Source organism: Collinsella aerofaciens, from assembly GCF_020709435.1.
GTDB classification, from domain to species: Bacteria; Actinomycetota; Coriobacteriia; order Coriobacteriales; family Coriobacteriaceae; genus Collinsella; species Collinsella aerofaciens_AU.
Map to the genome: position 1 here is coordinate 1 of NZ_JAJFDP010000017.1, position 40,407 is coordinate 40,407.

General features: G+C 58.2%; 32 protein-coding genes and 2 tRNA genes. 11 read left to right on the plus strand and 23 right to left on the minus strand.

What is annotated here, in order from left to right:
* Positions 1-217 precede the first annotated feature (217 nt).
* The 10 genes from LK493_RS08550 to LK493_RS08595 all read right to left on the minus strand — a co-directional run bounded on the left by LK493_RS08550 (position 218) and on the right by LK493_RS08595 (position 9,163).
* Positions 218-290 (minus strand) — tRNA-Lys (locus LK493_RS08550).
* A gap of 28 nt (positions 291-318) precedes the next feature.
* Positions 319-1,599 carry an aminopeptidase gene (locus LK493_RS08555; protein ID WP_227790738.1) on the minus strand — a complete coding sequence of 427 codons (1,281 nt, stop codon included), beginning with the start codon at positions 1,597-1,599 and terminating at the stop codon, positions 319-321.
* Between the two features lie 89 nt (positions 1,600-1,688).
* Positions 1,689-2,264, minus strand: a complete 576-nt coding sequence (locus LK493_RS08560) for an ABC-2 transporter permease (RefSeq protein WP_035136480.1) — start codon at positions 2,262-2,264, stop codon at positions 1,689-1,691.
* Complete coding sequence (locus tag LK493_RS08565) at positions 2,265-3,143, minus strand: phosphoribosylaminoimidazolesuccinocarboxamide synthase (protein ID WP_055310313.1); 879 nt, start codon at positions 3,141-3,143, stop codon at positions 2,265-2,267.
* A 118-nt stretch (positions 3,144-3,261) separates the two neighbouring features.
* Complete coding sequence (locus LK493_RS08570) at positions 3,262-4,827, minus strand: ATP-binding protein (protein WP_227790739.1); 1,566 nt, start codon at positions 4,825-4,827, stop codon at positions 3,262-3,264.
* 11 nt (positions 4,828-4,838) lie between these two features.
* Positions 4,839-5,561, minus strand: a complete 723-nt coding sequence (locus tag LK493_RS08575) for a response regulator transcription factor (protein WP_006236208.1) — start codon at positions 5,559-5,561, stop codon at positions 4,839-4,841.
* Between the two features lie 153 nt (positions 5,562-5,714).
* Positions 5,715-6,926 (minus strand): twin-arginine translocation signal domain-containing protein, encoded by a 1,212-nt coding sequence (locus LK493_RS08580; RefSeq protein WP_161115614.1) that lies wholly within the window; start codon positions 6,924-6,926, stop codon positions 5,715-5,717.
* Positions 6,926-7,189 (minus strand): TIGR03905 family TSCPD domain-containing protein, encoded by a 264-nt coding sequence (locus tag LK493_RS08585; protein WP_161115613.1) that lies wholly within the window; start codon positions 7,187-7,189, stop codon positions 6,926-6,928. Before LK493_RS08585 ends, LK493_RS08580 begins: the two co-directional genes overlap by 1 nt.
* A 128-nt stretch (positions 7,190-7,317) precedes the next feature.
* A complete protein-coding gene (gene purB / locus LK493_RS08590; RefSeq protein WP_022093797.1) occupies positions 7,318-8,664 on the minus strand; it encodes an adenylosuccinate lyase in 1,347 nt (448 codons plus the stop codon).
* Positions 8,665-9,088: 424 nt separating this feature from the next.
* Positions 9,089-9,163 (minus strand) — tRNA-Gly (locus tag LK493_RS08595).
* A 296-nt stretch (positions 9,164-9,459) separates the two neighbouring features.
* On the opposite strand from LK493_RS08595, the gene LK493_RS08600 reads away from it, so the two are divergent.
* Positions 9,460-12,891: a SpaA isopeptide-forming pilin-related protein gene (locus tag LK493_RS08600; RefSeq protein WP_227790740.1), complete on the plus strand. Its 3,432-nt coding sequence runs from the start codon at positions 9,460-9,462 to the stop codon at positions 12,889-12,891.
* Between the two features lie 66 nt (positions 12,892-12,957).
* Here the strand turns inward: LK493_RS08600 and LK493_RS08605 are convergent, their stop codons facing one another.
* Both LK493_RS08605 and LK493_RS08610 read right to left on the minus strand, forming a co-directional pair.
* Positions 12,958-13,176 carry a hypothetical protein gene (locus LK493_RS08605; RefSeq protein ID WP_022094153.1) on the minus strand — a complete coding sequence of 73 codons (219 nt, stop codon included), beginning with the start codon at positions 13,174-13,176 and terminating at the stop codon, positions 12,958-12,960.
* A gap of 21 nt (positions 13,177-13,197) precedes the next feature.
* Entirely contained in the window at positions 13,198-16,374 is a 3,177-nt protein-coding gene (locus LK493_RS08610; protein WP_227790741.1) for a hypothetical protein, read from the minus strand.
* 198 nt (positions 16,375-16,572) lie between these two features.
* On the opposite strand from LK493_RS08610, the gene LK493_RS08615 reads away from it, so the two are divergent.
* Together LK493_RS08615 and LK493_RS08620 are read left to right on the plus strand one after the other, a co-directional pair.
* Positions 16,573-17,595, plus strand: coding sequence for a helix-turn-helix transcriptional regulator (locus tag LK493_RS08615; RefSeq protein ID WP_227790742.1), 1,023 nt, complete (start codon positions 16,573-16,575; stop codon positions 17,593-17,595).
* Positions 17,582-18,499, plus strand: a complete 918-nt coding sequence (locus LK493_RS08620) for a helix-turn-helix transcriptional regulator (protein WP_138374272.1) — start codon at positions 17,582-17,584, stop codon at positions 18,497-18,499. Before LK493_RS08615 ends, LK493_RS08620 begins: the two co-directional genes overlap by 14 nt.
* On the opposite strand, the gene LK493_RS08625 is transcribed toward LK493_RS08620, so the two are convergent.
* Both LK493_RS08625 and LK493_RS08630 read right to left on the minus strand, forming a co-directional pair.
* Positions 18,496-21,390, minus strand: coding sequence for a helicase C-terminal domain-containing protein (locus LK493_RS08625; RefSeq protein ID WP_227790743.1), 2,895 nt, complete (start codon positions 21,388-21,390; stop codon positions 18,496-18,498). The genes LK493_RS08620 and LK493_RS08625 overlap by 4 nt on opposite strands.
* Positions 21,384-22,349, minus strand: coding sequence for a D-alanine--D-alanine ligase family protein (locus LK493_RS08630; protein WP_117746860.1), 966 nt, complete (start codon positions 22,347-22,349; stop codon positions 21,384-21,386). The genes LK493_RS08625 and LK493_RS08630 overlap by 7 nt, the downstream gene beginning before the upstream one ends.
* 85 nt (positions 22,350-22,434) lie before the next feature.
* Here LK493_RS08630 and rlmN point away from each other — a divergent pair, with 85 nt between their 5' ends.
* Complete coding sequence (gene rlmN, locus LK493_RS08635; protein WP_055287295.1) at positions 22,435-23,487, plus strand: 23S rRNA (adenine(2503)-C(2))-methyltransferase RlmN; 1,053 nt, start codon at positions 22,435-22,437, stop codon at positions 23,485-23,487.
* A gap of 198 nt (positions 23,488-23,685) precedes the next feature.
* On the opposite strand, the gene LK493_RS08640 is transcribed toward rlmN, so the two are convergent.
* From LK493_RS08640 to rpmH, 9 genes are all read right to left on the minus strand, one after another.
* Positions 23,686-23,940 carry a hypothetical protein gene (locus tag LK493_RS08640; RefSeq protein ID WP_227790744.1) on the minus strand — a complete coding sequence of 85 codons (255 nt, stop codon included), beginning with the start codon at positions 23,938-23,940 and terminating at the stop codon, positions 23,686-23,688.
* Positions 23,930-24,835, minus strand: coding sequence for a ParB/RepB/Spo0J family partition protein (locus tag LK493_RS08645; protein WP_227790745.1), 906 nt, complete (start codon positions 24,833-24,835; stop codon positions 23,930-23,932). The genes LK493_RS08640 and LK493_RS08645 overlap by 11 nt, the downstream gene beginning before the upstream one ends.
* Positions 24,828-25,628, minus strand: coding sequence for a ParA family protein (locus LK493_RS08650; RefSeq protein ID WP_118238235.1), 801 nt, complete (start codon positions 25,626-25,628; stop codon positions 24,828-24,830). The genes LK493_RS08645 and LK493_RS08650 overlap by 8 nt, the downstream gene beginning before the upstream one ends.
* Before the next feature lie 134 nt (positions 25,629-25,762).
* Positions 25,763-26,500, minus strand: coding sequence for a 16S rRNA (guanine(527)-N(7))-methyltransferase RsmG (rsmG, locus tag LK493_RS08655; RefSeq protein ID WP_227790746.1), 738 nt, complete (start codon positions 26,498-26,500; stop codon positions 25,763-25,765).
* Positions 26,501-26,596: 96 nt separating this feature from the next.
* Positions 26,597-27,166, minus strand: a complete 570-nt coding sequence (locus LK493_RS08660) for a Jag family protein (RefSeq protein ID WP_022093802.1) — start codon at positions 27,164-27,166, stop codon at positions 26,597-26,599.
* Between the two features lie 45 nt (positions 27,167-27,211).
* Positions 27,212-27,982 carry a YidC/Oxa1 family membrane protein insertase gene (locus LK493_RS08665; RefSeq protein ID WP_227790747.1) on the minus strand — a complete coding sequence of 257 codons (771 nt, stop codon included), beginning with the start codon at positions 27,980-27,982 and terminating at the stop codon, positions 27,212-27,214.
* A 29-nt stretch (positions 27,983-28,011) separates the two neighbouring features.
* Positions 28,012-28,236 carry a membrane protein insertion efficiency factor YidD gene (yidD, locus tag LK493_RS08670; RefSeq protein WP_022093804.1) on the minus strand — a complete coding sequence of 75 codons (225 nt, stop codon included), beginning with the start codon at positions 28,234-28,236 and terminating at the stop codon, positions 28,012-28,014.
* Complete coding sequence (gene rnpA, locus LK493_RS08675; protein ID WP_227790748.1) at positions 28,233-28,571, minus strand: ribonuclease P protein component; 339 nt, start codon at positions 28,569-28,571, stop codon at positions 28,233-28,235. The genes yidD and rnpA overlap by 4 nt, the downstream gene beginning before the upstream one ends.
* 20 nt (positions 28,572-28,591) lie before the next feature.
* Positions 28,592-28,726 carry a 50S ribosomal protein L34 gene (gene rpmH, locus LK493_RS08680; RefSeq protein ID WP_019127408.1) on the minus strand — a complete coding sequence of 45 codons (135 nt, stop codon included), beginning with the start codon at positions 28,724-28,726 and terminating at the stop codon, positions 28,592-28,594.
* A 345-nt stretch (positions 28,727-29,071) separates the two neighbouring features.
* Between rpmH and LK493_RS08685 the strand changes: the two genes are divergently transcribed.
* From LK493_RS08685 to gyrA, 7 genes are all read left to right on the plus strand, one after another.
* A complete protein-coding gene (locus tag LK493_RS08685; RefSeq protein WP_227790749.1) occupies positions 29,072-30,424 on the plus strand; it encodes an ATP-binding protein in 1,353 nt (450 codons plus the stop codon).
* Positions 30,425-30,439: 15 nt separating this feature from the next.
* Complete coding sequence (locus LK493_RS08690) at positions 30,440-32,164, plus strand: DnaA ATPase domain-containing protein (protein ID WP_321573280.1); 1,725 nt, start codon at positions 30,440-30,442, stop codon at positions 32,162-32,164.
* Between the two features lie 238 nt (positions 32,165-32,402).
* A complete protein-coding gene (gene dnaN / locus LK493_RS08695) occupies positions 32,403-33,506 on the plus strand; it encodes a DNA polymerase III subunit beta (protein ID WP_227790750.1) in 1,104 nt (367 codons plus the stop codon).
* A gap of 9 nt (positions 33,507-33,515) precedes the next feature.
* Positions 33,516-34,622 (plus strand): DNA replication/repair protein RecF, encoded by a 1,107-nt coding sequence (gene recF, locus LK493_RS08700; RefSeq protein WP_227790751.1) that lies wholly within the window; start codon positions 33,516-33,518, stop codon positions 34,620-34,622.
* Entirely contained in the window at positions 34,609-35,172 is a 564-nt protein-coding gene (locus LK493_RS08705) for a DciA family protein (protein ID WP_227790752.1), read from the plus strand. Before recF ends, LK493_RS08705 begins: the two co-directional genes overlap by 14 nt.
* A gap of 104 nt (positions 35,173-35,276) precedes the next feature.
* On the plus strand, positions 35,277-37,307 hold the full coding sequence (gyrB, locus tag LK493_RS08710; RefSeq protein WP_227790753.1) for a DNA topoisomerase (ATP-hydrolyzing) subunit B: 2,031 nt from the start codon (positions 35,277-35,279) through the stop codon (positions 37,305-37,307).
* A 41-nt stretch (positions 37,308-37,348) separates the two neighbouring features.
* On the plus strand, positions 37,349-40,057 hold the full coding sequence (gene gyrA / locus LK493_RS08715) for a DNA gyrase subunit A (RefSeq protein ID WP_321573281.1): 2,709 nt from the start codon (positions 37,349-37,351) through the stop codon (positions 40,055-40,057).
* Positions 40,058-40,407: the final 350 nt, after the last annotated feature.

A 40,407-nucleotide genomic window follows, 5' to 3' on the forward strand; every position in this document is an offset into this window, starting at 1 on the left:
ACGGCCAACCGAAGTTGACCGTCTCAACAATCTTTGGGTGGGCCGTCAGGGGTTCAGCCTGCTTCGCAGGCGGCCGCTGCGGCGCTTTCGCGCCTTGCGCGCTGCGCTGGCAAACGCTCACGCGTTTACTCAGCTCCGCGCCCCGACGGGTTCGAACCCATGAAAGGGCGACAAAAAAGACGGCCAACCGAAGTTGACCGTCTCAACAATCTTTGGGTGGGCCGTCAGGGGTTCGAACCCTGGACCTTGGGATTAAAAGTCCCCTGCTCTGCCAGCTGAGCTAACGGCCCGCGGGTGGCATTGTACCACGGTCTGGGACTATTCCCAACTCCATTGGCCGTTCTGGAAAATCACAACTTCACGTCCATCAGGCGTAATGCCCACAATATCGATGTCGTCCGTGCCGATCATAAAATCGACGTGCGTGCTCGAGACGTTAACGCCATGCTCCAGAAGCTCCTCCTTGGACATGTCATACCCACCCTCGATGCATTCGGGGAAACCGACACCTAGCGCGAGATGGCAGCTAGCGTTCTCGTCATAGAGCGTATTGTAGAACAGAACACCACTTTCGCGGATCGGCGTGTTCTTGGAAATGAGCGCGACCTCTCCCAGGTGAGCAGCGCCCTCGTCAGTATCGATGATACTTGCGAGCGTTGCCTTGCCCACGCGGGCGTCGTAGTCCACCACGCGGCCGCCCTCGAACTTAATCCAAAAATCTTCGACCTTATTGCCGTGATGGATGAGCGGCATGGCCGAGTACACGATACCGTCGGCGCGCATGCGATCGGGCGAAGTGAAGACTTCCTCGGTGGGAATGTTGGGGAAGAAGGGGTGCCCATCGGGCGTCTTGCCCTTGCCGCCGGCCCACTCGTGACCTTTCGTCATGCCAATCGTCAGATCGGTTCCATTTGCCGCGGTGTAATGCAGGTAGTCGAAACGATTGTCGTTCAGGAAACGCAGGTTCTTTTCGAATGCGGCGTCATGGAGTTCCCAGTCGCTCTCTGGGTCCTGGCCATCGGCGCGCGCGGTGTGCAGAATCGCATTCCACAGCTTATAGATTGCAGCCTCATCGGCGTCTCCCGGGAACACCTCGTGCGCCCAAGCCACGACCGGAGCGCCGGCGATGCACCACGGATTGATGTTGTAATCCAGTCCACGGCGGAAAACTTTGCACTGCGTATTCCTCGCCTTTGATGCCGCGGCCGGCTTGGCTGGATCGATGCCCTTGAGGGCCGCAGGATCCGCACCCTCGATAAAGACAAAGCAGGCACCATCCTGGGCCAAGGAATCCAGCTGCATGCGCTTCCACTCGGACGTCTGCTCAAAATAGCTTTTCTCGACATGCTCGTACGTGAGCCTCGTCACGGCATCATCGGCCCAAATGACCGTCACGTGGCCGGCGCCGGCAGCATAGGCCTCCGCGACCACCACGCGCGCAAACGGCGCGCACTCGACCGGAGACTGAACGACGACCTCCTGGCCGGGCTTGACGTTTACGCCCTTGCGGACGACCAGGCGCGCGTAGTTTTTAATCTTGGGCTCCAGGGCCTTCATGCCCTCCAGAGCCTCTTCGACCGTCAGGGCAGCTCGAATCATGTGCCACTCCATCTATCTATAGAACAGTAAAAAGGCGCGCCGCAAAAACGACGCGCCTTATATCTTAGCGATAAGTATGTATGCAAACGCTACTTCTTCTTGGAGTCCTTCTGGTCCTCCTCGGCAGCCGCGCGCTCAATAAGAGCGTTGAGCTTGTTTTCGGACATGCCCTCGGCCTGCGCGCGGTACATGTTGCGCAAGGGACGAATACGAGCGAAGTCATAGATAAAGTCGCCCAAAATGATGACGTAGGACAAAACGATGCCGACCATCTGGACAGGGCTGGACACCATGCCAGCGGGAGCGAAGTACAGCGAGGCCCAAATTGCCACGACGAGCACCATGCCAATGGCGAGCACAATCCACCAGATGCGACGGCGCTTGGTGTAGTCCTCGTCCTGCTTGAGGAGGATATTCGACACCGTATAGATGCGGTCCTCCTTGGCGCGCTGCTTGGCCTTGCGGGCGCGCTTCTCCTCTTTAGAGAGGCCCTCGAGGTTCTCGCCCTTCTCGAGCTCTTTGCGGCGTGCCTTAGACGAAGCCGGCACGACGCGAACGGAGCTCGCTGCTTGGCGGGCGGGCTTAGCAGATGCGGCAGACTTGCGCGCAACCCCGGTAACTTCGTGGGATTGCGTGCGCTTGTTCGTGGCGCTACGGGTACTCACTTATGCGTTCTCCTTCATGCTTGTGAACTGGAAGCCCGTGATGATCTGGAAGGCCTCGCGATAGCGCTCGGACGTGCCATCGATGACCTCGGCGGGCAGGTGCGGGGTCTCCCCCGTCATATCCCAGTTGGCCTTGAGCCAATTGCGGACGAATTGCTTGTCGTAGCTAGGCTGGATCTTGCCCTCCTCGTAGCTGGCAGCAGGCCAGAAACGGCTGGAGTCGGGCGTGAGGCACTCGTCGATCAGCGTGACCTTGCCATCGATGACACCAAACTCGAACTTGGTGTCGGCAATGATGATGCCACGGGTCGCGGCGTACTCGGCAGCGGCCTTGTAGATCTTGAGGGAAAGGTCACGAATCTGCGTGGCGATGTCCTCGCCCACGATCTCGCAGCAACGCTCGAACGAGATGTTCTCGTCGTGGTCACCGATCTCGGCCTTCGTGGACGGCGTGAACAACGGCTCGGGAAGCTTGGAAGCCTCGGTCAGGCCCTCAGGCAGCTGGATGCCGCAGACGGTGCCGTTCTCGTCGTAGGTCTTCTTGCCCGAACCGGTCAGATAGCCGCGGACGATGCACTCGATAGGAATCGTCTGGGCCTTCTTAACCAGCATGGCGCGGCCAGCGAGGTAGTCACGATACTCAGCAAACTCCTCGGGGAAATCCGCCGGGTCGATGGAAACGAGATGGTTGGGGACGATGTCGGCAAACTTATCGAACCAGAATGCCGAGATGCGATTGAGCACCTCTCCCTTAAACGGAATCTCGTCGGGAAGAATGAAGTCGAACGCAGAAATGCGGTCGGTGGCGACCATCAGCAGGTTTTCACCGGCATCGTAAATATCACGAACCTTGCCACGGGAATCCGGACGACGCTCCATCGTTGTCACGTGAGTCACTCCTTACCTAAATACGACAGAAATGCGGGTTCTTTCCCGCATGTTTTCGCAAACTCGGAGCGGCAGGGACACGGCCCCTCCTTCACCGAATAGCGAAAAGCTAGTGCTCCATTGTAGTAGATGCCGCGTCCGCCATGTGCTCGCGGGGCAGATGAATTGTAAAAGTCGTACCCTTTCCAAGCTCCGACTCCACGGATATGTAGCCATGGTGACGCTCGACGATCTGCTTGGTCACGGCGAGGCCGACGCCCAGGCCGCCAGCTTCGCGGGCGCGGCTGGCATCGGCGCGCCAAAACCGCCCGAAAATGCGCGACAGATCGTCCTTGGCAATACCGATGCCGGTATCAGAAACGGCAATGCTGACGTGCCTGCGGTCACTGAGCACCGACACCACGACCCAACCGCCCTCGGGGGTGTAGCGCATGGCGTTGCTCATGAGGTTGATAACACATTGCGTGATCATGTCGGGATCGGCCTCGACGACATCGTCGTGCCCTTGGGTTTCATCTGCAAAGCGAAGACGAAGGTCACGGTCGGCAAACAGACGCTCCTGGCCGTTCACAATCGATCGCACGAACGGAACCATGTCCACCGGTTCTAGATTGAGCGGAGCCGTGCTGTTTTCCATACGCGATAGGTCGAGCATCTGCTGCACCAGACGAGCCAGGCGACGCGTCTCGGAAGCAACGGTCTCCAAATGCTCATCGTCGGTGGGATACACGCCATCCTGCATGGCCTCGACCGTTGCGAGCATGGCCATAAGCGGCGTGCGAAGCTCGTGTGCAACGTCTGAGGTCAGGCGCTTCTCGTGTTTCATATCCTTCTCGAGCGAGGTGGCCATCTCATCGAAGGTCTCACCCAGCTGATCGATCTCGTCATCACCGCGCAGCCCCGTGCGAGCCGACAGGTCGCCGTCACGGATTTGCTTTGCGGTACTGGTGATGCGATGAATCGGTTTGGTGAGCATGCGCGACACGAGCGATCCGATAACGACCGAAATGCAGATTGCAACAACCGCGGCGAGGGTCATGGCGTTAAAGGTCTTCTCCCTAAACGCAGAGTCCGCCTTGGTGAGCAGAGCGTCGGAGCCGATGGCCCACAGCTTTACCTGTCCGACATGCTCGCCGGAAGACGTTACAATCTCGACGTTAGCAACGCTATCGGAGTCGGTTGGAGCAGACGAGACCGGGCTATGCGATGCCCTCTTGCCGCTCGTGTCGTCGGTCGTAGCCTGGTTTTCGCGTACATCGGCGGTGGCGCTTGCCGAGGGCCAGGAATCGTCATAAACGATCACGCCCTTTTTATTGACGACCTGCATACCCAGATCGTCGGAAACCAAACTCGACGTTGCGACCGTGCGCAGTTCTCCCGCGGTCCAAGAGCCGTTTTCCTCATATGAGGTTGCCAACTTCTCGGCAGCGGAATTTGCGATTTCGACGATATTGGAGCGTGTGTAATCCGAAAAGACCGTGCCCCACACAACAGAGACAACGCCCACCAGCACCAATACCGTCATGAGCGATGTCAGAGCAAAAGCAAGTGCCATGCGCGAGGGATAGCTCATCGTTGGCCGTGAATCGGAACGAGGCGTGTTCCAACTAGCCTTGGAACCCGCCTCGCTCTCCTGCTTGTGCTTTTGTCCGATTTCAAAGCGCGCAGGTGTCATATGTGATTTCCCTATTTCTCGTCCGACTTATCGGTCTTGGCCGGAGCCTCGAAGCGATAGCCGACACCATGGACGGTGTAGAGCCACTTGGGCTTCTTGGGATCATCGCCCAGCTTGGCGCGAAGATTCTTCACGTGGCTATCGATGGTGCGCTCATAGCCCTCAAAGTCATACCCGAGCACTTTCTCGACCAGCTCCATGCGGTTATACACACGGCCGGGATGGCGGGCAAGCGTGGTGAGCAGCTTGAACTCGGAAGCCGTCAGATCGACTTCCTTGCCCTCGACCAAGATCTTGTGGCCCGAGATATCGATGACCAGATCGCCGAAGTCGAGCACCTCGACGGCGGGCTCGTCGGCCTGATGGGCACGGCGGAACAGAGCACGAACGCGGGCGACGAGCTCGCGCGGCGAGAACGGCTTAATCAGATAGTCATCGGCGCCGAGCTCAAGACCGATAATACGGTCCTCGATCTCGCCCTTAGCCGTCAGCATGATGATGGGGACATCCGAGGTATCGCGAATGGTGCGGCAAACGCGCTCGCCGGGAATCTTGGGGAGCATAAGGTCGAGCACGACCAGGTCGAACTGATGCTTCTCGAACTCCTCGATCGCGGACTGACCGTCGCCGACGCCCACAACCCAGTAGCCTTCGCGCTCGAGATAGGCAGCGACGGCGTCACGGATTGCCTTCTCATCCTCGACCAGCAGAATCTTTTTTGCATCTGAAGCCATAACACGGCCCCCCTGTCTCAATTAGCTAAGAACAAGCCCATTTTAACGCACCTGAGCCCGCCGGATGCCGCTATGACGCGGCAGCTCGGCGGGCGGTACTCACAATTACAACGCGTTTATTCCCCTGTTGGCGCCCTTTTAACCCCTCTAAGCTTAAAGAGAGAATAGGCGTGCAGTGACCGTCTCTGGTATACCCTGGCTGTTGCGCACCGTGGCGTACGTAAGGAATGAGTCCGACTTTCCCGCCGTAGCTGGATAATCGCCATACTCCAAAGCGCGGTCGGGCGACAGCAGCGAGCCATAGGTCTTGGCAGAGGTGTCGATCAGGAAATGCGACGCCTGTACCTTAACAAGGTATTTATTCTTCTTGCCAGCCGCACATGCAAGCGGCTCGCGGGACAGGAAGAGATACGGCCCTCCCTCATTACCGATATACGTGCCCATGTTGCCCAGGCTGCCCACGCCACTATAGGTCGCCTCGATAGAAAACACGAAGGTATCGCCCATATATACGGCCTCGAAAGGCGAGACTGACGAGGGAAGAACTAGCTGGGCACGTTTGGTGTTGTTGCCGTCGGTCAGATCGATTGCCGTTATGCCGTAGTAGACGCCCTCGTCGTTGCGGACACGCGGCGAGATGGTCAAAATGCCGTCGCTCGCGCGCGGGGCCGATGCAAAGCGGCCCGTCGATTTCCAAATTACCTCGGCCTTGGATTCATCAAGCGAGCGACGATAGCAAAACGAATCACTACTCGTTTTATTGCCGCCTGCCGAAGGCATTTTATACCAGATGACTGATGACCCGAACGCCGTGAACAGGGGCGGATCATAGTCCTTGCCACCTCGATCGAGCTCAACCACGTCGCCAGAGAGCGAAGCGCCCGACAGATTTTGAGCGTAGAGCTTCCACGATGAATTGGCAAAGTTCATCTCAACCCACGCGAATACGCCGTCGCCGGCACGGACATCGTAGAATGCGTATCCCGTGCCCTCGATAGGATCCTCGATTAATGTGGTAAGCGAGCCATCGCCCAGGTTGAGCACGCCGAGTGTGTTGGCGTGCAGTGCCGATGCGGGCGCCATCATCGCCGCGGCGTAATCGCCGTCGCAGTAGTACAGCAGCGTACCCAGAGGCAGCGTCCACGATGACGCCGGCTCAAGATCGATGTCGACAGCCTCATACTCATCCGTAATCGAGATGATTTTGGAATCGTCCTTGATAACCTGCGGCTCGCCGGCGGCATCATCGCTGGTACCCGTTTTTTTCGAGCATCCGGCAAGCACCGTGGCAGCGCCCGCGGCAGCCCCACCGAGTACAAAGCCGCGACGCGATATTCCGTTCTTGATGTGATCGGCGATACCCATTAGGCGATCTCGGCGCGAGCGGCCTCGATAGCGCGCGTAAGCTGGTCGGCGCAGGAGGTCTTTTTCATACCGCAGGTATTACCGGCGAGAACCTCGATTACGCGATCGGCGGGAGCGCCCTCGACCAGCTTGGAGATAGCCTTGAGATTGCCGTCGCAGCCGCCGGTAAACTCAACGCCCACCACCTTGTTGCCGTCATCGGAAAGGTCAAGGTGAATATTGCGAGCACACACGCCCTGAGGCTTGTAATCAAACGAAATCATGCGATCCCCTCTCAGAATGTTATTCGAGACGACTATTATCCCCGTCTTTCCCTAAATGCAACGAGGCGCTTTGCCGGCAACACACATTACCAGCAAAGCGCCCTAAAAAGCTAACGTTATGCCCGAACCTACTCGAAGCTCAGCTGCTCCAGACGATCAAAGACCGTGTCGATACGGGTGAGGAAGTCCCACGGATCAAAGATCTCGTCGAGCTTCTCCTGACTGACGGTGCAGCGCGGGTCGGCCTCGAGACGCTCCTTAAAGGTGGGGCCGGAGACACAATCCTGTACCTCGTGCCAGGTTGCCATAGCGTTCTCCTGCACAATGGCGTACGCGTCCTCGCGGGTGATGCCCGTGTCGACGAGGGCGAGCAGTACCTTGGAAGAGAAGATGAGGCCGCGGGTCTTATTGAGGTTGGCCATCATGCGGGCGGGATACAGCTGCAGGCCGTCGATAACGCGGATGAGGCACTGGAACATGTGGTCGAGGGCGATGAAGCTGTCGGCCTGGGCGACGCGCTCGGCAGAGGAGTGCGAAATGTCACGCTCGTGCCACAGGGCGACGTTATCGAAGGCAACCTGCGCGTTGGCCTTCACGACGCGCGACAGGCCGCAGACCTTCTCCATGGTGATGGGGTTGCGCTTGTGCGGCATGGCGGAGCTGCCCTTTTGACCCTTACGGAACGGTTCCTCGGCCTCGAGTGTATCGGTCTTCTGCAGATTGCGAACCTCGGTAGCGATGCGCTCACAGGTGGCCGCGGTGGTGGCGAGAACGCCGGCGAGGTAGGCGTGATGATCGCGGCTAATAACCTGCGTGGACAGCGGGTCGTGAACCAGGCCCAGGTGCTCGCAGACATATTCCTCGACAAACGGCTCGATGGAGCTGTAGGTGCCGACAGCGCCCGAGATGGCACCAAAGGCAACATTCTTGCGGGCGTCCTCAAGACGATCCAGATCGCGCTTGAGCTCCCAGGCCCAAGAGCCAAACTTCATGCCGAAGGTCATCGGCTCGGCGTGGATGCCATGAGTGCGGCCGGCACAGAGCGTGTTGCGCTCCTCAAAGGCGCGACGCTTGCAAATCTCGCCGAGCTTCTTGACGTCCTCGATGATCAGGTCGCAGGCCTGGGTGAGCTGGTAGCACAGGGCCGTGTCGCCCAGATCCGAGCTGGTCATGCCATAGTGAACCCAGCGGCTGGGCTTGGGGTCGCCCTCGGGAACATCGGCATCGATGTATTCCTTCATGTTGGTCAGGAAGGCAATGACGTCGTGGCGCGTGACTTCCTCGATCTCATCGACCTTCGCCTTCTCAAAGTTGGCATGGTCGCGGATCCACTGGGCCTCGTCTTTGGAAATACCGATCTTGCCGAGCTCCGCCTGGGCCTCGCAGGCCAGAACCTCGATCTCCTGCCAAATGGCGTACTTGTTCTCGAGGGAGAAGATGTGTCCCATCTCCGGGCGGGTATAGCGATCGATCATAGCGGCTCCTTTTTGGTTATTGGCACGTTGGTCGTAACCCATCCATTGTACCGTGCGCAGGTGCAAGTATGGGCAGCAGGCATTAACCTAACATTTTGGAATTGGAGCGAGCAACGGAACGTCCGCGTATTTGCTTCGCAAATCCGCACCGGCTTCAGGCGAGCCCCTCAGCTTCACGAAGCCGAAGGGGAAGACTTTGTTGAATTAGCCGTCCCCATGTCTCCCGCGCCCGGTAGAGCGGGCAACGGGACGTCTGCGCATTTGCTTCGCAAATACGCACCGGCTGCGGTCGCCTATCGGCGACCTTGCCTGCTCGCTATAAACGCTTCGCGTTTATTTAACGCTCGCACCCTGGCGGGTTCGAGTCCCGGCACTTTATTGAAAAAAGCACGACACCGAAGCGGTGTCGTGCTTTTACTTTTTTTGGAGCGGGCAACGGGACTCGAACCCGCGAGTGTCAGCTTGGGAAGCTGATGCCTTACCACTTGGCGATGCCCGCATATGTGGGGATAGTATAACGCGGTTGTCTTGTTCGATACAAGGGTGTCGATGCTTGTTTTAGCTGTGGAGAATCATTTGAAAACCGCGCCAATTGTGGAGATGAGGACCTTTGTCTTTCTTTTCTTACCATCTTCTACCTGCACTTTTATCTGATTGTTGTATTTGAGCTCGATTTGTCAGAAATCGGGCAAGCTTTTGGTCAGGCTCCGATACTTACCCGCATGAACCTCGGGGGTAGCCTCATCCTACGCGTCGCAACCTCCCCATGCGGCGCACGAGGGATAAGGAGCAGCCATGTCCAACGCACCCACGCACTCTGTCCACAGCGCAATCGCAACAGGTCCGCTGCTCCTGCTCCTCTTCCTGCTTTTCGGCTGCCTGACACCGGGAGCCGCATTTGCCGTCGATGGCTACGACCAGCTCGGCTTCCGCACTATTAGCGATGATTGTGGGCCCTTCCTCATCGGCAAGTATGAAGCTCAAGACGCCTCGATTGCCTACTGCATGAACCAGGAGCGCCCCGGCCCCACCAAGCCGGGCGGCCCATGGCTCAACTTTGATCAAGGCTGGGTGTGGCTCGACGACGAGTTCGCGGCAATCGTTTGTCACGGATATCCTACCGCCACGTCGTTTGGCGGTTACCATCTTTCACCCGATCGTGCCCGCGCCGCAACCCAGCTTGCCGTATGGATGCTCAACGGCACTACCCATGTCGACGGTACCTACTCTTACACGACCGCTCAGGGCAAAACCAAGAGTGGGCACTTTATCACTGACAATGAAGTCGTGGCGGCGGCGCGGTGGCTCCACGACAACGCAAAATCAGGAAGCATCAAAGCCGCTCCGCACCGCGCGCGGCGCTATCTAGGAGCCGTATCGGGCGGCAGCAAACGTCAGGACATGCTCTATGTACTGCCGGCGGTCTCTGTTTCCTTCCAAAAGCAGTCTGCAAACGCTGCCATTACCAGCGGAAACAATACTTATCAGTTTGACGGGGCAACATTCGATGTTTTTGAGAGCACCAGCGGCGCGCGTGTCGGCACCGTCCAGATGGACAGCAACGGTCGAGCGCAGGCAACACTTCTGCCCAACACGGCATACTACCTAGTTGAAACGAAGGCGCCGGCCGGCTATGTCCCCCGTCGCGATCGCATCGCCTTTACCACGGGGAATGACGGTGGAAAGGTCGCCATTGATGAACAGCCCGGCACCATCAATCTGCGTATCGTAAAACTCGATGCCGCGACGAATGCCGGCCCCCAGGCGGGATCTTCACTCGCAGGAGCAGAGTTCACGTGTGTGTCGCAATCAACCCCTGGATGGGCGCAAATTCTCACGACTGACGAAAGCGGTCGGGCTACCCTCGTCGATGTCCCCTTAGGAACCTTTACCATCTACGAATCAAAAGCCCCCGAGGGCTACCTGCCATCCAACGACAGCTGGACCTATACCGTTGGAGCCAACCAGCTCGGCGATTCGGGCGTGGTCGAGATCGAATCTCGCATTTCCGATATCCCCATTGCGTTTGACCTTGAGATTTCCAAATTCAAGGATTACAGCAATAGCGACCAATCCGGCCTGGAGCAGCCGGCGGGTGGTGTTGTCTTTGAGGTTGTCAGCAACAGCTCTCAGCAGGTTGTTGGCACACTGACCACAAACATCTATGGCTTTGCCTCCACCAAAGATCAGCCCGAAGCATGGTTCGGCACAGGCAAGCGACCCGCCGGTGTCCACGGAGCCGTCCCATACGACCGTGCCGGCTACACGGTTCGCGAGGTTCCGGAAACCGTCCCCGAGGGTTTTAAACGTGCAGGGGAATGGACCGTCGGGGCCAATCAGATTTCCGACGGCGCCGAGCTTCAATATATCGTAGACAACCACGCTCTGTCGACGCATCTCCAGATTGTAAAACGCGATGGCCAAACAGGCGCTTCTGTTCCCCTAGCCGGATTCACCTTCCAACTCCTCGACAGCAATCACGAACCTGTCTCACAAACTTGCTGGTATCCAGCACATAACGTAATGGACACCTTTACGACTGACGCGACCGGGACCGTCACACTGCCCGAATCGCTCGTGCCGGGCACCTATTATGTACGCGAAACCTCGGCCAAAGAGCCCTATCTTGTCGGCGAAGAGATCGAGGTAAACATACCCACCGACATGAACCTAACGCCCGTTGCAATCGCCTCGTATTATGACCACGCCGCGACCGGAAACATCAGGATCGTTAAAACCGATGCCATAGACGGGAGCAGCCTCGCGGGCGCCGTCTTTGAGATCCGTGCCTCGGGTGATATCGTGCGCCCCGACGGTAGCATTGCCGCGCTCGACGGTGAGACTGTCGCGACCGTCACGACGGATGAAACTGGAGAAGCACGCGCGGACAACCTCCCACTGGGATCTGACACCGCACGCTACGAGGTTGTCGAGACTCAAGCGCCGGCAGGCTTCTTGCTCGATCAGACAACCCATATTGTCGACCTTACTTATGCCGACCAGAAAACACCCGTTGTAGAAGCACGGCTTAACGTATCCGACGATTACACCAAGGTTGATATCTCCAAGGTCGATGCAAGCGGTGAGCAGGAAGTGGAAGGCGCACAGCTCGCCTTATATGGTCCCGATAAAACCGAAATAGACTCCTGGACCTCATCCGACAAGCCACACCGCGTCGAACATCTTGCACCCGGCACCTACTCGTTGCGCGAAATGATGTCTCCGCGGACCTATGACCTTGCCGAGGAGATAACGTTTGAAATAAAGGATACGGGAGAAGTCCAATCCGTCGCGATGAAGGATGCGCCCATCGAGATCAAGGGGCAGGTCGACAAGCGTCAGGAACTTGTCCAACCTATCGAAAAGGGCCTGTTGGCTAACGGCGATGGTAAAAACCGTGCCGCGATGCAAACCAATACGGATGGGCTTTTCTCCTATACCATCGACGCTCGAAACGATTCAACTACCTGGGTTGATGAGTTCACAATTACCGATGATCTTGAGTGTGCCGAGGACGATACGGCGAGATTCGTCTCAATCGAAACCCCCGTCGCCATCGGCGACCTCAACGGTCTGTGCAACGTGTGGTATCGCACGACGCCGTTGGACTCGACAGACGTCGATGAACCGGCGAACGCGACACTTGACGATGGACACGAAAATCCTTGGCTTGAGTCCGACGAAGTAAAAGAGAGCCTTGGTGAGGACTGTCGCCTCGTCGATTACGACGGCTGGCGCCTCTGGAAGGCGGATGTCTCGACCACGGAATCCACCACACTCGAGGCGGAAGAGCTCGACCTTACACCCAATACCGTCGTAACGGGCATTCGAATTGAATACGGTGCGGTAGCCGCCGACTTTACGACTCGAAGCGATGCGGATTCTTGGACCCGCGATGATCTCAAAGATGAGCACGACGACCTTGACGATGCCAAAGCAATCCTTGGCACAGACGCTCGGGGCGCAATCGTGCACATGCAGGCGACGTCGGCTTATACGCCCCAAACCGCACTCACCAACAGCGCACGCGTCGATCTTTGCCGCAACGGCGGCGGCGATAAACTTGAGTCACATGACGAGGACCGTGTCATTCAACGCTGTACCCTACTGCAGGACCTACCGGCAACAGGATCAGTTCCCATCGCCGCTTGCATCACCGCGCTCCTGACCTCGGGTGCCGCAGCCCTATGGTTCGCTCGCCTTAGGTCGACCCCAAAGAAGCGCTAGCGCGATGAAAAAGCGGGCGAGCCAGTCCCCTGGCTCGCCCGCTTTCAATCATGTAAATCGCCGTATCTACTCTGCAGACGAAGATCCACCATCAACGATTGCCTGCTCGGACTCAGGAATCCCATCGGCACCCGTACTCTGTTCTTGCTCCACCTCTTCGCTGATTGCGGAGGCGGGGGTCGAGCCCTTTGCACCCACGATGTAGGCAGCCCCAAATCCTAACGCAATGGCAATCAAGGTCAAAATCACGTAGACAGGCCAATGGCGCTTAATATACGAAAACACGTTGACTCCTTAGAGCTCCGTCTACGAACGGCGGATAACCTCGGTCACGACCTCGGATACCGTGGCAATGTTCGTCGGGTTGACATTGTGGGGCAGGTCGTCCTCGGTACGAGCGCAAGCCAGACGCGTGCCGTCCACGCCGGCGATGGTGAGGGCTCGGCGGCTCGCCTCGAGCGCGGCATAGGCATCGGTCTTGGCATAGGGCATCTCGAGCGCGCCACAATCGACATGGAACGACTTGCACACCTTGCTGACCAGGTTCATGATGCGGCGATCGCCCTTGAGCAGCTGCTGTTCGCCCTCGACCGTCACCACCGAAAGCCTACCGGCGCCGACGGATTCAAGATTGATGAAGAATACGCCGCGGAGCTTATCGCGATGCGAAGCCAAGAAGGCCTTCATGCCGGCGCCATCACAATCCGAGGCGCCCGTTGCCACAAACCAGATATCGTGACCGAGCAGCTCATCATCGCCCATAGAGGCGACAGCCGAGAGCATATCTTCGGAAGAAGCGCCATCGGAAGACGTAGCGCCGCCCTTCCAGCCATCGTTATCGTCCTCGAAGTTATCCCACGAACCGATACCGCGACCGGACTTCTTGGCATCGTAATCGTCTTCGACGCCCAGCCAATCACTCATGCTGTCCTGCTCGTTTTTCCTTTTACGACCGAACAGGCCACCCAGGCCGCGTTTGCGAGACTTGGGTGCCGCCGGGGCGGGAGCCGAAATGGTCTCGATCGGCTGCGCGCCCGACGCAACGGGCATAGAAGGCGCAACGGGTGCCGATGTGGGTTCGGGACCCTGGGCAGTAGCAAAGGGGTCGTTGACCTGGGCAGAGGGATCGGGAAGGTCGAACAGCGACGTGCGAGACGCAACGTTTGCCTGCTTCATAGACGGCAGCGACGGATCGGGGACCGAAGCCAGCGGAGACGAGGAAGGTGCAGGCGACGGTGCCGACGCCGGATCGGGAACATTCATCTGCGGACGCGGCGATGCCTGGGAGGAAATCTGGGCCATAAGGGAATCGACCGTTTCGTCCTGGGTGGGAGCGACATTGGCAACCGTGGCACCGGAACCACTCGGGGTCGGCATGGTGAAAATCTGCGTGGAGTAAGGCCTCGACTCATCCGTCTCGGGAGTCTCGGAAACCGCAGGCACTTCCTCCTGCTCGACCTCGGTCGAATCACCTTGATCGGCTGCCGCGTATTGCTCTTCGTCAGAGTTGGCCTCGAGGGACTCGTCCTCGGCGGCATCTTGGATTTCGGCAGCATCAATGGGCTCGTCATCGTCTGCCGCGTCGCCCTGCTCATCGGAAATAGGAAGGGGCTCGGCAATTGCGGTGCCTTGCTTTTCAAACGTTATCGTGGAATCGAACTGCGCGGCATCAAACGACATGGTGCTATCGACGTGCTGCTGAGCCTCGAAAGACGTTGTTGCCTCAACAACATCCGCTGACGTCGGTTGCTGGGACTCAAAGGACGTCGTAGCTTCGGCAGCGTCGACGGGCCCGGACTGCATAGCCTCGCTCTGCTCGAACTCTTGCGCCGCGCGCTCACGTGCCGCCTCGGCTGCCTGCTGCTGAGCGATAGCCTCCTGCTCGGCAGCCTCGCGTGCGGCAGCGCGCTTCTCCTCGAAATCGTCGACAAATTTCCTGCCCTTTGCAAGCGCACCCTTAAAGAAGCTGGAAGCGCTGGCGCCAATCGAAGAGAACGCGGATGCAATATCGGCATGGGGCGTTGCCGCGGGAATCTCGGCAGAGAAATCAGTATCGCTCTCGTAAGACACGCGCCTCGGCTGTTCAACGTAATCGTCGTCAGACTCGTCCGCAACGTCTTGCGCCGGCGCGGCGGGAGCCAAAATGTCCAGTCCTGCCGCGGGATCGATCGCGGACACCGCCTCGGGCTCGGCAACGGCAGCGGTAACCGCGGCAGACTCATCATCCGCAGTGACAACGGGCGCAGGCTCGGGCTCAAACGTCGGCTCCTCGCCCTCCTCGTAATCGAGCGTGCAGGACTCGGGAAGCATTCCGAGTGCACGGATGGCATCCGAACCAAAGCGAATGTTGCCGGCGGCGTTGCGATAGAGCTTGGGCTCGGGCTCGGCCGCGGCAGGCTCCTCCGCCGGCTCAGCAGCGGGAACCTCGTCATTGAACTCTTCGGCCTGGACAGCCTGATTCTGATCCTCGGGCACGATGGCGCCAATCAGCGTCTCGTCGGCAGACACACCCTCAAAGCCCTCAATCTGCTCGTCAAAAGCCTCGCCCTGTTCGGGCTCGGTTTGAGCGTCGGGAGCAATCGGCTGACCGAACTCGTCCTCGGCGTAGGTAGGCTCTTCGTACTCGATGGTGTTGCCGTAGTCGTTTTGCTGCTGGGCCGCGGCATACTCCGCCGCCGCGCGCGCCATTTCCTCGGCACGACGTTTCTGCTCCCCAAAATAGGTATCGAACGGAACATCGTCGGGAAACTCGTTCTCGCCCTGGAAGGGAGCAACGTTGTCCATAACGCCGAGCATAGCGGCGACAGAAGACTTGTTGCACACCGCGCCGGACGTATAGGGAAGAACGTGGCGGTTAGAGATGATGTTTGCCGCGTTGGCAAGTGCAACGAGGGAAGCGAGGATCGCGACAATCCACAGCAGAACCTTGAGCGCGCCGGGGAGCGGCAGGATACGCAGGATGGCAACGGCAGCAGGGGCAATCGTGGCAACGGGCAACAGCTTGGCGATGAGCGCACGATACGAAGCATAGGGCTCGCGGGCGAGCAGCTCAGCACGGGGAGAGTCGTAGTGTGCGACAACGACCACCGGGCGGTTGCGCGGAGACGCGAGCGGGCCCGAGGCCTTGTGGTAGGCGATGACATTTTGGCTCACGCCCGTCTTGCCCAGGCGCGAAACCACGGGGTGGCCCGTGCGCTCGAGCACGTAAAGAACGGCGCCGACAATGGCCAGCAAGGTGCCGACCAAGCCGATACCGCCGCCGATGCCCATCAGCAGGGCGCCGGCAAACGCAAGAATACCGGTAACGGCAAATGCCAATCTACTGGGCGCCGGGGCATTGAACTCCTGAACCTCGGGGTCAAAGCCGTGGTTGCGGAAGATCTGAGCGATATCCTCGGCAGCCAAGCGCTCTTCTTCGCTGCATGCCGGCGTAATGCCGGTGTTCTGCAGCAGGTGGTTAATATAGTTCTGGGTGTTCGCCATGTGCGCTCCACATCCATAATCCGACAAATAGGCCCAATGCATGCACATTAGAACCGTATATAGTCGAAAGTATACCCCGAGCGAGCGCAAACGACCGAATTCGGGCCATCTTAACGCCTCGAGCGGACAAGGATATAGCCTAATCTCCATATCGGACTAAAATCATGGCAGCAAACCACCTTCTCATGCGAGGACTCTATGACGGCAAGCGACGCGACCGCGACAATTAAAAAGGGGAATTCGGAGCCCGGTTTCGATAAAACGGCTCAGCGCATCCTCAATCTTTTCTTTGTGCTCAACAGCTCCCCCGAACCGCTGACGACCGAGCAGATCGTCTTGGATTCTGACCTGGGATATGGCTCGGGCAACATCGACTCGGATAAGCGCAAGTTTCGGCGCGATCGTGACAAACTGCTCGAGCGTGGCATCTTAATCAAGGAGGTTCGCCCCGCCGGTGCGCAGGAGACCGAGGAAAGCTCGTGGACAATCGACCGCGAGCACACGTTTGCTGCAGGCGGCCTCATCACCGCAGACGACGCCGATATCCTACTCAACGCCATCGACCAGACGCTAGCGGCCGGCTCTTCCACCTTTGCCGCGCCGCTTGCCGATATTCGCTCCAAAATTGCCTACCTCACCGGCAGGACGACGGTGGACGAAGTACCGATCCGCCGCTCTCCCACCGTCGATGCGGTATGGAGCGCCTTTGCCGAGCGATGCGCGCTGCGATTTTTATATCAGAACGGACGCGGCGAGCAGAAAGAACGTACCGTCTGTGTCTACGGCATGTTCGAACGCGAGGGCGTGGCGTACTTCTGCGGCCTCGACAATGTCACCGACGACATCAGGACATTCCGCTGCGACCGTATCGTTCGCGCATGGCGTCCTTCGAAGGCCTACGCCATCCCTGCGGACTTCAATCTCAACGACTATCTGTTCTTTGAATTCGATTTCGCCGACCGACCGCCCGTTGCAGCCACGTTCTCGTTCGCCCCTCAGACGCAGATCGATATGATCAACGGCCTCACGCGCGGGCGAGGTGAGCTCGCACACACCGATGCGGGATGGACCTGGACCGTTGACGTGCGTGACCTTGAAGCCGCCGCCTCATTTTGCATGGCCCACGCCATGGACGGCATGAGGCCCATGGCCCCCAAATCGCTCAAGCAGGCGTGGAACCACCTCATAGAAAGGACGGTGCACGAGCATGCCCGTGCGTAAACTCACCAGCGAGCAGAGACTCTCGCGCGCCATCGACATCATGGAGGCCCTCTACGCCGCCGGCGATGGCGGCATGACACGAACCGAGATTTGCAGCCGCTTTGACATCACGGGGGCGTCGCTCGACGAGATTCTCGAGATCGTCTCGACGCTCGCGGACCGAGAATCGGGCGCGCGCATCATCTGCGAATGCCGCGGCGAGCGCGTGGCCCTCACTGGTGACGCCGGGCGCGTGCTACCGTTGCGCCTGAGTGCCGCCGAGGGCGCGGTGCTCAACCATGAACTTGAATCGTTGGGGATCGAGCCGCAGACGGCAGCTCGGATTCGACATGCCCTTCTGCCCGAAGAGCTCGGCTATAACCAGCGCGTCTTTGACACCGTCAACCACGGGTCGCACTGGCAGCAGCTGAGCTGCGCCATTCAGGACGGTGTTCGTTGCCGCATCTCGTATCGCTCGATGGACGATGCGCGGCCACGCGAGCGTCTGGTCGACCCCTTGCGCATTACGGCAAACGGCGACCAAACATACCTGATTGCCTGGGACATCGCGATCGATGAGCAGCGCACCTATCGCATGGATAAAATCGAGGGACTCACCTTGACGGAAGACTCCGTCGTGCCTCACACACCGGGCGTCGCATCCCTCCACGATTCCCTTGCCCGGACGCAGCGTAGCGCAAAGCTCTTGATGCCATTCGATATGGCGGAGCATCTGGACTGGGCCGGCATCACCCTAATCGAGCGCAGCGGGGCAGACATGGCAACGGTAACCGTGCATTACGGCTCCGAGCGTTGGCTACTGAGCCAGGTAATCGCAGCGGGCGGAGCCATCCGCATCTTGGATGACCCCGCCCTGTCAAAGCGTCTGTGCGATATGGCAAAAACCCTCGTCTGTCCGCTTTAGCGCCGCCGCTCGTGACGTGCGCGCCACAGTTGCAGATAGTGACCGATCTGCGCCGATTCGATGCGCTGGTAGGAGCTCGTGGGCAGCGACGTTAAGAACTTCTTTCCGTAGCCCTTCGTCACCAGGCGCGGGTCGGCCAGAATCAGCACGCCGCAATCGGTCGACGAGCGGATAAGGCGGCCAGCCGCCTGCTTGACCTCGAGCACCGCCTCGGGCAGCGAATAGCGCGCCCAAGCGCGGTCTTCGCGCAGGTTGCGCTCGCACGAGAGCGGGTCCGTGGGGCTCGAGAACGGCAGCTTGGGAATGATGACGCAGCGCAGCGTCTCGCCGCTGGCGTCGAATCCCTCCCAGAAGGCCTTAAGCGCAAAAAGCGATGAAGTCGGCTCGCTGATAAACCGGTCGCGCAGGCGACGGGGAGATGAGTTGCGCTGCTGGCAGTTGAGTTCCAGACCCGCACGGGCCATCTTGGGCTCAACGCGGGTGTACAGGTCTTCCATGTCGCGCCGATTGGTGAACAGCGTGAGCACCGATCCGCCCATGGCAAGATGGGCGTCGACCAGCACGCGCTCGAGCGCCGTAAGATAGCTCTCACGATCGCGCGGATCGGGTATATCGCCCGCAACGACTACAGCCATGTTCGAATCAAAGTCGTAGCTCGAGTCCAAGTGCAGCGATGAGGATGTCGAAGCACCGATGCGATCGAGGCCGACCGCGTGGTTAAAGTGTTCAAAGCTTTTGGACACCGTCATGGTCGCCGAGGCAAAGATAGCCGTGTGAACCTCGGGCAGCCACTCGGTTGCCAAGGCCTCGCCAATGTCGATGCGCTCTGCGGTCATTGACTCTCCGCCGGCACGCAACCTGCGATTGACCTGCAGCGAATACACGTAGTGTTCATCGGTGCCGTCGATGATGAGTTTGAGGTTCTCGGCCAGCTCGTGCAGGCGGCGCGAGATATCGCCCAGGTCGACAACAACCTCGGGCTTGTCGGCGGCGACAGCCTGCACCAGCGCGTCGACGCTCTTGTCAGCTTGTTCCAATGTATCGATGGCAGCGTAGGCCGACGGTAAGAAATCATGCCAGTCGTCAGATTCGCGCAGCTCGGGGCCAATCCATAGATTGGCATTGTCATAACCCCCACGGGCACGGCGACCGAGCTCGCGAACGCCATCGAACACGTCGGCGATTGCCATGCTCGCGCGCGCAACCGTCGACGTTGCCTTGGCAGTAAGGCCCAGATAGAGCGTAGAGCCCTCGGAGGTTGCCAAATCACGGGAAACCTGGCTTAGCGCGCCGGTGCTCGAGCCACCCAGGCGCTCAAACAGAACGCGTGATTCGTCCGCCGACACCACGCGCGCCCACTGACGGCGCGCCTCGCGCTCGATAGAATGGGCCTCGTCGATTACCCAATGACGAATCGGAGGCAAAATCCTGCCCTCGGCCGCGACATTGCGGAACAGCAGGGAATGGTTGGTGACCACCACATCGGCATGCGCCGCACGGCGACGAGCGCCGTGGACCAAACATTTATCAGGGAAAAACGGGCAGAGGCGACGAGCACACTCGCGCGAGGCCGTCGTAAAGTCGGGGCGGTTGACGCTGCGCCACCGAATGCCAAGTGAGTCGAGGTCGCCATCGGCTGATTGGCAGACGTACGCCATAATGACCGCGACCGCCGTGAGCGTGTCCGCCGGATCGCGCTTGGTGGTAATCTCGACCTGGCCGCGACTCATGCGCTCAAGCTTGCGCAGGCACGGATAGTGGTCATAGCCCTTGAGAGCGCAAAATGACAGGCCACCGTCCAGTTGCTCGGCAAGTTTTGGCAGCTCATGGTACATGAGCTGGTCGGCAAGATTGTTCGATTTGGTCGCAATACCAACCGTAATGTTGTTACGGCGTGCTGCCTCGGCAAAAGGCACCAGATAGGCCATCGATTTACCGACGCCTGTGCCCGCCTCAATTACACGATGAGTGCCCGTGACCAGCGCATCACGGACCTCGAGCGCCATCGCGATCTGCTCATCACGCGGCTCGTAGGTGGGGTACATGCGATTGACCAGGCCACCTGGCGCATAGTCTGCCTCAATCTCCTCACGACTCGGCATCTTGAGTACCGGCAGTTCGTCGGCGTCCACCCGATCGTCGGCGCGATCGGCCTTGAGAACGTCAGCACGAGCGGCGCTGAGAGAGAAGATATAACCAGGGTTCTGCCCCGCCAAGAATGAGAAGATTGGACGATAGGACCAAGGCACGTCCGGATGCATGTCGGCTAGGCGCGCCATGAGGCCCTGGGGCAAGTCGGTGAGTGCCACGAGCAACACGCGCCATACGCCACACAGGGCGTCGACGTCGGCATTGGCACGGTGTGATACCGAGTCACAGCCAAACAGATCGGCCATAAAAGACAGCTTGTGCGAGGCCAGGCGCGGAAACGCGATGCGCGACAGCGCCAGCGAATCGATCCAAATATCGCTCACGTTGACGCCGCCTTTGACCGACTCGATAAACGAGCGGTCGAACGTGGCGTTATGTGCGATTACCGGGCAACCACCGACAAAATCGGCGAGAGCGGCTACGGCCTCAACGGCCGACGGGGCATCTGCCACATCGGCATTTGTAATGCTCGTGAGCTCGGTAATCTCGGCGGGAATCAGCTGTTTGGGATGCACGAAGGTATCGAAGCGGTCGACGACCTCGCGGCCCGAAAGACGGGCCGCCGAGATCTCGATCAGCTCATTGTCCTGCACCGAAAGACCTGTGGTCTCGGTATCGAGGACGATCACATCTTCCTCGATAAGGCCGAAGGACTGCGTTTTGGCGCGTTCGGCAAGCGTGGCATAGGAGTCGATGACAAACTGCGGCGTTCCTGACGAAACCGCGTCCTCGATTAGCATGCAATGCCCGCTCGACGAAGGCCCATACGGATCAGGCTGTCACAGACCTGCGGGAACGTCATGTCGTCGGTGTGGCGGATCTCGTCCGGATACAGCGACGTATCGGTCATGCCGGGAATGGTATTGGTCTCGAGGATAACGGGGCCGTCCTCACTCACGATAAAGTCGCTGCGCGAGATACCCAGGCAACCGAGGGCCTTGTGAGCAGCACAGGCAAGCTCCTGAGCGCGAGCGTAATTCTCGGGTGAAATCTGCGCCGGAATGCGATGGATGTCCGTAGGGTCGACATATTTCACGTCCAGATCGTAGAACTCGCAGTCCTCGGGTTTGCGAATCTCGACAATCGGCAGAGCGCGCACGTCGTCCTCGCCGTACACACCGACGGTGATCTCGGTACCCTCGATGCACTTCTCGACCAGCACTTTGTCGCCGTACGCAAACGCCTTGGCGATTGCCGCGGGCAGCTCGGAGGGCTCATGGACCAGGGAAATGCCATAGCTGGAACCGTTGACGGCCGGCTTCACAAAGCAGCGCTCGCCACAAACCTCGACGATATGATCGATATCGACTTCATCGCCCACCTCGAGCGCGAGGCCGGGGGCAATGGGAATGCCCGCCTTGGCGTACAGGAGCTTAGAGACCTCCTTGTCGGCACCGCAGGCGCTGGCAAGCACGCCCGAGGCCGTGTAGGGGATACCCAGGGTCTCCATGGCGCCCTGCATGGCGCCATCCTCGCCGCCGGCACCGTGCATGGCGATAAACGCCACGTCAAAGCCGCCGGTCGCCATGGTTACCATAAAATCATCGGCAGCCGTGTCGAGCAGCTCCACCGAAGTGTAGCCGGCCTCCTTCAAGGCAACCACGACGTTCTTTCCCGAATTGAGCGAGATCTCGCGCTCAGCGGAATGACCGCCCGCCAAGACCGCTACGTGCATGTTCTCTAGGCTTTTACCCGGCATGGGCAGACTCCTCCTCTATAATTTCTGCAGCTGATACCATATTGTAGCGATACCCTCTACGTTTCCCCAAAATCGAAAGGCTTCCATGAATCCCAGGACTAAATCTCAGGACATTCGCGACTTGAGCCAAAACGATATTCGCGAGCTCGTGGCCGAGCTTGGCCAGCCCGCCTTCCGCGCGAAGCAGCTCATCGAATGGGTCTTTGAGAAGAACGTTTGTTCGTTTGACGATATGACCAACCTTCCCAAGGCTTTCCGCGAGCAGCTTAAAGAGGCTTTTGCCTTTGACACGCCGACTGAACTCACCAAGCAGGTTTCCAAAGATGGCTCTCGCAAGTATCTGCTCGAGTACCACGACGGCGTTTCCGTCGAGACCGTCGGCATGCCCCGTCGTAACAAGCTTTCCGTCTGCGTTTCCACCCAGGCAGGCTGTGGCATGGGCTGTGCCTTTTGCGCTACCGGTCTCAACGGCCTCAAGCGCTCTCTGACCGCTCAAGAGATCGTCGACCAGGTACTTCATGTATCCAACGACTTTGGCGAGCGCGCCACGAGCGTTGTCTTCATGGGCCAGGGCGAGCCGTTTGCCAACTACGACGAAGTTCTCAAGGCGCTGCGAATCCTCAACGACCCCGATGGCATCGGTATCGGCGCTCGTCACCTCACCGTCTCTACCAGCGGCGTTATTCCCGGTATTCGCAAATTTGCCGACATCCCCGAGCAGTTCACGCTTGCCGTTTCCCTGCATTCCGCCATCCAGTCGACGCGCAATAAGCTCATGCCCGGTGTTAAGAAGTACACGCTGCTTCGCCTTCACGAAGCGCTTCAGCTCTACACCGAGAAGACCGGCCGCCGCCCGACCTATGAGTATGCCATGATCGAAGGCGTCAACGATACGAATCCCGAAATGCAGGCGCTCTGCGACTTCTGCGAGGGAACGCTGTGCCACGTTAACCTCATTCAGCTTAACGACATCGAGGGTAGCCCGCTCAAGCCGTCGCCGATTCATAAGGTTGAGGATCTTCAGCGTCGTCTTGAGTCCCGTGGCATCGAGACCACGATTCGTAACTCCCGTGGTAACGATATTGACGCCGCTTGCGGACAGCTGAAGCAGCGCTTCAAAGTTCAGAAGAACGCATAGGGGAGTCGCATCCCAAAACGTTTCATGTGAAACATCGAACGACCCCGGTTACAGAATATGCAACCGGGGTCGTTTCATTTATTGACCTTAATTTTGAATCAGCTGCTACCTGTCCCATTTTTACGGCCAAAATAAGGGGTCCTTGTCTCATGAATCAGACAAGGACCCCTCAAAATATGCTGAGTAATTGTTAGGTACCTAATAGCCTACATTTTCCCATTGGTTGCTGACCCAACCTTGATTAATCTTGGGATTCTTCGTTACCTGAGCAGTACGCATGGCAACATCTTCTGTCATAACATCCATTTTCTTTTTGGAAGTATCGACGATATCTTGCGCGCTACGAAGCAAACGACCTCGAAGTTCATCGTCTGTAGCGATCCTATAGCCAGCAAAGGCACCAGCCGCGACAGTCGTCACCAATGCAATCGCTGTTATAATCTTATTCCTCATCTTGGCCTTCTTGATCAAACTGAATCATTTCGCCAAGAATACGAGAGAGCTCTTCCTCGTCTTTAAACTCAATCTCAATCTTATTCTTTCCACGCGAGCTCTTCACACGCACGTTGGTATTAAAAACCTGACGAAGCACGCGGGCAGCCTTTTTAAAAGACTGAGGTGTTGCTGGCCTCGGCGTCTTAGGTGTTTCTCCGGCAGAAAACAACGGAGCAAGATTTTCTGTCGCTCTGACGGAAAGGCCTTCTGCAACAACCTTCTCAGCAAGTCGAATCCTGGCATGTTCATATGGAACTGCAAGAATCGCTCTCGCATGACCGGCTGTAAGCTTGCCTTCGAAAATCATCTGCTGTACGACTTCGGGAAGATCTAGCAAACGAAGTGAATTTGTAATTGCGGAACGAGACTTACTGACAGCCTTTGATAACGCCTCCTGCGTCATCCCACTGGCATCAATGAGCTGACGATAACCCTTCGCCTCTTCGACGGGATTCAAATCAGAACGCTGAAGATTCTCGATAAGTGCAAGAGCGAGCATTTCCTCATCATTAACTTCTTTAATGATGACAGGCAGCTCCTCAAGACCAGCAAGCTTTGATGCTTGGTAACGACGCTCACCAGCGATGATCTCATAGCCGTTTCCATACTTGCGAACCAACAACGGCTGCAACACGCCATGTTCTTGGATCGACTCGCTCAACTCACGAAGTTCAGTTTCGTTAAAGTGAATTCGCGGCTGATTAGGGTTGGGAACAATATCCTCAATAGGTAGTTTTGTTTCAGATGCGTCATTTGAAGCCGATGCAGCCGAACCGCCGGTCTCATACTCGGCTTCTGAGACCAAAGCATTGAGTCCACGTCCTAATCCGCCACGTTTCTTTGCACTAGGCACGCTTGATCACCTCTTTTGCAAGGTTCATATACGCTTTTGCACCCTTATTTTGAGGTGCATAGGTAATTACCGGCTCTCCAAAAGACGGAGCCTCAGATATTTTTACTGTACGGGGAATTAGAGTCTTAAAAGCCTTATCACCAAAGTACGACTGAACCTCCTCAACAACCTGATTCGACAGCGAAGTACGCGAGTCATACATGGTCATAAGCACACCATAGGTGTCTAAGCCCTTGTTCAGACGTGATTTAACCATCTTCATTGACTCAAGCAGCTTCGTAACGCCCTCGAGTGCGTAATACTCGCACTGAATCGGAATCAAAACGCTGTCTGCTGCAGTCAAAGCGTTGATGGTAAGCAGGCCGAGCGAAGGAGGACAGTCAATGAAAATAAAATCAAACTCGTCCTGAATCGGCTCAAGCAAATCTTTGAGGCGGGTTTCACGAGCAATTGCGCTTACGAGCTCAATTTCAGCGCCTGCAAGCTGAATTGTCGCCGGAATAACGAATACCTTTTTGCAATTTGTATCAAGAACAAGCGATTCTGCCGGTACGTCATTCAACAATGCATCATAGATGCATTGGTCAAGGTCTTCTTTTTCAATTCCAAATCCACTGGTACTGTTTCCCTGCGGATCAAAGTCGACAATCAGCGTCTTGCGACCCTGCTCACCCAGTGCTGCTGCAAGGTTTACAGCCGTCGTTGACTTACCGACGCCGCCTTTTTGATTGATGATTGCAATAATACGCGTGTCTTTTGCGCTCTTCGAACGCTTAACGTCGCGAAATCCCACGGTCCCTCCTGGTGTGTATTAAAGCTGTCAAACGGGGGATGTTTCACGTGAAACATTCCGATTCGATATCAACCGCCATGTTTCACGTGAAACACTGCAAGTTGTTGGTATCTATTATGTTTCACGTGAAACATCTAGGCAAGCGGATTCTTCTTTGCCATGCCATTTGCACGAGGCAATGTAACGGATGCTGGATGGCTCTTCTTAAGAACAATGAATTCCCTGTGGCCCAAGCCCTCAGGCAAATCGATTGCGTCATTCAAAAGCAAAGTGAAGCCGCAGATCTTAGCTGCAGACATGCCGGAAGCAAGCTCATCATCCGATGGATTGCCCTTCGTGATAACAAATAACCCTCCATCCTTGAGGTACGGAGCCGCATACTCAACAAGAATCGGTAGAGGGGCCAGTGCGCGGGCGGTTACGACAGAGAACTGCTTCTTATGGCTTCGAGCATATTCTTCAAGGCGATCATGGACTGCATGACCAAATTTCAATCCGAGAGCATGAGTAAAAGAATTGACAGCATCAACTTTTTTGCCAATAGAGTCAATATAAGTAGCTTTACGATGCGTGGTTATCGTTAATGGAATACCAGGGAAGCCTGCGCCTGTTCCCATATCGAGCAAAGCTCCATCAGGAGCCTTATTGACATAAGGAAGCAAAACAAGTGAGTCGAGGATATGAAGTACCGCAGCATCTTCAACGTTAAGAATACGAGTGAGATTGGTTGTCTTATTTGTTTCCAGAACCAAATCCAAATGCTGGATACATTTCCTCAGCTCAGCATCAGTTACGCTCAAGGAATACTCTTTGCAATAGGAAGTTAGACGGCTGAGCATCTCGTCAGTCTGCTGATCAGTAAGTACAAACAACAGAAGCTCCTTTCTGACAAAAATCAGTGTATCGAGAACTTTTGACAAAAAAAGGGGACGTGGAAACCACGTCCCCTTAGCATAAGCTCGAGAAGATTATCGAGCAACAATCACCACATGGCGATCAGGGTCAGAACCCTCAGAATGGGTATCGACAGCATCATTGCCACGAAGTGCAATATGAACCAGTCGGCGCTCATAGGCATTCATGGGCGGAAGCGAAACACTCTTATGGGTACGGATGGCACGCTCGGCGGCAGACTGAGCCATAGAGGCAACCTTGTCCTGACGACGGCTCTTGTAGCCCTCAACGTCAACCACAACCGGATACCTAAAGCCAAGCTTGCGGCTCACCAGCAAAGAGAACATAACCTGAAGGGCATCAAGGGTACGACCATGACGGCCAATGAGAACAGCAAGGTCAGGAGCCGTTACGTCCAGAATCAGCTCGCCCTCATCGCCCTCATACTCATCGATAGGAGAGTTGGCGGCATCGAAGTGCGAAAGGATGGAACGCAGAATAGAAATCGCAACATCGGCAATGGTGTCAAGCTCCTCATCAGTCAGCTCTTCACCAGCCTTGTAGCGCTGTGCAATCTCGGGATAATCGCCCGCAACCTGCGGGGCAACCTCCTCAAGCATATCCTCGATGATCTCTTCAGACATAATGTACTCCAAAAGTTAGGTACCTAAATAAGATTGATATCCCGACTACTTCTTCTTGTGCGGACGCGGCTTCTTCTCGCGGCGCGTGACCTCGACCTGCAGCGGGGCGTTCTTAAGACGCTCCTCCTCATCGGCCTTGGCCTTGTCGATAACCTTCTGCGTCACGAAGATCTGCTGGATAACCTGCCAAGCAGAAGATACATCGTAATAGAGCAGGACGCCGACGGGCAGGCTCCAGCCCATCCAGAGCATCATGACGGTCATAACAACGGCCATCATGCGCATGCTCTGGGCCTGCTGACCAGTCTGATTGCGAGACATATACAGCTGCGGAATCAGGGTCAGGACGGCAAACAGGATCAGGCAGACCAGCGCAGGCAGTGCAACCATAAAGCCATCGGCAAAGGAAGCGCTCGGCGTCGTGGTCAGGTCGGGCAGAATGTTGAAGAACGAGAACGTGCCCTCGTCAAAGTACTGTGGCAGATTGCGCAGCAACGTGAACAGGGCGAACAGGATAGGCATCTGGATCAGCAGCGGCAGACAACCAGCCATGGGGTTGAACTTGTTCTCGCTGTAGAACTTCTGCATCTCCTCGGCCTGACGCTGGGGATCGTCTGCATAGCGCTCCTGGATCTCGAGCATCTTGGGCTGCAGCACCTGCATGCGGGCCGTCGACTTGGTCGACTTGAGCATAAGCGGCGTCAGCAGCAGACGGATAATGACCACCAGGATGATGATGGACAGGCCCCAGTCGACCGCAAAGGTCTGGATGAGCTTGAGCAGCTCAAAAAGGATGTTAACGATCCAATCCCACATGTAAGTTTTCCTCCGATAGCGAGTGCCCGCTAGGGCACAGGGTCATAACCGCCGACGTGCAGGGGATTGCAGCGAGCGATGCGCCTCACGGCAAGCCAGCAGCCTCTCAAAACACCGTATTTCTCAATCGCCTGAACGGCGTATTGCGAACACGTTGGATAATAAATGCAGGCGTCAGGCAATAAGGGCGAAATAACCTGTTGATATATGCGAATAGGAGCGATGGCAACACGCCGCAAGACGTGATTGCTCATCGCTCCTCCCCGGCAACGCCGGCGCGTTTCATAAGCGAACGCAACGCCTTGTCCATCTCCTGCGGCGAGGAAACCCTCGTCTCGGGAGTTGCGAACAAGATGATGTCATAACCCGCAACGGGAAATCCGCAGCTGCGGGCGGCCTCGCGCATCACACGCTTAGAACGGTTGCGCACGACCGCACAACCGAGCCGTTTAGCACCAACGAAGGCGACCCTTCCGGAGTCGCCTTCGCTAACCGATTCACATATGGTCATTCGAATCAGAGGATGATTGAAACGACGCCCCTGACTGAACACATGCTCGAAATCTTGCCGAGACTTAATAGTCTTCATGCGAGATGTGTGTATCGCTGCTAGACAGTGAGACGCTTGCGGCCCTTGGCGCGACGACGGGCGAGCACGGCACGACCACCCTTAGTGGCCATACGGGCACGGAAGCCATGGGTCTTGGCACGCTTACGCTTATTAGGCTGATACGTACGCTTCATCTTAAGTTCCTCCTGCTGCATTTCGAGTGTCCGCGGGGACGCGGACGCAGATATAGACACGTGAGCTTGAAGATTGTAGGGAAATCAATGTTCAAATGTCAAGAAATCAAAGGTAAAAGGTTGCAAAGAGTACACGGTTCCCCCATAAGCAGATTCGGTATTTGAGACAGTTGGCAACTTTTCACGATATTTCATCGAGTTTTCAACAGGTCATGTTGGCAATGTTGAGAACTTTTCGTCCGATTTCCAAAGTTTTCAACAGGTTTTGAAAAGTTGTCGAAAGATGAGAAACATTGCACGGTGAGCTACTATCTGTTCGAAACCTTTTGAAAGATTGCGAGCGGCATGTCTGACGACTTTTACACCATGGTCGACTCCGGAGATCCGGCACCCGACAACGAGCACATCACCGGCGTACGCGAAGAGCGTGCGGAAGGCGAGCAGACGACCACGCAGGCGCCAAAAGCCATGTACGCCGCGCGCATCGCCGTCTATGACGACATGCTGTCGACACCGCGTGTGATCGTCATTGATCCGCAAGATGTCCGCACGTATTTGGAAGAGACGACCAACACCGTCTACCAGTGCATGAAAGAACAAGGTGGCCATATCTCGCTCATGGTCATCCGCGAGATTGTCGAAAACTTTATCCACGCGCACTTTGCCGAGCCCATCATCTCGATTCTGGACGACGGAGACACCATCCGCTTTGCTGACCAAGGACCCGGCATCGACGACAAGGAACGCGCTTTCGACTTTGGCGTTACCAGCGCAAACAGCAAGATGAAGCGCTATATCCGTGGAACCGGAGCAGGGTTTCCCATGGTGCAGGAGTATTTGGAAAACGCCGGCGGTGCCGTATCCATCGAGGACAACATGGGTAACGGCACCGTGGTTACGGTAAGCCTGAACCCTAAACGCGTGCAGGAAATCGAGCGTGCCGGCGGACGCGGCGCTGCCGTGCGGCCCGAGACGGAGCAGCCCACATATCCCCTGCCGGGAGCTTTTGCGCAGCAGCCCGTGGCAACGCAGCAGATGCAGCCCCCCGTGGGACAGATGCAGCAGCCCGGAATGCTTCCCACACAAGAACCTCAGGCGGCATCTATGTCGATGCCGCCAAACATGCCAGAGGCCATGCCGCTGGCTGATCAGGATGCAGCAGCAATGCAGCAGGCGACGGGGGCGCCGGGTGGCCAGCAAATGGGCTATCAGCCGTACCAACAGGGATATCCATATCAGCAGATGCCGCCACTGGGGTATGGCCAGCAGTTCCCGCAGCAGTACCAGCAGGGATATCAGCAGCCGTACCAGCAGATGCCGCAGCAGCAGTACAACCCCTGGGCCCAGCAGACGCCTCCGCAGCCTTACCAACAGTGGCCTCAAAGTTTTCAACAGCAAATGCCACCGATGCAGAGTTCTCAACAACCAGCAGCTCAAATGATGTATCCTAATGCGGCAAATCAGTATGCACAGCCACAGCCGGACGTGTTCGTAAGCGACCGCGGCAACGCCGCGCTAGGCTATCTGGCGCAAAATCAGGCGTGCGGCGCGACCGATCTGGCGAGGGCGTTTGGAAATTCGGCCCCCACCTGGTCGCGAACGCTCAATGATTTGGCGCAGGCCGGCTTGGTCATCAAGCATGGCCAAAAATACCATCTGACCGAACTCGGCGCAGCTCGCGTGCGAGCTCAGAGCTAAAGGACGGGAGAGACCGTGGACGAGGAAGCAAGCATCATCCTGGGGGATGCCATCGCCTTTTGCCAGCGCGATGGCCAAGATGCACGCCTCATCAACATGTTGGGGCAATCGCGCGCTGTGAGCCTGACCGAAGACACGCTCACGATCGAGGCCCCCTCGCGCTTTGCCATCGCGCAGCTCAAAAAGCATCAGCCAACTATTGAGGCCTATCTGGAAGAAATCGCCTTTGCACCGATTGCGCTCGACATCGTGGCACCGCAAGGCGCCGCGGCGGAATCCGCTGCCGCGACGGCGCCCGCCACGGCTCCCACCGCTTCCCCGGCGGTGCCGGCCTCCGCAGACGGGGTGCCGACAATCGAGCACCAGCACAGCGATGTTTCCCGTGAAACCATGGCACCGTTGCCGATCGCGGCGGCGACGTCAACGAACGCACCCGTCACACACATGCCCATCGCTCACGACGCGGCGGCGGGCGCGGATTCGGGCATTGCAATCAAGAACACGCTCTCGGCCGATGATTTTCGTCGCATGATGAACCAGATGAAGGGCGGAGCGCCGACTAAATCCACGCAAGCTGCGGCCCCCGCTTCACCCATACCGGCGCCGACCGTGCCGGCCGAGCAGAATACGGATGGAGCCCCGCTCGCCGCAAACTCAAAATTCACCTTTGAGAACTTTGTCTACGGGCCCGAGAACAGCCACGCCTATCGCTCGGCACTCAAGTTTGCCGCCCTGGCGGACGAGCGCGGCACGTGCACGTCACTGTTCATCTACGGCAAATCGGGGCTGGGTAAAACCCACCTGCTGCTCGCCATCAAAAATGAGCTCGCCGAGAAATCTCCCGAGATCAAGGTCAAGTACGCCAATTCCCAGGCGTACCTGGACGACCTGATGACCGAGTTCGACCGCCAAAAGAAGAGCAACGCTCCCATCATGCAGGCATACCACGGCGTGGACGTGCTCATCATCGACGACATCCAAAACATTATCGGCAAGCGCGCGAGCGTGGACTACTTTTTCCAGCTTATGGACGAGTTCATCCGCAACAACAAAAAGGTCGTGATCGCAGCCGATCGCGCACCCAAAGACTTGAGCATGGACGAACGCCTGACCAGCCGCTTTAATGCCGGCATGCTCTGCTTGGTCGCAGAGCCCAGCTACGAGATGAAATACAAGATCTTGCAGCGCTATTACGAGAACACCATCGCCGCCGCGCCCGAGGCGGGCGACGATTCGCTACTGGCGGCCTACGGGGGCGACGGCGGACACCTGACCGACGAGCACTTTAAGCACATGGCCGAGGTCTCGGGCACCAACATCCGCGAGCTCGAGAGCTTCTGTGAGCGCTGCGCCGGCGAAGCGGGCGACCGCGAGCGCGAGGGCGGGGAGCTCACCTTCGATGATATCGACACGATCGCCAGCCAGTACTTCGACACGTCGGCCAAGAAAATCAACGTTCAGACGGTCCAGTCCGTCATCGAGGAGCAGTACGGCGTGACGCACGAGGAGCTCATCGGCCCGCGTCGCAACGCCAATATCGCCAAAGCACGCCATATCGCTATCTACCTGGCCATCGAGATGTGCGAGATGACGACCACGGCGGTGGGCGCCGAATTTGGCAACCGCAACCACTCGACCGTCAGCACGAGCTACAAAAAGGTCCAGAAGATGATCCAGGAAGACCGCACCGTCACCGAAGACCTCAAGTCGCTGCGCGATAAAATTACACTGCGCTCGTAGGGAAATAGAGACACCTGTTGAAAACTTGTCGAAACCACGGGCATAAGGTGTCTAAAACCCAATCCGCGGTGATGAAAAGTTTTGCGCAGGTTTTGAACGTGGAAAACCACCCCTGTTGCACACAGGTTGCTGTCGATTCTCTTTCTGGGTCTGACCTGCGTCTTTGGGAGTAATCAACAGTTTCGTCAGTGCTATTACTATTATTAAGATATTTATATCTATAGAAAGGTATTAAAAGATGAAGTTCACCGTCAGCCAGAGCTCGCTTACACAAGCCATCGGCGTCGTTATGAAGGGTGTCGCTTCGGCATCCACCCTTCCCATCCTGTCGGGCGTGCTCGTCAAGGCGCAAGACGGCATCTTGGAATTCCAGACCTCTAACTACACCATCTCGATCCGTCATCGCATCGCGGCGCATGTCGAAGAAGAGGGCGAGATGGTTATCCCCTGTAAGATGCTCTCCAATATCACCAAGACTCTCCCCGATGCCCGGGTCACCTTTGAGCTGTCCGAGCGCCAGGTGCTGATTGGTTGCGAGAAGAGCTCTTTCCGCCTGAACACGCTCGATGCCAATGACTTCCCCGAGTTTCCGGCCTATGCCATCGAGAGTGCCGTGGAGCTGCCGACCGATATCTTGTCCGAGATGGTCGGCCGCGTGTGGCGCGTCACCTCGACCGACAAGGCCCGCCCCATCCTGGGCGGCGTGCACATGAAGGTCGAGAACAACACCGTGCGCCTGGTGGCGACCGATTCCTTCCGCTTGGCCGTGTGCGATACGCAGGTCGAGACCTCAACCCTCGAGGGCTCCTTTGAACTCAACGTTCCGGCCGACGCCTTTAACGACGCGCTGAACATCATGGCCAGCCAGGCGACCATCATGATCGGGGCTACCGACACCCAGGTCGTCTTTGAGGCCGGCAACACCACCTACGTGTCGCGCCGCATCGAGGGCGTGTACCCCAACTACAAGCAGCTCATCCCCGATTCGTGCGTGACGAGCGTCAAGATCGACGTCGCCGCCTTTAACGCCGCCCTCAAGCGCGTGGCCGTTATCGCGAGCGCCAACCCCGCCGTCAAGTTCGAGATCGATGTCGAGAACGGGCAGATGGGCCTGTCCTCCATTTCCAATGACCAGGACCTTGCGCAGGAGACGATCGATGTCGAGGCCGAGGGCGAGTCGGGCACCATCGCCTTCAACTACCACTACATCTTCGGCTGCCTCAATGCCCTGTCCAAGGAGAAGGAGATCACGCTGGAGCTCAAGAGCTACTCGCAGGCGGGCATCTTCAAGTCCTACGACAAGATCAACTACCTGTACCTGGTCATGCCGGTCCGCATCTAGCGCTGCGCCATGACCATGTTCGCCCGCGATCTTTCCGTCGCGCACTACCGCAGCTTCGATAGCTATCGTCTTGCCCTGGACGAGGGCGTGACGATACTTGCGGGACCAAACGCGGCGGGAAAGACCAATCTCATAGAGGCGCTGCAGCTGCTGACGAGCGGCGCCTCGTTTAGGCATCCGACCGCAGCCGAGCTCGTCCATGACGGCGTGGGCTCGTGCAAGGTCGAGCTGAGGCTCGAGGGCGACGGCCGCGTGCTTGATATGGGATTGAGCGCGGAGGACGGTAAGCGCTCGTTTAGCCGCAACGGCAAGAGATGCTCTGCCGCCGGTGTACGCGGGGTTCTGCCGAGCGTGCTGTTTTGCCCCGACCATCTGGACATGGTTAAGCGAGGCGCCAGTGTGCGCCGCGCCGCCCTCGATGACTTTGGCATGCAGCTGAGCGCACGCTATGCCGATCTTGCGAGCACCTATGGGCGCTGCGTGACCCAGCGTAACGCCCTGCTCAAGGAGACCTGGTGCTGTCGCGAGATGCTCGGCGCGTGGAACGATTCGATTGCCCGCGCGGGCTCGGCCCTGCTTGTGCACCGGTTGGCCCTGCTCGACCGGCTGGCGGGCCATGTGCACACTGCCTACGGGCAAGTGGCATCCGGTGAGGCTGCCAACGTGACCTATACGTCCACGCTGGGGGATTTGCCCCAGGTCGATGATCGCGAAGAGCTGAAGGGCTGGGCGTACGAGCGCATGCTGGCTGCCCTTGATGAGCACGCCGACGAGGAAATTCGCCGCGGCGTGACGTTGGTGGGACCGCATCGCGATGAGATTGAGTTTACCGTGGCGGGTCGCTCCGCCCGTTCATTTGCCAGCCAAGGTCAGCAGCGAACGTTGGTTCTGGCCTGGAAGGTGGCGGAGGTGGCCGTGGCTCGCGATGTCCTGGGCACCGCCCCGTTGCTGCTTTTGGACGACGTGATGAGCGAACTCGACGGCGAACGCCGCGGTGCTTTTCTGCGGCTGATCGGCGATGATATCCAGACGGTCATAACCACGACCAACCTGGGGTATTTTACCGATGACCTGCTTGATCGAGCCAAGGTGGTGAGCATGGGTGAGACGTGCTAATTACGAGCGCGAGAGCGAGACGGTCGCCTTCAGCGGGTTTTTGAACGCAGAGCGTCAGCGCATCCTGGCGGCCGCGACACCTGAGCGCCGCGCGCAGATGGAGGCTGCCGAGGAGTCGCGCGCGGTCTATCGCGCGTGGAACGCGGTGTGCTCGGGCACGCGCGAGGGGCGGCATGTGACGGGCTTGCGCTACCTGCCCGAGTCCAATGAGCTGCTGGTATATCTCGATTCGTCCTCGTGGACGCAGGAAATGACGCTGTTGCGCGAGATCATCCGCGCGCGCATGGAGCGCGCCGGTGCGCATGTGGACGGCCTGGTGTTCAAAACCACCGCGCCGGGTCACACGCCGCCCGCCGCCAAGCAGCGCCTGCGCCCGGCGACGACCGAGCGCCCGCCGGCCCCGCACGCCGACCTAAGTGAGGCCGAGCGCACCGAGATTGAGCGCCAAGTGGCGCCCATCGAAGACCAAAAACTGCGCGAGGCCCTCGAGAATGCCATGAGAGCCAGTGCCGAGTGGGCCAAGGGCGTAGAAAGCAAAAAAGAGCCTTAAATCGCATCTGGTGGCCTTGTAGAGCCAAATACCCTCGTTCCCGAGGGTATTTTTTACGATAAACTAGTAAGGCTGTACACATTTTCTTGACTGAAGGAGGACGTGTGGCAAACGAAAACGATTACGATGGCGGCGAGATTAAGATTCTCGAAGGTCTCGAGGCCGTTCGTAAGCGCCCGGGCATGTATATCGGCTCGACGAGCGCCAGCGGTCTGCATCACCTGGTGTGGGAGATCGTTGACAACTCCGTCGACGAGGCCATGGCCGGTTTCTGCACCGAGATCCAGGTGACGGTCCACGCCGACAACTCCATCACGGTCGTCGACAACGGGCGCGGCATCCCCGTCGACGAGCACCCTGTTAAAAAGATCCCGACGCTCGAGGTCGTCATGACGATCTTGCACGCCGGCGGTAAGTTCGATAACTCGGCCTATAAGGTCTCGGGCGGCCTGCACGGCGTTGGTATCTCCGTCGTCAACGCACTGTCCAAGCGCGTGGTCGTTCAGGTTCGTCGCGACGGCAACACCTACGAGATGGAGTTCTCGCGCGGCAAGACCGTTAAGAAGATGGAGGTCGTGGGCACCTCGGATTCGACGGGCACCACCGTCACCTTCTGGCCCGACGACGAGATCTTCGAGACATGCATCTACGATTTCGATACGCTGCACAACCGTCTGCAGGAGACGGCGTTCCTCAATAAGAACCTCAAAATCGTGCTGACCGACGAGCGCGAGGCGACTCCCCATGTGGAGGAGTTTTGCTACGAGGGCGGCATCATCGACTTCGTCAAGTTCCTCAACGAGGGCAAGGACGTCCCCGAGGCCTTTAAGGAGCCCATCTACATCGAGGGCAAATCGGACCCGGGCGCGTCTGTGACCAAGATGGGCGAGGTCGAGGTTTCCCTGCAGTGGAATAGCGGTTACGGCGAGAACGTCATGTCGTTTGCCAACGACATCTACACCCCCGAGGGCGGCATGCACCTTGAGGGCTTCCGCACCGCGCTCACCCGCGTGATCAACGACTACGCGCGCAAGCAGAACCTGCTCAAGGAAAAAGACGCCAACCTGACCGGCGACGATGTACGCGAGGGCCTTTCGGCCGTTATCTCGGTCAAGCTGCCCGACCCGCAGTTTGAGGGCCAGACCAAGGCCAAGCTCGGTAGCTCCTATATGCGAGCGCTGACGCTCAAGATCGTGACCGACGGCCTCGCCGATTACTTGGAGGAGCATCCCAAGCCCGCCCGCGAGATCGTCAAGAAGGCGCAACAGGCCTGCAAGGCGCGCAACGCCGCCCGCAAGGCGCGCGAGGCGACCCGCCGCAAGAGCCTGCTCGAGACGGCGTCCCTGCCCGGTAAGCTCGCCGACTGCTCGGTGCGCGATGCCGAGCTGACCGAGCTCTTCATTGTAGAGGGCGACTCGGCAGGCGGTTCGGCCAAGGACGGCCGCCGCCGAGACATCCAGGCGATTCTGCCCCTGCGCGGCAAGATTTTGAACGTCGAACGCGTTGGTGACCATCGCGCGTTCTCGAGTGACACCATCCAGTCGCTGATTACCGCGATCGGTTGCGGCGTCACGACGAGTGCCGGCGACGGCGGCGATTTCGATATCACCAAGGCGCGCTACCACAAGATCATCATCATGACCGATGCAGACGTCGACGGCGCGCATATCCGCATCCTGCTGCTGACGTTCTTCTACAAGTACATGCGTCCGCTGATCGATGCCGGCTACGTCTATGTTGCCTGCCCGCCCATCTTTGGCATTAAGGTGCGCAACAAGATCCACTACGTGTATCCCAACGGCCGCCAGCCCGAAGACGAGATCCTGCGCGACACCATCCAGAGCCTGGGCCTGAACCCCGACGATAACGACGAGGACGGCAAGGCCAAGGACGGCAAGATCACCAAAAAGCGCAAGGGCTATACCGTCCAGCGCTACAAGGGCCTGGGCGAGATGGACCCCAAGCAGCTTGCCTCGACGACGATGGACCCCAAGACCCGCATCCTGCAGCGCGTGTCGATCGAGGACGCCGTGGTGGCAGACCGCGCCGTGCGCGAGCTGATGGGTTCCGAGGTCGGCTATCGCCGCGAGTACATTGAAAAACATGCGCATGACGCGCGTTTCCTTGACGCTTAAGAGGAGGTAACGTGGCAGACGATATCAACAATAACGAGGGTATGGACGAGGCCGGCGATGCCGGTATGCCCGATGATCTGAAGCGCCTGCTTGCCCGTGCTGAGCAGGGCGAGGACGGCGATCCGGACGCCTATAACCCCGATGCCGATGATGATGAGGAAGAAGACGACGCCGAGCTCGAGGAGAGCTTTGGCGAAGTCGATCGCGGCGCCTCGGCCGGCGAGGATATCAATGGCGGCCAGCTCCAGATTTCGGAGTTTGGCCGCGAGATGAAGCAGTCGTTCATCGAGTATTCGATGTCGGTTATCACGGCACGTGCCCTGCCGGACGTGCGCGATGGCTTAAAGCCGGTGCACCGCCGCATCCTGTACGCGATGAACGAGAGCGGCATCTACCCCAACCGTCCGCACAAGAAGTCCGCTTGGACGGTCGGCGAAGTTATCGGTAAGTACCATCCGCACGGTGACTTCGCGGTCTACGAGGCCATGGTTCGCCTGGCGCAGTGGTTCTCCATGCGCACGCCGCTCATCGACGGCCACGGCAACTTCGGCAACATCGACGGCGACGGCGCGGCGGCCATGCGTTACACCGAGAGCCGCCTGGCAAAGCCCGCCATGGAGCTGCTGCGTGACCTGCAGAAGGATACCGTCGACTGGCAGCCCAACTACGACGAATCACTCGCCGAGCCCGTGGCGCTGCCTGCGCGCTTCCCCAACCTGCTGGTCAACGGCAGCCAGGGCATCGCCGTCGGCATGGCCACCAATATCGCCCCGCATAACCTCACCGAGGCGATCGAGGCAACCTGCTACCTGATCGATAATCCCGACGCTACTGTCGACGAGCTCATGCAGATCATGCCCGGTCCGGACTTCCCCACCGGCGCCATCATCATGGGCAGCGCCGGCATTAAGCAGAGCTACGAGACCGGCCGCGGCTCCATTACCGTGCGCGCCAAGGCCCACGTGGAATCCACCAAGACCGGCCGCAACCGCCTGGTCTTTACCGAGATTCCCTACATGGTCAACAAGGGCACCCTGCAGGAGAAGATCGCCCAGCTCGTCAACGACAAGCGCATCGAGGGCATCTCGGACATGCGCGATGAGTCCAACCAGAAGGGCATCCGTCTGGTCATCGAGCTCAAGAAGGGCGTCATTCCGCAGGTCGTGCTCAACAACCTGTATAAGTACACCTCGCTGCAGACGACCTTCGGCGCCAACAACCTGGCGCTTGTCAACGGCGTTCCCAAATGCCTGAGCCTGCGCGAGATGCTGCAGCACTACATCGATCACCAGGTCGACGTCGTCACCCGCCGCACCCGCTTCGACCTTAAGAAGGCCCAGGCCCGCGCGCATATCCTCGAGGGCTACCTGATGGCTCTCGACCATATTGACGAGGTCATCAGCATCATCCGTTCCTCGCAGACCGATTCCGAGGCCAGCAGCCGCCTGATCGAGCGCTTTGGCTTTACGCCCGAGCAGACCACGGCCATCCTCGAGATGAAGCTGCGCCGCCTGACCGGCCTGGAGCGCGACAAGATCCAAGAAGAGTTGGACGGCCTGCGCCGTGCCATCGCCTACTACGAGGACCTGCTGGCGCACGAGGAGAAGATCCTGGGCGTCATTAAGGAAGAGATGCGCGAGATCTCCAAGAAGTTTGGCGATAAGCGCCGCACCGAGATCAGCCATGTCGAGAAGGACCTGGACGTCGAGGACCTCATTGCCGACGAGGACATGGTCGTGACCATCACCCACACCGGCTATGTCAAGCGCATCCCGGTGGCCGCCTACCGCGCCCAGAAGCGCGGCGGCAAGGGCGTGTCGGGCGTCAACCTCAAAGAGGACGACGTTATCGACGAGATGTTCATCGCGTCCACGCACGAGTACGTGCTGTTCTTCTCGAGCAAGGGTAAGGTCTATCGCCTGAAGGTGCACGAGCTGCCGGTGGGTACGCGTCAGGCGCGCGGTACCGCGATCGTCAACCTGCTGCCCTTCGAGGAGGGCGAGAAGATCGCGAGCGTCATCAGCTGCCGCGAGTTCCCTGCCGACGAGTACCTGATGTTTGCCACCAAGAGCGGCATGGTCAAGAAGACCGTAATGAGCGCATATGACCGCAGCCGCCGCGACGGCCTGATCGCTATCAACCTGCGTGACGACGACGCGCTGCTGAACGTGCGCCGCGTGCGCGAGGGCGACAAGATTATCCTGGCCACCACCGCGGGCAAGGCGATCATGTTCTCCGAGGAGCAGGTGCGCGCCACCGGCCGCGATACCAGCGGCGTTCGCGGTATCGGTATGAAGGACGACGTGAGCGTTCTGGGCATGGAAGTCACTAACGGCAACGGTGATCTATTCGTCATCACCGAGCGCGGCTACGGCAAGCGCACGCCGGTCGCGGACTACCCGGAGCAGAATCGCGGCGGCCAGGGCGTCTACACCATCCAAATGACCGAGCGTAAGGGTAACCTCGCGGCCATGAAGACGGTGGGCCCGCAGCACGAGCTGTTCATCGTGACGGAGGGCGCGACGGTCATTCGCGTCAAGACCGACGAGATCAGCCAGACTGGCCGCGCTACCCAGGGCGTCAAGATGATGACCGTCGACGACAACGACCGCATCTGCGCCGTAGCCCGCATGACGGCCGCCAAGGAGAAGCCCGAAGGCGAAGGTGCAGAGGACGGCTCTGCCCCCGAAGAAACCCCTGTCGATCTAGGCGACGGCAACGACATGCCAGAAGATCTCCTCGACGAGTAAGAGGCCCTAGCTGATAGAAAATATCAGACCCCATATATCGGCGGTCGGCGCACCTGCGCGCCGACCGCTTTTTTGACAAACTTGGAGCCCCGTGTCAGACGGCTGGGCGAGATGGGTTAGGTTTGTCGCGAGTTCCGCACGCAAAGAAGGCCACTTAATGTGGCCTTCGTCTTGCGCAGGACTGCCCGAGCAGCAAACCTAACCCATCTCGCCCAGCCGTCTGACACACCCCTCAAAGATTTTCAAAAAAGTTGTTGACGCGCGCGTAACGACTCGTCTAATATATCCCTTGCGCGATGGACCTGTAGCTCAGTTGGTTAGAGCGTCCGGCTGATAACCGGGAGGTCACA

What these genes read in the sequence shown, in the direction of transcription:
- yidD (WP_022093804.1), bottom strand. Translation starts at nt 28,236, where the DNA reads ATGAGCAATCACGTCTTGCGGCGTGTTGCCATCGCTCCTATTCGCATA.
- gyrA (WP_321573281.1), top strand. Translation starts at nt 37,349, where the DNA reads ATGGACGAGGCCGGCGATGCCGGTATGCCCGATGATCTGAAGCGCCTG.
- LK493_RS08610 (WP_227790741.1), bottom strand. Translation starts at nt 16,374, where the DNA reads ATGGCGAACACCCAGAACTATATTAACCACCTGCTGCAGAACACCGGC.
- LK493_RS08580 (WP_161115614.1), bottom strand. Translation starts at nt 6,926, where the DNA reads ATGGGTATCGCCGATCACATCAAGAACGGAATATCGCGTCGCGGCTTT.
- LK493_RS08685 (WP_227790749.1), top strand. Translation starts at nt 29,072, where the DNA reads ATGTCTGACGACTTTTACACCATGGTCGACTCCGGAGATCCGGCACCC.
- LK493_RS08585 (WP_161115613.1), bottom strand. Translation starts at nt 7,189, where the DNA reads ATGATTTCGTTTGATTACAAGCCTCAGGGCGTGTGTGCTCGCAATATT.
- LK493_RS08620 (WP_138374272.1), top strand. Translation starts at nt 17,582, where the DNA reads ATGCCCGTGCGTAAACTCACCAGCGAGCAGAGACTCTCGCGCGCCATC.
- LK493_RS08600 (WP_227790740.1), top strand. Translation starts at nt 9,460, where the DNA reads ATGTCCAACGCACCCACGCACTCTGTCCACAGCGCAATCGCAACAGGT.
- purB (WP_022093797.1), bottom strand. Translation starts at nt 8,664, where the DNA reads ATGATCGATCGCTATACCCGCCCGGAGATGGGACACATCTTCTCCCTC.
- LK493_RS08630 (WP_117746860.1), bottom strand. Translation starts at nt 22,349, where the DNA reads ATGCCGGGTAAAAGCCTAGAGAACATGCACGTAGCGGTCTTGGCGGGC.
- rlmN (WP_055287295.1), top strand. Translation starts at nt 22,435, where the DNA reads ATGAATCCCAGGACTAAATCTCAGGACATTCGCGACTTGAGCCAAAAC.
- LK493_RS08625 (WP_227790743.1), bottom strand. Translation starts at nt 21,390, where the DNA reads ATGCTAATCGAGGACGCGGTTTCGTCAGGAACGCCGCAGTTTGTCATC.
- LK493_RS08570 (WP_227790739.1), bottom strand. Translation starts at nt 4,827, where the DNA reads ATGACACCTGCGCGCTTTGAAATCGGACAAAAGCACAAGCAGGAGAGC.
- LK493_RS08665 (WP_227790747.1), bottom strand. Translation starts at nt 27,982, where the DNA reads ATGTGGGATTGGATCGTTAACATCCTTTTTGAGCTGCTCAAGCTCATC.
- rnpA (WP_227790748.1), bottom strand. Translation starts at nt 28,571, where the DNA reads ATGAAGACTATTAAGTCTCGGCAAGATTTCGAGCATGTGTTCAGTCAG.
- LK493_RS08555 (WP_227790738.1), bottom strand. Translation starts at nt 1,599, where the DNA reads ATGATTCGAGCTGCCCTGACGGTCGAAGAGGCTCTGGAGGGCATGAAG.
- recF (WP_227790751.1), top strand. Translation starts at nt 33,516, where the DNA reads ATGACCATGTTCGCCCGCGATCTTTCCGTCGCGCACTACCGCAGCTTC.
- LK493_RS08565 (WP_055310313.1), bottom strand. Translation starts at nt 3,143, where the DNA reads ATGGAGCGTCGTCCGGATTCCCGTGGCAAGGTTCGTGATATTTACGAT.
- LK493_RS08660 (WP_022093802.1), bottom strand. Translation starts at nt 27,166, where the DNA reads ATGTCTGAAGAGATCATCGAGGATATGCTTGAGGAGGTTGCCCCGCAG.
- LK493_RS08615 (WP_227790742.1), top strand. Translation starts at nt 16,573, where the DNA reads ATGACGGCAAGCGACGCGACCGCGACAATTAAAAAGGGGAATTCGGAG.
- dnaN (WP_227790750.1), top strand. Translation starts at nt 32,403, where the DNA reads ATGAAGTTCACCGTCAGCCAGAGCTCGCTTACACAAGCCATCGGCGTC.
- LK493_RS08640 (WP_227790744.1), bottom strand. Translation starts at nt 23,940, where the DNA reads ATGAGGAATAAGATTATAACAGCGATTGCATTGGTGACGACTGTCGCG.
- LK493_RS08575 (WP_006236208.1), bottom strand. Translation starts at nt 5,561, where the DNA reads ATGGCTTCAGATGCAAAAAAGATTCTGCTGGTCGAGGATGAGAAGGCA.
- rpmH (WP_019127408.1), bottom strand. Translation starts at nt 28,726, where the DNA reads ATGAAGCGTACGTATCAGCCTAATAAGCGTAAGCGTGCCAAGACCCAT.